Origin of the sequence: Pseudomonas sp. R5(2019) (assembly GCF_009905435.1) — a bacterium.
Lineage (GTDB): Bacteria > Pseudomonadota > Gammaproteobacteria > Pseudomonadales > Pseudomonadaceae > Aquipseudomonas.
In genome coordinates, this window is record NZ_JAAAMT010000015.1 from 56587 (window position 1) to 99573 (window position 42987).

Consider the following 42987-nt stretch of genomic DNA (forward strand, 5'->3'; position numbering starts at 1 on the left):
ATAACCAGTTGGTGGAAATCATCGACGTGGAGAAGATCCTCGCGGAAGTGGCGCCGACGTCCGAAGCCATTTCAGCCGGCGTGGTGGATGAGGCTACCCAGCACAAGGCCGTGTCGCTGCGGGTGCTGACAGTGGATGATTCCTCGGTAGCGCGCAAGCAAGTCACTCGTTGCCTGCAAACCGTTGGCGTCGAGGTGGTGGCGCTTAACGATGGCCGCCAGGCGCTCGACTACCTGCGCAAATTGGTGGATGAAGGCAAGCGCGCAGACGAAGAATTCCTGATGATGATTTCCGACATCGAAATGCCGGAGATGGACGGCTACACGCTGACCGCGGAAGTCCGCAACGACCCGCGCATGCAAAATTTACATATCATCCTGCATACTTCCCTGTCCGGCGTCTTCAACCAGGCGATGGTCAAGAAAGTGGGCGCCGACGATTTCCTGGCTAAATTCAAGCCAGACGATCTGGCCGCCCGCGTGGTCGAGCGGATCAAGGCAACGGATAACAGCCAGGGGTGAAAGTCCCTGGCAGAACGAATGGTTTTTAGAGGCGGCAGCTGTGTCTACGGGTAACCTGGATTTTGAACAATTCCGGATTTTTCTGGAAAAAGCCTGTGGCATTCTGTTGGGCGAGAACAAGCAGTATCTGGTAGCAAGCCGCCTCAACAAGCTGATGGAGCAGCAAGGGATCAAGTCGCTGGGTGAGCTGGTGCAGCGCATCCAGACCCAGCCGCGCGGCGGTTTGCGCGAACAGGTGGTCGATGCCATGACCACCAACGAGACCCTGTGGTTTCGCGACACTTACCCCTTTGAAGTATTGAAAAACAAAGTCCTGCCCGAGCAGATCAAGGCCAACCCCGGGCAGCGCCTGCGGATCTGGTCGGCGGCGTGCTCGTCCGGGCAGGAGCCCTATTCGATCTCGATGGCGATCGACGAGTTCGAGCGCAGCAATATCGGCCAGCTGCGCATGGGCGCGCAGATCGTCGCCACCGACTTGTCCGGGTCGATGCTCAACAACTGCAAGAGCGGCGAGTACGACAGCCTGGCGATTGCCCGTGGCTTGTCGCAAGAGCGCTTGCAGCGTTATTTCGACCCCAAGGGGCCGGGGCGCTGGGCGATCAAGCCGGCGGTCCGCAGCCGCGTGGAGTTTCGCTCGTTCAACCTGCTCGACAGCTACGCTGCATTGGGTAAGTTCGACATCGTGTTCTGCCGCAACGTGCTGATCTACTTCTCGGCCCAGGTCAAAAAGGACATCCTGCTGCGCATCCACGGCACCCTGAAGCCGGGCGGTTACCTGTTTCTGGGGGCGTCGGAGGCGCTCAATGGTTTGCCGGATCATTACCAGATGGTCCAGTGCAGCCCCGGGATTATCTACCAGGCCAAATAAAATGCTGTAGCCGAGCTTGCTTAGACCCACATCGCAGGCAAGCCTCAATGCCGGTCAGTTAAGGATTGGAGCGCCGAAAACCTGTGGGAGCGGATTTATCCGCGAATCCAGACACCGCGGTTTTTCTGGCATTGCGCGGTGCCTTCATTCGCGGCGGTCCGGCGATCCGGTAAATCCGCTCCCACATGAGTCTCGCCTTAACTGACTGGCATTGAGGCAGGCTTCTATGTGAATGGAAACGGCGTGGGAGCAGAGCTTGCTAGCGATGAGGCCAGCACAAGCGACATCAGCCCCCCGCTTTGCCGCTTTCCCGCCACCCAGCGGTCAATCCTTGCCGCTTTTCTGTCATTGCCGCTGCCGGCAATTCTCCGCAATCCCGTGTTTTCAGGCCTTTGGCGGTTTGGCACGTTGTTTGCTGAAGCTTGCTCACGAACCATCAGGCCAACCCGCACAGGTTTTCCGACATGAGCATCAGCTTCGACAAGGCGCTCGGCATCCACGAAAAAGCACTGGGCTTTCGCGCTCAGCGTGCCGAGGTGCTGGCCAACAACATCACCAACGCCGACACGCCCAACTACAAGGCGCGTGACCTGGACTTCGCGGATGTGCTGGCGGCCCAGAGCAGCAAAAGCAGTTCCGGGCACTTTTCGCTGGAGCGTACCAACGCTCGCCATATCGAAGCCGATGGCCTGGTCAGCATCAGTGACGAGTCGCTCAAGTACCGCACGCCGATGCAGCCCTCGGTGGACCAGAACACCGTCGACGCCCAGATGGAACAGTCGAACTACGCGCAAAACGCGGTCGGCTTCCAGGCCAGCTTCACACTGCTCAACAGTAAATTCAAAGGGCTGGTTTCGGCCCTGCGCGGAGAGTAATCCATGTCCCTCGCCAACGTATTCAACATCGCCGGCAGCGGCATGAGCGCCCAGACCACGCGCCTCAACACGGTCGCCAGTAACATCGCCAACGCCGAGACCGTCTCTTCGAGCATCGACCAGACCTACCGCGCGCGCCACCCGGTGTTCGCCACCACCTTCGAGCAGGCCCAGAACGGCGTCGGTCAGTCGCTGTTCCAGGACCAGGGCGAAGCCGGGCAGGGCGTGCAGGTGCTTGGCGTGGTCGAAGATCAGAGCAACCTCGAAGCCCGTTACGAGCCTAACCATCCGGCGGCGAACAAGGACGGCTACGTCTATTACCCCAACGTCAATGTGGTCGAGGAGATGGCGGACATGATCTCTGCCAGCCGCTCGTTCCAGACCAACGCGGAGTTGATGAACACCGCGAAAACCATGATGCAGAAAGTCCTGACCCTGGGTCAGTGATAAGGGGCCTGGCATGAGCACCACCGATACCACCAATGGCCTGAGCAGCTCGGTTTTGACCTCGCTGCAAAAGCAGACCGCCACCACCAACAGCAGCAGCGGCACTGCTGGCAGCGCCCTGGGCAAGGACGCGTTTCTGCAATTGCTGGTGACCCAGATGCAGAACCAGAACCCGCTGGACCCTCAGGATAACGGCGAGTTCGTAGCCCAGTTGGCGCAGTTCAGCAGCCTGGAAAGCATGCAGTCGCTCAATGATTCGGTGAACTCCATCTTGAGCTCCTACCAGTCATCCCAGGCGCTGCAAGCGTCGTCGCTGGTGGGCCGCAGTGTGATCGTGCAGACCGACAACTCGGTGGTCGACACCAGCAAAGGCATGAGCGGCTCGATCAATCTGACCTCGTCCAGCACCGGCACCACCGTGGGGGTGTACGACAGCGAAGGCGAGCTGGTGCGCACCCTTGACCTGGGAACCCAGGCCGCCGGCAAGGTCGACTTCAGCTGGGATGGCAAGGACGGCGACGGCGAAGTGCTCGATGCCGGCACCTACACCTTCAAGGCCAGCGCCACCATCGACGGTGTCGCGACCGCCATGACCACCAACCTGCCAGCCACGGTCAACAGCGTGACCATGGGCACCAATGGCGGGGAAATGATGCTGAACCTTGCAGGCCTGGGCAGCGTCGCCCTGTCGAAAGTTCAAACCATTGGAATCTAGCGCCGATTAACGCGGCAGGAGTGAGAGCATGTCCTTCAATATCGGCCTGAGCGGTATCACCGCTGCCAACAAGGCGTTGAATGTTACCGGCAACAACATCGCCAACGTTGCTACCACAGGCTTCAAAGCCTCTCGTGTCCAGTTTGCGGACCAGTATGCAGCGTCGATTCGCGCGACGACGGGCAAGACCACCGTGGGTAGCGGTGTGACGGCTGCGTCGGTGTCCCAGCTGTTCGGCCAGGGCAATATTGGCACCACGGGCCAAAGCCTGGACCTGGCCATCAACGGCAGTGGTTTTTTCGTGCTCGATAACAACGGCTCGAAAGTCTATACCCGCGCCGGCGCGTTCTACAGCGACAAGCAAGGCTACGTGGTTGATGTCACTGGCAACAACCTGCAGGGTTATGGCGTGGACGCCAACGGCACCGTGATTCCGGGTGCGTTGACTAACCTGCAGATCGACACCTCGAACATCTCGCCCAAAAGCACCGGCACCATCGCTGAAACAATGAACCTCAACTCCAGTGCCACCCAGCCAACCGTTTCGCCGTTCGACCCGGCCACGGTCAACAGCTACAACTACACCTTCAACACCGATGTCTACGACAGCCAGGGCAACATTCACCAGATGAACCAGTATTTCGTCAAGGATGCGGCCGCCAACGCCTGGACGATGTACACCACCATCGACGGTCGCAATCCTGCGGATCCGACAAGCAGCACGCCGCTGGTCAATACCCTGAATTTCAAGTCTGACGGCTCCATTGATGCCGCCAGCATGACCGCCGGAGCGGTCGCCGGCGGCATGGCTATCAACGACAACAAAACCTTCAGCCTCACCGGTTGGGTTCCGGCCGTGAAGCAGGAAGATGGAACGTGGATAGCCAATGGTGCTGCCTCCAATGCCACGGGGCTGACGCTCGATATGCTGGCCGCCACCCAATACAACTCCACTTCAGCAGTGACCGCCAAGTCTCAGGATGGCTATGCGACCGGTGAGCTGGCCGGGTTGACGGTGGACAGCAGTGGTGTGCTGTTCGCCAACTTCACCAACGGCCAGGACAAGGCCATTGGCCAGGTCGCGATGGCCATTTTCGCCAACAACCAGGGCCTGACGCCGGTTGGCGGGACCAACTGGAAAGAGTCCTTCTCCTCGGGCGTGCCCGTGGTCGGTGTGCCGAACGCCGGCACCATGGGTGAAATCGCCTCGGGTGCACTGGAAGACTCTAACGTTGAGCTGACCAGCGAACTGGTCGACCTGATCAAGGCGCAGAGCAACTACCAGGCGAACGCCAAGACTATCTCCACTGAAAGCACCATCATGCAGACCATCATTCAGATGACCTGATGAGGGTGTCAGTTAAGGCATAGATTCTGTGGGAGCGGATTTATCCGCGAATGATGACGACGCGCAATGCCTGAAAAACCGCGGTGTCTGGATTCGCGGATAAATCCGCTCCCACATTAGGTATTGTGTCGTTCAATGCCTTAACTGACCGGCATTGGGGCAAGCCCGGCTCCTGCACGGATATCGAGTTCACACCGCCAGCAAGCGCCATGACCAAAATCATCACCGCCGCACTCCTGCTTCTAACCCTCCAGGCCCAAGCCGCCCCAGCCCCCTTCTTCCGCTGGCAAAGCCTCGCCACCGGCCGCTACCTGTGCGCGCAAGTCGACCCCGGCAAAGGCTGGATGAAATTCGCCGGCCCCTTCAACAACGCCGGTTGCCGCCCATAAGCGGCGAGCCTCTTGCCGCTGGCGGCAAACCACCGCCGTTTTACCGACGCTCTCCCGCTCCTGAAAACCATCAAAGCCCCGAAATACGAGGCTTTCCCAAGTTGGTTCGATATTTGCTATGTCCATGGCAAAGCGACAGCCGTTGGTGAAAGGAGTGCGTTGTGGACAAGATGCTTTACGTGGCGATGACCGGTGCCAGCCAGAATGCGCTGGCGCAAAAGGCCCACGCCAACAATCTGGCGAACATTTCCACCAGTGGCTTCCAGCGCGACCTGGAGCAGGCCCGCTCGATGCCGGTGTTCGGCGACGGCCATCCGGCCCGCGCCTATGCCCTGACCGAACGGCCCGCCACTGACTTCACCCCCGGCGCGCTGCAGGAAACCGGTCGTGACCTGGACGTTGCCATTGGCGGCAATGGCTGGATTGCGGTGCAGACCCCGGATGGCGGCGAAGGCTATGTGCGCACCGCCAGCATGAACATCGACGCCTTGGGCGTGCTGCGGGCCGGCAACGGCATGCCGGTCATGGGCAACGGTGGCCCGATTGCCGTGCCGCCCGAGCAGAAGGTCGAGGTCGGCGAAGACGGCACCATCAGCATCCGCGCCCTGGGCGAAGGCCCACGGGTGATGGCCGAGGTCGACCGCATCAAGCTGGTCAACCCGGACCTGAAAAACATGACCAAAGGCCCCGACGGCATGATCCACACCAAGGACGGCCAGCCCGCCCAGGCCGATGCCGGCGTGCGCGTGGTGTCGGGGTTTCTGGAAGCGAGCAACGTCAATGCCGTCGAGGAAATGACCTCGGTGCTGGCGCTGTCGCGGCAATTCGAGCTGCACATCAAAATGATGACCACAGCCAAGGAAGGCGACGAAGCCATGGCGCGTGTTTTGCAGATCGGCTAATCAACAGATTGAGTGCCTTGAAACAGGCACGATAGGAGAACAGCATGCTTCCGGCTCTTTGGGTCAGCAAGACAGGCCTGTCCGCCCAGGACATGAACCTGACCACCATTTCCAACAACCTGGCCAACGTGTCCACCACCGGCTTCAAGCGTGATCGCGCCGAGTTCCAGGACTTGCTGTACCAGGTGCGCCGCCAGCCGGGCGGCCAGTCGACCCAGGACAGCGAGCTGCCCTCCGGCCTGCAACTGGGCACCGGTGTGCGCATCGTCGGCACCCAGAAAAACTTCACCGCCGGCAGCCTGCAAACCACCGATCAGCCGCTGGACATGGCCATCAACGGCCGTGGCTTTTTCCAGGTCCTGCAGCCCGATGGCACCGTTTCGTACACCCGTGACGGTACCTTCCACCTGAACTCCGATGGCCAGATCGTCACCGCCAGCGGCATGGCCCTGGAACCTGCGATCGTCGTCCCCAACGAAGCCCAGACCTTCACCGTCGGCCAGGACGGCACCGTCTCGATCACCACCGCCGGCAACCCTGCCTCGCAAGTGATCGGCAACCTGCAAACCGCCGACTTCATCAACCCGGCCGGCCTGCAGGCCATCGGCGGCAACCTGTTCCTGGAAACCGCCGCCAGCGGAGCGCCGCAAGTCGGTACCCCAGGCCTGAACGGTTTCGGCACCACGCTGCAGAACACCCTGGAAAACTCCAACGTCAGCACCGTTGAAGAGCTGGTGAACATGATCACCACCCAGCGTGCCTACGAGATGAACTCCAAGGTGATTTCCACCGCCGACCAGATGCTCTCGTTCGTCACTCAAAATCTGTAACCGAAGCCTGCTACGCCGCGAGGTCTGTGTCATGAGTCGCTTGTTGTCTGTTCTTGCCCTGGGTGCGGCGGCCTTGCTGGCCGGTTGCGTCAGCCCGCCACCGAAACCGGACGACCCGTATTACGCGCCGGTGTTGCCGCGCACGCCGTTGCCGGCGGCGGCCAACAATGGCTCGATTTACCAGGCCGGTTTCGAGCAGAACATGTACGGCGACCGCAAGGCGTTCCGGGTCGGTGACATCATCACCATCACCCTGAACGAAAAGACCCAGGCCAGCAAAAACGCAGGCTCGCAGATCGCCAAGAACAGTGACGCCAGTATCGGCCTGACCTCGCTGTTCGGCGCTGGGGTGTCGACCAACAACCCGTTCGGCAGTGGCGACTTGAGTCTGGACGCCAGCTACAGCGGTAGCCGCGCGACCAAGGGCGACAGCAAGGCGGCCCAGGGCAATACCCTGATCGGCTCGGTCACTGTGACCGTGGCAGACGTGCTGCCCAACGGCATCCTGGCCGTACGCGGCGAGAAATGGATGACCCTGAACACCGGTGACGAGCTGGTGCGCATTGCCGGGCTGGTCCGTGCCGACGATATCGCCACCGACAACACCGTGTCTTCGACCCGGATTGCCGATGCGCGGATCACCTACTCGGGCACCGGCTCCTTTGCCGATGCCAACCAGCCGGGCTGGTTCGACCGGTTTTTCCTAAGCCCGCTTTGGCCTTTCTAGGATGATCATGCTCAACTTCAAGCACCTGATGGCGGCGGCATTACTGTTGACGACGGCCTTTGCGGCCCAGGCCGAGCGGCTCAAGGACATCGCCAGCATCTCCGGCGTGCGCTCCAATCAGCTGATCGGCTATGGCCTGGTCGTGGGCCTGAACGGCACGGGTGACCAGACCACTCAAACACCGTTCACCCTGCAGACCTTCAACAACATGCTCTCGCAATTCGGCATCAAGGTGCCGCCCGGCTCCGGCAACGTGCAGCTGAAAAACGTCGCGGCGGTGTCGGTGCATGCCGACCTGCCCGCATTCGCCAAGCCGGGGCAGGTGATCGACATCACCGTGTCGTCCATCGGTAACTCCAAGAGCCTGCGTGGCGGCAGCCTGCTGCTGACCCCGCTCAAGGGCATTGACGGCAACGTCTACGCCATCGCCCAGGGCAACCTGGTGGTGGGCGGTTTTGACGCTGAAGGCCGCGACGGTTCGAAGATCACTGTCAACGTACCCTCGGCCGGCCGGATCCCGGGCGGTGCCTCGGTGGAGCGGGCCGTGCCCAGCGGTTTCAACCAGGGCAACAGCCTGACCCTGAACCTCAATCGCCCGGACTTCACCACCGCCAAGCGCGTGGTCGACAAGGTCAACGAACTGCTCGGCCCGGGCGTGGCCCAGGCCATCGACGGCGGCTCGGTGCGGGTCAGCGCGCCGTTGGACCCCAGTCAGCGGGTGGATTACCTGTCGATTCTGGAAAACCTCGAGATCGACCCGGGCCAGGCGGTGGCCAAGGTCATCATCAACTCGCGTACCGGCACCATCGTCATCGGCCAGAACGTCAAGGTCTCGCCGGCCGCCGTCACCCATGGCAGCCTGACCGTGACCATCACCGAAGATCCGATCGTCAGCCAGCCTGGCCCGTTCTCCAACGGCGAAACCGCGGTGGTGCCACGTTCCAAAATCAATGCCCAGCAGGAAGCCAAGCCGATGTTCAAGTTCGGCCCTGGCACCACGCTGGATGAGATCGTCCGAGCGGTCAATCAGGTCGGCGCCGCACCAAGCGACCTGATGGCGATCCTCGAAGCCCTGAAACAGGCCGGCGCCTTGCAGGCCGACCTGATCGTGATCTGAGGCCGGCCATGGACATGCCAAAAAGCGGCGTGGGTGCCGCAGCCGACAGCGGTGCCTACACCGACCTCAATCGCCTGAGCGCGATGAAGGTCGGCGACCGCGACAGCGAGAGCAACCTGCGCAAGGTGGCGCAGGAATTCGAGTCGCTGTTTCTCAACGAAATGCTCAAGTCCATGCGCAAGGCCAACGACGTCATCGCCCAGGACAACCCGCTCAACACCGAGACCACCAAGCAGTATCAGGACATGTACGACCAGCAGCTGTCGGTCAGCCTTTCCCGGCAGGGCGGCGGCATCGGTTTGCAGGATGTGCTGATGCGTCAGCTGTCGAAAAACAAGTCCCATGTCCCGGCGCCCACCAGCGGCCCGCTGGCCCACAGCGATGCCTCGACCCAGCGACCGCTGTGGGCGACCCGCAGCGCGGCGGCCGACATCAAGGTCAGCGCCAGTGAGGGTGTGCAGGCCGGGCGCAACGACATGGCGCTGCTCAACCAGCGCCGGCTGGCGTTGCCGAGCAAACTCACTGACCGTTTGCTGGCAGGCATCGTGCCGTCGGCCACAGCGGCCACCGAAGGCGTGGCCGCGAACAAACGCATCGACACCTCGGGCATTCGCAGTACCGCGCAAGCCTTTGCCGCGCCAAGCGAGTCGATGCGAATCCTGGGCCGCAGCATCGCCCAGCCGCCGCTGGCACCGTCCAGAAAGGCCTTCAGCACCTCCGACGAGTTCATCGCCACCATGCTGCCGATGGCCAAGGAAGCCGCTGCGCGCATTGGCGTCGACCCGACCGTGCTGGTCGCCCAGGCCGCGCTGGAAACCGGTTGGGGCAAATCGGTGATGCGCCAGAGCGACGGCAGCAGTAGCCACAACCTGTTCGGCATCAAGGCCACCGGCAATTGGCAAGGCGATCAGGCGCGGGCCATCACCAGCGAGTTCCGCAACGGCCAGATGGTCAAGGAAACCGCCGAGTTCCGCTCCTACGACTCCTACCAGGACAGCTTCCACGACCTGGTCAGCCTGTTGCAGAACAACGATCGCTATCAAGCTGTGCTGAAGTCGGCCGATAACCCGGAGCAATTTGTGCGCGAGCTGCAAAAAGCCGGCTACGCCACCGATCCGGACTACGCCAGCAAGATCACCCAGATCGCCCGGCAAATGAAGTCTTACCAACATTACGCCATGGCAGGCGGCTCCACGAATCTATAAGGGTTGAAGCATGTCGAATCTGATCTCGATCGGGCTGAGCGGGTTGAACTCCAGCCAGGCCGCGCTGGCAGTCACCAGTAACAACATCGCCAACGTGGCGACGTCGGGTTACTCGCGTCAGCAGACGGTGAACAGTGCGGGCGCCCTGCAGAATATCGGCGTGGGGTATCTGGGGACGGGCACGACCATTTCCGACGTGCGTCGGATCTATAACAGCTACCTGGAAAATCAACTGCAGACAGCCACTTCGCTCAGCAGCGATGCGTCCGCTTACCTGGACCAGATCACGTCCGTGGACAAGCTGCTGGCTGACAGCTCTACAGGCATCAGCTCGGTGCTCTCAAGCTTTTTTTCATCGCTGCAAACGGCCTCTGCTGCTCCGGGGGATGTCGCTTCGCGCCAGTTGTTGTTGACCCAGGCGCAAACCCTGAGCAACCGCTTCAACTCCCTTGCTTCGCAGATGACTCAGCAAAATGACAGCATCAATGCGCAATTGACGACGCTGTCAGGCCAGGTCAACAAACTGACCGCCAACATTGCCGACCTCAACCAGCAAATCACCCAGTTGTCGGCCGCCGGCACCAGCCCCAACAGCCTGCTTGATGCCCGCAACGAAGCGGTGCGCTCACTCAACGAGCTGGTCGGCGTGACCGTGCAGGAGCGTGAAGGGGTTTACGATGTGTATCTGGGCACCGGCCAGTCGCTGGTCACCGGCAACCGAGCCAATGCCTTGTCGGTAACGCCGGGCGCCGCCGACAAGAGCCAGTACAGCGTTCAGATCAACTACCCGAACTTCAGCTCCGACGTGACTTCGGTGATCACCGGTGGCGAAATGGGCGGCATTCTGCGCTATCGAAGCGACGTGCTGATTCCGGCCCAGAATGAGCTGGGGCGTGTGGCCCTGGCGGTTGCCGACGGCATCAACAGCCAGTTGGGGCAGGGGTTGGACGCCAACGGCGAGTTTGGCGCCTCGATGTTCTCCAGCATTAACAGCGCCGCGGCGATCAGCCAGCGCAGCCTGGCGTCGTCCGGCAACAGCGCCGGCTCCGGCAACCTGGATGTGACCATTGCCAACAGCGGCAACCTGACCCTCCATGATTATCAGGTGACGTTTACCAGCGACAAGGCCTACACCGTCGTGCGCTCCGATGGCACGCCGATGGGCAGTTACAGCCTGGATGAAGACCCGGCGCCGGTTATCGACGGCTTCTCGCTCAAGCTCAATGGCGGCGGCCTGGCCGCAGGCGACAGCTTCAAGGTGATTCCGACCCGCAATGCTGCCAGCGCCATTACCACCACATTGACCGACGCCAACAAGCTGGCCTTTGCCGGGCCGATCAATGCCACGGCCGGTACCGGCAACGCGGGCACCGGGACCATTACCCAGCCGACCCTGACCGGCAAACTGGACATCTACGACAGCGCCGCCCTGAGCGAGATGCAGGGCGCGCTGAGCAACTCGTTGCCGGTCAAGCTGGTGTTCGGCACGGCCGCCAACGGCGCCCAGACCTATACCGTCAATGATGCGAAAGGGAATCCGATCGGCAGCGGTAGCATCGTGCCCGGCCAGGACAACAAACTGACCATCAGCGTGCCGATGCTCGATGACAGTGGCGATCCGATTCTGGATGCCGATGGCAATCCGAAGGCGTTTAGCTTCGACACCAGCATCGGTGGCACGCCAGCCAGTGGCGACACCTTCAGCGTCGGCTTCAACATCGACGGCAAGTCAGACAACCGCAACGCCCAGTCGCTGCTCGAACTGCAAACCAGGTCCACCGTCGGCACCCATTCCGGCACCGGCAGCAGCTTCACTGGCGCCTATGCCTCGCTGGTCGAGCGGGTAGGGGCCAAGGCCAACCAGGCCCAGATCGACACCAGCGCCACCACGGCCATTCTGACCTCGGCCAAGGCCAGTCGCGATTCGGTCTCGGGCGTCAACCTGGATGACGAGGCCGCTGGCCTGGTCAAGTTTCAGCAGTACTACACGGCCTCTTCGCAGATCATCAAGACCGCGCAAGAAACCTTCAGCACCTTGATCAACGCCCTTTAAGGAAGTAGTCGACCATGCGGATTTCCACCTCTCAGTACTTCGAGACCAGCGCGGCCAACTATACGAAGAACTTCTCCGATACGGCCAAGACCAACGAGCAGATTTCTTCCGGCATCCGCATTCAGACCGCGGCCGATGACCCGGTCGGCGCGGCAAAATTGCTGATGCTGCAGCAGCAGAGCGCGCTGCTGACCCAGTACAGCAGCAACATGACCACCGCCACCAACGCCCTTAACCAGCAAGAGAGCGTGCTCTCAAGCATCCATGACGCCATGCAGCGTGCCAGCGAACTGGCGATCCAGGCGGGTAACGGTGGCCTCAGCGATGCCGACCGCACCTCCATCGCCGCCGAGATCGGCGAAATCGAAGGCAGCGTGTTCGGCATGCTCAACTCCAAGGATGCCAACGGCGATTACCTGTTTGGTGGCTCCAAGAGCTCGACGCCACCCTATGTGCGCAATGCCGACGGCACTTATGCCTATCAGGGCGACCAGACCCGCCTGAGCCTGCAGGTGTCCGATACCTTGAAACTGGCGACCAGCAACACCGGGCACAACGTCTTCGAGTTGGCAGTGAACAACAGCCGCACGGAAGCAACGCTCACCGCCCCGGCCGTGGACGATGGTCGCGTGTCGGTGTCCGACGGCCTGCTCAACTCGGTCAACAGCTACTCCAAGTCGTTCGCCGCTGGCCAGCCATACACCGTGAACTTCACCAGCGCGACCCAGTACAGCATCGTCGATGCCGACGGCAACGACGTCACCTCCGAGACCGCCTCCAATGGCGTGTTTGATCGGGAGAAGGAGGGCGCCTCGACCATCACCTTCCGTGGCGTGGATTTCGAGATCAGCGTCAACCTGCAGGAAACCGACAGCGACCCGGACGCTGCCATTGCCGGGCACTCGTTCACCTTGCAGGCCAAGCCGGATTCGGTGACCACCACCCGCAGCGCGGCCAACACCTCCACCGCCCAGGTGACCGCGTCGAACATCACCGACAACGATAAGTTTCTCGGCACCTTCCCCGATGGTGGGGCAGTGATCAAGTTCAGCAGCGCTACCGACTACAAGGTCTACGCCCAACCCTACAATGCCGACAGCAAGGCGATTGCCGAGGGCGTAATGGGGAGTGGCAACACCGTGACCGCCGCCGGGGTGACCTTTACCTTCGACGGCGCACCGAATGCCAACGATCAGTTCTCGGTCACCAGCAGCACTCACAAGACCCAGAATGTTCTCGACACCTTGAGCTCGCTGCGCAAGAGCCTGCTGGTGCCTGTCACGGATACGGCCACCGCCACTGATCTGAAAAACGCTGTGGCATCGGCCATCAGCAACTTGGGCAGCGCGCGCGAGCGCATCGACCTGGCCCGTGGCGAGATCGGCGCGGCGCAAAATTCGATGCAGATCCAGCAGGATGAAAACACCAGCCTGAGCCTGGCCAACAAGAGCACCCAGTCCGCCATCGGCAATACCGACATGTCGACCGCGGCCATCACCCTCACCCTGCAACAAACCATGCTGCAGGCCTCGCAGCTGGCCTTCGCGAAAATCTCCCAGCTGAGCCTGTTCAACAAGCTCTGACGCGCTTTGCGGCCGGTATTGGCAGCCTTTTGAAGGGGTTGCCCATGTCGGCCGCGTTGTTTTTGCCCTGTGTTGAGCCGTCCACACAGCAATTTGAGTGTGACCAATAAGTCAAATCGTGCATCTTCCCTGTATTGTATTAGCGGATGATACTGGCCTCGGCCCTCGCGATTTGCTTGAGTTGCCCCCGGTATCAGCCACGCCGCCTATGCCAGGCGAGGTTTTATCCCGTTTTTTTCGGCGCCCCTCAATTCACGCGAGTGGTGATCTTCAGCTGTTTATTATTGGGAAGCCATGATGATTGGCATAAAAAGCATAGCGAGTTACGTGCCTGCTCAAGGCCTTGATAACTACGCCCAGGGTGCCAAGTTCGAGAAGGACGAAGAGTTCATTCTGGGCAAGATCGGCTCGGCCTTTCTGCCCCGCAAGGAAGCCACTCAGGAAACTTCCGACCTGTGCGTCGAGGCGGTCAACGCCTTGTTCGCCCTCAATCCGCAACTTTCGCGCGAATCGATTGACGCGCTGATCGTCGTCACCCAGAACGGTGACGAAGAGGGCTTGCCGCACACCGCCGCCATCGTCCAGGACAAACTGGGCCTGCCGACCTGCGTGGCGGCTTTCGACATTTCCCTGGGCTGCTCGGGCTACGTCTACGGCATCTACGCCCTGAAGGGTTTCATGGAAGCCGCCGGCCTGAAGAACGGCCTGCTGGTGACCGCCGACCCGTACTCGAAAATCGTCGACCCGGAAGACCGCAACACCACCATGCTGTTCGGCGACGCGGCCACCGCCACCTGGATGGGCGAAGACGCGCCCTGGCAGCTGGGCAAGGCCAAGTTCGGCACCGACGGTTCGGGTGCACCGCACCTGAAAGTCAGCGACGGCGTGTTCTTCATGAACGGCCGCCAGGTCTTCAACTTCGCCCTGCTCAAAGTGCCTGCGCACCTGCGCGAACTGCTGGACGAATCGGGTCTGAAATCCGACGACATCGACGCCTTCTGCATCCACCAGGGCAGCGCCGCCATCGTCGACGCCGTGGCCCGTCGCTTTGAAGAACAGCCTGAGCAGCAAGAGAAGTTCATCAAGGACATGGTCGAGACCGGCAACACCGTGTCGTCGAGCATTCCGCTGCTGCTGGAAAAGCACGTGCTCGACGCCTCCTGGAAGCGTGTTGCACTGAGCGGCTTTGGTGTAGGCCTGTCGTGGGGCTCGGCGATCATCTATCGCCCGTGACCTGCTGACGGCACAAAAAAAGGCGCGCTTGCTGAACGGCAAGCGCGCTTTTTTATTGCTCAAATTATCAAACTGGCTCGAGCTCTTTGTAGGAGCGGACCCGGCCGCGATGGGCTGCGAAGCGGCCCCCGGGGCCCGTGAAATCTACAGCGGAGGTCGCGCCTGCGGTAGGTATCAGAATTGCCGGGGGTGCTTCGCACCCCATCGCGGCCAGGTCCGCTCCTACAATGTTCGGCGTCGCCGATCGCTATCCAATTCGGAAAACAACGTAAGCAAATATGCACAGATCTGGCGCGAACATGGTCCTAAGACCTATCCTACGCGGTCTGTCGCCGCCGTGAGGATTGTGCCCGGGAAGCTCTGCCACTAGGCTTTTGCGGTCGCTGAATGTTCAGCGATCGGGTGTGGTAACCCGGCACTGACTTGCTGCCTTTATGGCGGCTGTACGCGGGAGAGCTTCGGCTCTGCCGGGTTGGTCTCTGCCGGTTTACCACCCCGCGTACAGCTGCCACCCATCGTGTGGTAACGACTGGATGACGGCCCAATTGTAGAGACTACTATGAAAAAAATTGTTCCAGACCCTCCAAAGAAAGTCCTCGCCAAAACCGTCAAAATGCCTTTCGACACCTGCGACGCAGGCCACATGCCGCTGCTCGCCGTCCAGCCTGGCATCGACGCCGAAGACGCCCTGATCCACGTCGCGCTCTATCTGCAATGCGGCATCGACACCCAATACAAAGTCATCGAACAAGCCCCCAGCCAATGCAAGAGCCTGGCCTTCACCAGCCTGCATTCCATGGAAATGGCCAAAGGTGTCGTTGAAGCCGTCCTGGGCGGAATGAAGCGCGGCGATCCCGGCACCTGAACGTAGGCGCCCCTAAAAGCTTCGCAGGCAAGCCTTGCTCCTACAGAGTCCTGCACACGATTTGCGGGGCATTTGTAGGAGCAAGGCTTGCCTGCGAAGGCCACACCGCAATCCAACGCCGTACCCGCACCCCAAATCGCTTTTGTGACACACCGCACATTCCCAATCCAGCACACCTGCACACCTGCGCACCTCTCACCGCTAACCCCTTTGTTTTCCGGGCAGTGGCCTGGTGATGGCAATTTTTTTCAAAAAATCCCTCAAGCAACCTGCAAAGCCGACGATAAACACTACGAAGGTTCTCTAGGCCACACCCGGCGGGTGCCAGGGCCGGAAGCCGCAGCACCCATCCAACGAGGATTTCGTCATGGCTTTAACCGTAAACACTAACATCACGTCCCTGGGCGTTCAGAAGAACCTGAACAAGGCTGCCGACTCGCTGTCGACCTCCATGAGCCGCCTGTCCTCGGGCCTGAAAATCAACAGCGCTAAAGACGACGCCGCTGGCCTGCAAATCGCCAACCGTCTGACCAGCCAGATCAAAGGTCTATCGGTTGCTGTTAAGAACGCAAACGACGGTATTTCCATCGCGCAGACCGCTGAAGGCGCGATGCAAGAAACCACCAGCATCCTGCAGCGTATGCGTGAGCTGGCTCTGCAATCGGCGAACGGCTCGAACAGCGACGAAGATCGCAATTCTCTGCAACAAGAATTCACCGCGCTGACCGGTGAGCTGAACCGTATCTCCAGCACTACAACTTTTGGTGGTCGTAACCTGCTGGATGGTTCCTTCTCCAGCACAAGCTTCCAAGTCGGCTCCAGCGCAAACGAAACTATTTCGTTTGGCATGGGTGATATCAGTGCTACCGGTTTGAAAGGTACTTACAGTGAAGCGAAAGTAGCTGGTACTTCTCTGACTGGCATGAATGCCACGGTGACTGGTTCGGCTTTGACTGGTCCAAGTGTCACAGGTTCGGTACTTGCTGACACCATGAGGGCCGGTGGAACCGGTCTTATTGCTGCTGATGCTGGTGTCCTCACCGTCAACGGTAAAACCGTAAACCTGCTTACAGGTGATACCGGTGATGTGATTGCATCTCGGATCAACGCTGATACAACAATTGGCGCAACCGCTGCTTGGGATGATCAAGCTAAGACGCTTACTGTTACATCAGACACTACTGCTGATCTCGTCATTGGTGGGGCTAAAGTTGCATCTGCAGGCCTGGCTGCTGCCACTACACCACTTAGTGTGCCTAAGGCAGGTGCAATTGAGGTTAATGGTCAAGCCATTGCTTGGACCGCAGGCGCAACGGTTGCTAGTGTTCTTACTGCAATCAAAACTGCACCAGGTATTCAAGATGCAGTCCTGAATAGTGAAGGTCGTATCGAGCTGACCTCTAAAGATGGATATAGCGGTGTTGATATATCGGACAAAACTGGTGGGTCGTTGGCGCAATTGGGGTTGACCGCAGGTGCGACCACCTCGAAGCTGAAAGCTGATACTTCTGTGACTATCAATAATATTGAAGTTAAATTCAATAAAGGTGACGATATGGAAGCTATCGTTTCTGCAATAAATAGCTCCAGCACAGGTGTTACTGCTACTAAGAATAGTAATGGTAACCTGGCGCTTTCTGCCGACAAAAATATCGCTATCGCCGCAGGTAGTAAGGGTTCCCCTGCTAGCTTGGGCTTGACTGCTGCGACCACTGACGCAGTGACCATGGATACCAAGGTTTCCAACTTGAGTATTCTGGATGCGGCAAGTTCGCAGCAAGCGATTCAGGCCTTGGACGGTGCAATCGAACAAGTAGATAGCCAGCGCGCTCAGCTTGGTGCGGTCCAAAACCGTTTTGATAGCACTGTATCCAACCTGCAGAGCATTTCCGAAAACTCCACTGCTGCTCGCAGCCGTGTTCAGGATGCCGACTTCGCATCGGAAACTGCCGAGCTGACCAAGCAACAAACCCTGCAGCAAGCCTCCACCGCTATCCTGTCTCAGGCTAACCAACTGCCATCATCGGTTCTGAAGCTGCTTCAGTAATCTCGGCACCTGGTAATTGACGGAAGGGCGCGTCGATGCGCGCCCTTCCGTTTTTACGTTTGTGAGGGGTGATGGTCATGGACATGAGCGTCAAGCTAAATCTGTCTTACCCTGCGCCGGTTGCGCAAGATGGTCCGTCGGTCAAGCCCGGGGTGGCCCTTATACAGGCTGCGGTCGAAGAGACCGAGAAGCCTGAGCGGCTCGAGCTGGAAAAAGCAGTTAAAGATATTCAGGATTACGCCCAGGCGACTCGGCGCCAGCTGGATTTCTCGATCGACGACTCGACCGGCCAAGTAGTGGTCAAGGTTATCGCCACTCAGAGTGGCGAAGTCGTGCGGCAAATTCCCTCGGAAACAGCTCTCAAGCTTGCTCAGAGCTTGAATAATGGCGGCAGCCTGTTGTTCGACGAGCAGGCGTAGTTGGCACAAGAATTGTTGGGACGCTGCTTTGTGTCGTCTTTCGTCAATAAAGCGGCGGCCACCGAATAAGGAGAGTGAAGATGGCAGGTACAACCGTCAGCGGTATCGGTTCAGGGATCGACACACAGTCGATCGTGACAGCGTTGGTCAACTCTGAGAAGGCGCCAAAGCAGGCACAGATCGATGCCCAGACTAAGACAGCCACGACTAGTTTGTCAGCCATCGGCACTATCAAAAGCGCACTGGATGCTTATCGGACTGCAATCGACAAGCTCAACACCACGACAAACTTCAGTGGTTTGACTGGGGCTTCTTCGGATAAGGATGTCGCGAAGGTTACGGTGGGTGATGCCGCATCCAGTGGCAACTACAGCCTCGAAATCACTCAATTGGCAACAGCTTCCAAGATTGCCAGTCAGGTATATGCGGGCGGTGCCAAGTCAGTAGTCAATGACACCGGATCTTCGACCACGCTTACGATTGGACAGGGTGATGCCACCTATAGCGCGACGATCGCTGCAGGCGCGACGTTGGAAGAAGCTCGTGAATCGATTAATAGCCAGTTGCAGGGCAAGGGTATCAGCGCCAACGTGCTGACAGATGCTTCAGGCTCGCGGCTGGTATTTACCTCGACCAAAATGGGAGCGGGTACAGAGCTCACGCTGGGTGGTGGCTCCGAATTGGCCTCGGACTTCACCATAGTTGCGACGCCGCAAAACGCTAAGTACAAGCTTGATTCGATGGAGCTGGAAGCGAACTCCAATACTGTCACCGAGGCGGTCAGCGGTCTGACAATCGAACTGACGAAAGAGGGGAAATCGACCCTTTCGGTGGCGACCAGCACTGATACATTGAAAACATCGGTTCAATCTTTTGTCACCGCCTATAACACGCTGATGACTGCCATAAACGCCCAGACGAAAGTGACGGCGGGAACAGGGGGTAGTGACGCGCCGACTGCGGCTGCGCTGACCGGGGACGCCACTATGCGGGCGTTGGTTTCCACTATTCGCAGCGAGCTGACTAGTCCAAATGGGGCGGGAGCGCTTCAGACTTTGTCCCAGCTAGGCATCAACACGGTTCAAAAGACCGGTTTGCTTGAGCTCAATAGCACCAAGTGGGACAAGGCCGTCAAAACCTACGGCACCGATATTGCGGGCATGTTTACGGGAAAGAACGGGTTGCTCACTCGTATGAGCTCCATTACCGAGAACTACACCAAGACTAACGGTATTCTGGCCACCCGCCAGACAAACATCACCAATCAACTGTCCGATATCACTAAGGCCCAGGAAGCGCTCGATCGCCGGATCGAAACCATGACCACAACGCTATCGGCTAAATACAATGCCATGGATACCTTGGTCGCCCAGCTCAATGCCACGAGCTCCAGCATCATGACCACCCTCAATGCGCTAAACAAAGTCGACAGCGACAGTTGATTTCGACGTGTGTAAGAAGCCCGGTCGCGGTCGCCACTGGTGCCTCGGCTTTGTCATTTTAGCTTGGCAATTTCTTAAAGTTTTGTGCGAAACCGTCGATACAAAAGGTATGAGACGAGTTATTTCTCCCCACTATCCAAGCGTTAACGAGGTAGAACCATGCACCCGATGAAAGCCCTTCGGCAGTATCAGAAGGTCAACTCCCACGCACAGATATCCGAGGCCAGCCCGCACCGGCTGATCCAGATGTTGATGGAAGGTGGCCTGGATCGCATGGCCCAGGCCAAGGGCGCCTTCGCTCGTGGTGATATCGCCACCAAAGGCCTGATGCTCGGCAAGGCTGCCGACATCATGATCGGCCTGCGTGATGGTATCGATAAAGAAAAGGGCAGCGCCGAAGAGTTGGAGCGTTTGGACAGCCTGTACGAGTACATGACCAACCGCCTCATCGAAGCCAACCTGCGCAACGACATGGCCATAGTCGATGAAGTCATGGGCCTGCTCGTCACCATCAAGACCGGCTGGGACCAGATCGCCAATACCCCCATCGAGTAAACAACACCGCATCTCGAGGATTTCACCGTGAGTGCACTGCAACGTATCGAACAAACCCGCGATGCCCTGCTCGATGCATTGCATGCGCGCGACTGGCAAGCCATCAGCGAGCTGGACCTGGCCTGCCGAGAGTGTGTCGAAAAGGTGCTGGATGAGCAGCCGGTCAACGAGCAGCAGCTGCGTGAAAACCTCGAGGAGCTTCTCAACGTCTATCGGCAACTTATTGAAATAACTTCAGGTGAGCGTCAGGCCGCAGCCGACGAGATGTCGCACCTCAACCATGCGCAGAAGGCGACAAAGGTTTACCATTTGTTCCGCTGACAGGTTGATGCAAAAAATGTAACGCGCCATAAATTTGACTGTGTACACTTTTTTGACTTAACTAGTGGCTGTTTACCTACATCGGACGTCAATCTGTTACGCGACCGTTACGAAGTCCGAGCTTGCCCTGCCCGCAGGGTGCCGAGTTAACCAGGGAAGTTGCTATTGCATGTGGCGCGAGACAAAAATTCTGCTAATTGATGACGATAGCGTTCGCCGCCATGAATTGGCGGTGATTCTGAATTTTCTTGGGGAAGAAAATCTTGCCTGCGCGAGCCACGATTGGCAGCAGGTTGTATCGTCTTTGACGTCGAGTCGTGAAGTGCTCTGTGTCCTGATTGGGGCGGTCAATGCTCCGGGCAATCTACTTGGCTTGCTTAAGACAGTGGCTGGGTGGGATGAGTTCCTTCCGGTTTTGCTTTTTAATGAAAATTCTTCCGCCGACCTTCCTGAAGAGCTTCGCCGCCGGGTGCTTTCCAACCTGGAAATGCCCGCCAGCTACAGCAATCTGCTGGATTCCCTGCACCGTGCCCAGGTCTATCGCGAGATGTATGACCAGGCCCGCGAGCGTGGCCGCCAGCGTGAACCGAATCTGTTCCGCAGCCTGGTAGGCACCAGCCGTGCCATCCAGCATGTGCGGCAGATGATGCAGCAGGTTGCCGACACCGACGCCAGTGTGTTGATCCTGGGTGAGTCGGGCACCGGCAAGGAAGTGGTGGCGCGCAACCTGCACTACCATTCCAGCCGCCGCGACGCGCCGTTTGTTCCGGTCAACTGCGGGGCGATTCCGGCCGAGCTGCTGGAAAGCGAATTGTTCGGGCACGAGAAGGGCGCCTTCACCGGGGCCATCACCACCCGTGCCGGGCGTTTCGAGCTGGCCAACGGCGGTACGCTGTTCCTCGACGAAATCGGCGACATGCCGTTGCCGATGCAGGTCAAGCTGCTGCGCGTGCTGCAGGAGCGCACCTTCGAGCGGGTCGGCAGCAACAAGACCCAAAGCATCGATGTGCGCATCATTGCCGCGACCCACAAGAACCTCGAAAGCATGATCGAGGTCGGGACCTTCCGCGAAGACCTGTACTACCGCCTCAACGTATTCCCTATCGAGATGGCGCCGCTGCGTGAGCGCGTCGAAGATATTCCGTTACTGATGAACGAGCTGATCTCGCGCATGGAGCACGAGAAGCGCGGCTCGATCCGCTTCAATTCCGCTTCGATCATGTCCCTGTGCCGGCACGCCTGGCCGGGCAACGTCCGCGAATTGGCCAACCTGGTCGAGCGCATGGCGATCATGCATCCGTATGGCGTGATCGGTGTGGCGGAGCTGCCGAAAAAATTCCGTTACGTCGATGATGAAGACGAGCAGTTGGTCGACAACCTGCGTTCGGACCTGGAAGAGCGCGTGACCATCAATGGCCACAGTTCGGAATTCACCCCCGGCGCCCAGTTGCCGCCTGAAGGCCTGGACCTCAAGGATTACCTGGGCGGGCTGGAGCAGGGGCTGATCCAGCAGGCGCTCGACGACGCCAACGGCATCGTGGCGCGGGCTGCGGAACGCTTGCGGATTCGCCGTACCACGCTGGTGGAAAAAATGCGCAAATACGGCATGAGCCGGCGTGAGGGTGACGATCAGGCGGACGAGTAAACACCTGCCCGGCATCATTCTCTTGTAGGAGCGGACCTGGCCGCGATGGGTCGCGCAGCGGCCCCGGCGATCCTGGATACCGCACCTGCAACCTGCAACCTGCAACCTGCAACCTGCAACCTGCAACCTGCAACCTGCGCATAGGCATAGATGTCACTGGTTTCTGGGGCCGCTACGCGGCCCATCGCGGCCGGGTCCGCTCCTACAAGAGGTCGGCCCGGCACGGCTATTGCTAAAGCTCTCTGCAACGGACCGTTTTATGACGGTCAGCCATGAGAGAGAGCCCGATGCCACAGTCCGCCATTCTGATCTCCGATCCTCAGGAAGGGCCGCAGTCCGTGGAGCAGGCCAGTCGTCAGGGGCTTGAACAGGCCTTTGAGCTGTTCAGCCAGATGTCGGCCCAGCTCAGTGACTCCTACAACCTGCTCGAAGCCCGGGTCACCGAACTCAAGGGTGAGCTGGCGGTGGTCAGTGCGCAGCGCATGGCGGAGCTGGCCGAGAAGGAGCGCCTGGCCAATCGCTTGCAACACCTGCTCGACCTGCTGCCCGGCGGCGTGATTGTCATCGACGGCCAGGGCGTGGTGCGTGAGGCCAACCCCGCGGCTATCGACCTGCTCGGCCAGCCGCTGGTGGGCGAGTTGTGGCGTGCGGTGATTGCCCGCTGTTTTGCCCCGCGTGAGGATGACGGCCATGAAGTGTCGTTGCGTGATGGCCGTCGCCTGTCCATAGCAACCCGTTCGCTGGATGCCGAGCCCGGCCAGCTGGTGTTGCTCAATGACCTGACTGAAACCCGTCGTCTGCAGGATCAGCTGGCTCGCCATGAGCGGCTGTCATCGCTGGGGCGGATGGTCGCTTCCCTGGCTCATCAGATCCGCACGCCGCTGTCGGCGGCCATGCTCTATGCCGGCCACTTGAGCGAGCAGCCACTGCCTTTTGAAACCCAGCAGCGCTTTGCCATGCGCCTCAAGGAGCGCCTGCACGAACTGGAACATCAGGTCCGTGACATGCTGGTCTTCGCCCGCGGCGAGCTGCCAATGACGGATCGATTGACCCCGCGCGCCTTGTTCGAAGCCCTGGAGGTGGCAGCCCAGGCGCAGGTGCAAGGCCTGGCGGTGCGCTGGCAGTGCGACCCTGTGGCGGGGGAGCTGCTGTGCAATCGCGACACCCTGGTCGGCGCCTTGCTCAATCTGCTGGAAAACGCCATTCAGGCCAGCGGCCAGGCCGTGCGCCTGAAGGTCCATCTCTACGCCCGTGGGCAAACCCTGCACCTGTGCATCAGCGACAACGGCGCCGGTATCGAGCCCGCGACGCTGGCCCGTCTGGGCGAACCCTTCTTTACCACCAAGGCGACCGGCACCGGCTTGGGTGTGGCGGTGGTCATGGCCGTGGCCAAGGCGCATCAGGGCCGCCTGCGGTTGCGCTCGCGGGTTGGGCGCGGCACCTGCGCCCGGGTCGAGTTGCCGCTGATCGTGGCGCATCGGGAGGCGTTGTCGTGAACAACATCAAGGTCTTGCTGGTCGAGGATGACCGGGCCCTGCGCGAAGCGCTGGCTGACACTCTGGAGCTGGGTGGCTACCCGTATCACGCCGTAGCCTGCGCTGAGGATGCCTTGCTGGCCGTCGCCGAGCAGGCCTTTGGCCTGGTGATCAGTGACGTCAATATGCCGGGCATGGACGGCCATCGTTTGCTGGCGGCCTTGCGCGCCAGTCAGTCGCAGTTGCCGGTGTTGCTGATGACCGCCCATGGCGCGGTCGAGCGCGCGGTGGACGCCATGCGCCAGGGCGCGGTGGACTACCTGCTCAAGCCCTTCGAGCCGGCCACCTTGCTGGAACTGGTGGCCCGCCATGGCCTGGGTCGTGCGGCCCAGGGTGAAGGCGATGGGCCGGTGGCATTCGAGCCGGCCAGCGCCCAGTTGCTGGAGCTGGCCGCGCGGGTGGCACGCAGCGATTCCACGGTGTTGATCTCCGGCGAGTCCGGCACTGGCAAGGAAGTGCTGGCCCGTTACATCCACCAGCAATCGCCACGCGCCGACCAGCCGTTTATCGCCATCAACTGCGCCGCGATTCCCGACAACATGCTCGAAGCGACGCTGTTCGGCCACGAAAAGGGCTCGTTCACCGGTGCCATTGCCGCTCAGGCCGGCAAGTTCGAGCAAGCCGATGGCGGCACCCTGTTGCTCGATGAGATTTCCGAGATGCCGCTCGGCTTGCAGGCCAAGCTACTGCGCGTGTTGCAGGAGCGTGAAGTGGAGCGGGTAGGTGGGCGCAAGCCGATTGCCCTGGATATCCGCGTGGTCGCCACCACCAACCGCGACCTGGCGAGCGAAGTGGCGGCGGGGCGTTTCCGAGAGGACCTGTACTACCGTCTTTCCGTGTTTCCGCTGGCCTGGAAGCCGCTGCGCGAGCGCACGGCCGACATCCTGCCGTTGGCCGAGCGGCTGCTGGCCCACCACGTCAATAAAATGAAGCATGCCCCGGTACGCCTGTCGGCCGCGGCGCGCGATTGCCTGACCGCCTACCCGTGGCCGGGTAACGTCCGGGAGCTGGACAATGCCCTTCAGCGGGCGTTGATCCTGCAGCAGGGCGGGGTGATCGAAGCGGCAGACTTCTGCCTGGCAGGCGTGCCGACCCTGGCCAGCACGCCTGCGCCCCAAGCCGTCGTCGAGGCTCCGGCCGGCTTGGGCGACGACCTGCGCCAGCGCGAATTCCAGTTGATCGTCGACACCCTGCGCAGCGAGCGCGGGCGCCGCAAGGAGGCCGCCGAGCGCCTGGGTATCAGCCCGCGTACCTTGCGCTACAAGCTGGCGCAAATGCGTGACGCCGGCATGGACGTCGAAGCCTGTTTGTATGCAACCTGATACTTAAGGCTGTTACACGGAGATGGCACTCTTGTTGCTAACACCTGCGTGACGGCTGTGGGAAGCGTCAAAAAATTGCGGGCCGTCGGAGAGTTGATCAATGAGCCAAGGTGTTGAATTCAATCGCTTGATGTTGGACATGCGGGCCATGCAAATGGACGCCATGGCCCAGCCAAAATCAGCTGTGCAAGCGCCTGAAGTCGGCTCCAGCAGCTTTGCCGAGCTGCTTGGCCAGGCGGTCAACAAAGTCAACGACACCCAGCAGGCCTCCAGCCAATTGGCCACCGCCTTTGAAGTCGGCAAGAGCGGCGTCGACCTGACCGACGTGATGATCGCTTCGCAAAAAGCCAGTGTCTCATTCCAGGCCATCACCCAGGTTCGCAACAAATTGGTCCAGGCGTACCAGGACATCATGCAGATGCCGGTTTAAGGACGAGAGTGAGACATGGCAGACGCAGCGGTCGATAACGTCCCGGCAAAAGCTGGCGCAGGTGGCAAGCCGCCCCTGTTCGGGCTGAATATCCTCGACAACCTTTCCCAGATGACCATGTTGCGGCAGGTCGGCCTGATGGTCGGTCTGGCGGCCAGCGTGGCGATTGGTTTCGCCGTGGTGCTGTGGTCGCAACAGCCGGATTATCGTCCACTGATCGGCAGCCTGGCCGGCATGGACACCAAGCAGGTCATGGACACCCTGGCCGCTGCCGATATTGCCTACAACATCGAACCCAATTCCGGTGCCTTGCTGGTCAAGTCCGAGGACCTGGCGCGGGCACGCCTGAAGCTCGCCGCCGCAGGCGTTGCGCCCAGCGATGGCAGCATCGGCTTCGAGATCCTCGACAAAGACCAGGGCCTGGGTACCAGCCAGTTCATGGAAGCCACCCGCTACCGGCGCGGGCTGGAAGGCGAACTGGGGCGGACCATCGCCAGCCTGAACAACGTCAAGGCTGCCCGCGTGCACCTGGCCATTCCGAAAAGCTCGGTGTTCGTGCGCGATGAGCGCAAGCCCAGCGCCTCGGTGCTGGTCGAGTTGTACCAGGGCCGTTCGCTGGAGCCGGGCCAGGTCATGGCGATCGTCAATCTGGTGGCGGCCAGCGTACCGGAACTGACAAAGTCGCAAGTCACCGTGGTCGACCAGAAGGGCACCTTGCTCTCGGATCAGGCCGAAAACAACGAACTGGCCATGGCCGGCAAGCAGTTTGACTACAGCCGCCGCATGGAAAGCATGCTGACTCAGCGCGTGCACAACATCCTGCAACCGGTGCTGGGCAACGACCGTTACAAGGCTGAAGTGTCGGCCGACGTCGATTTCAGCGCGGTGGAATCCACCTCCGAGCAGTTCAACCCGGACCAGCCGGCGCTGCGCAGCGAGCAGTCGGTCAATGAGCAACGCTCCAGCAGCCTGGGCCCGCAGGGCGTGCCCGGTGCGCTGAGCAACCAGCCGCCCGGCCCGGCCACTGCGCCACAAACCACCGGTGGCGCTCAAGCCGCTGCAGGCATGGTGCAACCGGGCCAGCCGCTGCTCGACGCCAACGGCCAGCAAATCATGGACCCGGCCACCGGCCAGCCAATGCTGGCGCCATACCCGGCCGACAAGCGTCTGCAGTCCACCAGGAACTTCGAACTGGACCGCTCCATCAGCCACACCCGCCAGCAGCAAGGGCGCGTCAATCGATTGTCGGTGGCGGTGGTGGTCGACGACCAGGTCAAGATCAATCCGGCCAACGGCGAAACCACCCGGGCGCCATGGAGCGCCGACGAAATGGCGCGCTTTACCCGCCTGGTGCAGGACGCGGTCGGCTTCGATGCCAGCCGCGGCGACAGCGTCAGCGTGATCAACGTGCCATTTGCCGCCGACCGTGGCGAGGTGATTGCCGAGATTGCGTTTTACTCCCAGCCGTGGTTCTGGGACATCCTCAAGCAAGTGTTGGGCGTGGTCTTCATTCTGGCGCTGGTGTTCGGTGTGTTGCGCCCGGTGCTCAACAACATCACCGGCAACGGCAAGCAACAGGCCGGCAGCGGCATCGACGGCGACGTCGAGCTGGGCGGCATGGGCGGGCTGGATGGCGAGCTGGCAAACGACCGGGTCACCCTGGGCGGCCCGCAGAGCATCCTGCTGCCAAGTCCGAGCGAGGGCTATGATGCCCAGCTCAATGCAATCAAGAGTCTGGTGGCCGAGGACCCGGGTCGCGTGGCTCAGGTAGTCAAAGAGTGGATTAACTCCGATGAGTGATAACCGAGCCCTGACCGCCAAGCTGAGCAAGGTCGACAAGGCGGCGATCCTCTTGCTCTCGCTGGGCGAGACCGATGCGGCGCAGGTGCTGCGGCACATGGGCCCCAAGGAAGTCCAGCGCGTCGGGGTGGCCATGGCGCAAATGCGCAATATCCACCGCGAACAGGTTGAGCAGGTGATGTGCGAGTTCATCGAGGTCGTCGGTGACCAGACCAGCCTGGGCGTGGGTTCCGATGGCTATATCCGCAAGATGCTGACCCAGGCGTTGGGTGAGGACAAGGCCAACGGCCTGATCGACCGGATCCTGCTGGGCGGCAACACCAGTGGCCTGGACAGCCTCAAGTGGATGGAGCCGCGGGCCGTGGCCGATGTGATTCGCTACGAGCACCCGCAGATCCAGGCCATTGTGGTGGCTTACCTGGACCCGGATCAGGCCGGCGAAGTGCTCGGGCATTTCGATCAGAAGGCGCGGCTCGACATCATCTTGCGCGTGTCGTCGCTCAATACCGTGCAGCCGGCGGCACTGAAAGAATTGAACCAGATTCTCGAGAAGCAGTTCTCGGGCAACTCCAATTCTTCGCGTACCACCCTGGGCGGCATCAAGCGTGCGGCCGACATCATGAACTTCCTCGACAGCTCGACCGAAGGCCAGCTGATGGATGCGATTCGCGAGGTCGATGGCGACTTGTCCGAGCAAATCGAAGACTTGATGTTTGTCTTCAACAACCTCTCCGATGTTGACGATCGTGGTATTCAGGCGCTGCTGCGCGAAGTGTCTTCCGACGTGCTGGTGGTGGCCCTCAAGGGGGCCGACGAGAAGGTCAAGGACAAGGTCTTCAAGAACATGTCCAAGCGTGCCTCGGAGCTTTTGCGCGACGACCTGGAGGCCAAGGGCCCGGTGCGCGTCAGCGACGTCGAGACGGCGCAGAAGGAAATCCTCACCATTGCCCGGCGCATGGCCGAAGCCGGCGAGATCGTGCTGGGCGGCAAGGGTGGCGAGGAAATGATCTAAGCCCTGCGCAGCTACCCCGGATTGTTGACAAACCCCATGTGGGAGCGGATTTATCCGCGAATAGAATCGCTGCGGTTTATCAGGCATACCGTGTTGACTCTATTCGCGGATAAATCCGCTCCCACAGTCCAATCCAGCAGGTGGATTGGGCGAAATTTTGAAGAGTGCGTGGAATCATGTCGACCAACGAGCATTTGAGTGAGCTGATTCGCGCAGACGATATCGACGCCTTCGACCGCTGGGCGCTGCCCAGTTTCGACCCTGAAGTGCCGGAACCCGAACCCGAGCCTGTCGAAGAACTCCCGGAAGAAATCGAAGAAGTACCGCTGGAAGAAGTCCAGCCGCTGACCCTCGAAGAACTCGAAAGCATCCGTCAGGAAGCCTACAACGAGGGCTTCGCCACCGGCGAGAAAGAGGGCTTTCACAGCACCCAGCTCAAGGTCCGCCAGGAGGCCGAAACCGCGCTCAAGGCCCAACTGAACCGGCTTGAGCGGGTGATGCAAAACCTCTTCGAGCCCATCGCCGAGCAAGACACCCAGATCGAAAAATCCCTGGTCACCCTGGTCGGTCATATCACCCGCCAGGTGATCCAGCGTGAACTGCGTATCGACTCCAGCCAGATCGAGCACGTGCTGCGCGATGCCTTGAAGCTGCTGCCGATGGGCGCAAGCAACATTCGCCTGTTTATCAACCCGCAGGACTTCGAGCGGGTCAAGGCCCTGCGCGAACGCCATGAAGAACAGTGGCGGATCGTCGAGGATGAAAGCTTGCAGCCCGGTGGCTGCCGCATCGAGACCGAGCACAGCCGCATCGATGCCAGCATCGAGACGCGCATCGAACAGGCGCTGGCGCAGCTGTTCGACCAGCTGCACGATCAGGGCCTGCACCCGGCCACGCCGGACCTGCACATCGACGTGGACAGCCTCGATGCGCCTTGATCGCACCAGTTTCGGCAAGCGCTTGAGCTCCTACGCCGAGACCATCAACGTGCCCGCCCAGCCGGTGGTGGAAGGGCGGCTGCTGCGCATGGTCGGCCTGACGCTGGAGGCCGAAGGCCTGCGTGCCGCCATGGGCAGTCGTTGCCTGGTGATCAACGACGACAGCTACCACCCGATGCAGGTCGAGGCCGAGGTCATGGGCTTCTCCGGCAGCAAGGTGTTCCTGATGCCGGTCGGCAGTGTCGCTGGCATTGCCCCCGGCGCGCGGGTCGTGCCGCTGGCCGATAACGGCCGCCTGCCCATGGGCATGAGCATGTTGGGCCGGGTGCTCGACGGTGCCGGCCGAGCGCTGGACGGCAAGGGCGGGATGAAGGCCGAGGACTGGGTGCCGATGGACGGCCCGACCATCAACCCGCTCAAGCGCGACCCGATCCACCAACCGCTGGACGTGGGCATTCGCAGCATCAACGGTTTATTGACGGTCGGCCGCGGTCAGCGTCTGGGCCTGTTCGCCGGTACCGGTGTGGGTAAGTCGGTGCTGCTGGGGATGATGACCCGCTTTACCGAGGCCGACATCATCGTCGTCGGCCTGATCGGTGAGCGGGGCCGTGAGGTGAAGGAATTCATCGAGCACATCCTCGGCACCGAAGGCCTCAAGCGTTCGGTGGTGGTGGCATCGCCCGCCGACGATGCGCCGCTGATGCGTTTGCGCGCGGCCATGTACTGCACCCGGATCGCCGAATACTTTCGCGACAAGGGCAAGAACGTCCTGTTGCTGATGGATTCGCTGACCCGTTTTGCCCAGGCCCAGCGGGAAATCGCCCTCGCCATCGGCGAGCCACCGGCGACCAAGGGTTACCCGCCGTCGGTGTTCGCCAAGCTGCCGAAACTGGTGGAGCGGGCCGGCAATGCTGAGGCCGGCGGCGGCTCGATCACCGCGTTCTACACCGTGCTCTCCGAAGGCGATGACCAGCAGGACCCGATTGCCGACTCGGCGCGCGGTGTGCTTGACGGCCATATCGTGTTGTCGCGAAGGTTGGCTGAAGAGGGCCATTACCCGGCGATCGATATCGAAGCCTCGATCAGCCGGGTCATGCCGCAAGTGGTCAGCCCCGAGCAGATGACCCAGGCGCAACAATTCAAACAGCTCTGGTCGCGCCTGCAACAAAGCCGTGACTTGATCAGCGTCGGTGCCTACGTGGCCGGCGGCGACCGCGAAACCGACCTGGCCATCAGCTTGCAACCCAAGCTGGTTCACTTCTTGCGCCAAGGCCTGCACGACAACGTCAGCCTCGGGCAAAGCCGCGAACACTTGGCGTCGGTGTTTGCACCGGCGGCTTCGGGCTAATCGGCCATGGCTCAGTCAAGCCGCGCCTCGCGCCTGGCCCCGGTGGTGGAAATGGCCGAAAACGCCGAGCGCCAGGCCGCCCAGCGACTGGGGCAGTTCCAGCAGCAGGTCAATCTGGCCCAGGCCAAGCTGGCCGAGCTTGATCGCTTTCGCAGCGACTATCAGCAGCAGTGGATCAGCCAAGGCAGCCAGGGGGTTTCCGGGATGTGGCTGATGAACTACCAGCGCTTTCTCAATCAGCTGGAAACCGCCGTCGGCCAGCAGCAGCAAAGCCTGACCTGGCACCAGAACAACCTGAAAAACGCCCGCGGCACCTGGCAACAGGCCTATGCGCGGGTCGAGGGTTTGCGCAAACTGGTGCAACGCTATATCGATGAAGCGCGGCAGCTGGAGGACAAGCGCGAGCAAAAGCTGCTGGATGAACTTTCCCAGCGCCTGCCGCGCCACGACCGCTATTGATCAGGTATTTCGCCCGCTAGGTTGCTGCGATGGCGTGGCGGTGCTACACCTTCCACTGTCTGGAATTGCCGCAAGGAATCGCACTCATGGCTGTAGTCTCTGAGATTTCCCCGGATGGGAAAAAACTGACAATCGCAATCAAAGGACGTTTTGATTTTGGTCGTCATCAGGAGTTTCGCGAGTCTTACGAAAAACTGAACGCCACGCCCCAGTCGGTGATCATCGACTTGAAGGACGCTACTTACCTCGATAGTTCCGCGCTGGGCATGCTGCTGTTGCTGCGTGACCATGCCGGCGGCGATGAGTCCGATATCCGGGTGATCAACACCAGTTCGGACGTCCGAAAGATCCTGGCCATCTCCAATTTCGACAAGCTGTTCGATATCAACTGACAGCGCCATGCCAGGCTCTCAACCGCTGACGATCCTGATCGCCGAAGACAGCGCGGCCGATCGGCTGCTGCTGTGCACCATCGTGCGCAAGCAGGGGCACAGGGTGCTGACCGCTGAAAACGGCCATCAGGCCGTGGCCCTGTTCGCCGAGCAGCGCCCGCAGCTGGTGTTGCTCGATGCCATGATGCCGGTCATGGATGGCTTTGAAGCGGCGCGGCAGATCAAGGCGCTGGCCGGTGAATCTTTGGTGCCGATCATCTTTCTGACTTCCCTGAGCGAACGGGATGCGCTGGTGCGCAGTCTGGAGGCGGGCGGCGACGATTTTTTGGCGAAGCCTTACAACCCGGTCATACTCGCCGCCAAGATCAAGGCGATGGACCGTTTACGACGCCTGCAAGCCACGGTGATGGAACAGCGCGACCAGATCGCCCGCCACCACCATTATTTGCTCAACGAGCAGCGGGTGGCCAAGGCGGTGTTCGATCAGGTCGCCCATGCCGGCTGCCTGAGCGCGCCGAATATCCGCTACCTGCAATCACCCTATGCGCTGTTCAACGGTGACCTGCTGTTGGCCGCCTTCACGCCGACCGGCGATATGCACGTGCTGCTCGGCGACTTCACCGGCCACGGTTTGCCGGCCGCCGTCGGTGCCATGCCGCTGGCCGAGGTGTTCTACGGCATGACCGCCAAGGGCTACGGCCTGGCCCAGACCTTGCGCGAGATGAACGCCAAGCTCAATCGGATTCTGCCAGTCGACATGTTCTGCTGCGCCACCTTGCTGAACCTGAGCTTCCAGCGCCGGCTGGTGGAGGTCTGGAACGGTGGCATGCCGGACGGCTACCTGCAGCGTTCGGCCAGTGGCGAGCGGCTGCCACTGGTGTCGCGTCATCTGCCGCTGGGCATTTTGTCGCCCCAGCATTTTGACGATAAAACCGAGGTATTGCCGCTGGCGCTGGGCGACCGGATATTCCTGCTTTCCGATGGCGTGCTCGACACCCGTGCGCCGGGTGATGAGCTGTTTGGCGTCGAGCGCCTGCATCAGGTGTTGGCTGCCAATCGCCAGCCCGAACGCTTGTTCGTGGAAATCAGCCGGGCCTTGAGTGACTTTGGCGGGGAGTCACGGGACGATGTGAGCATGGTCGAGGTGACGATGGTCGAGCCGGACCGGCTGATGCCATCGCCGTTGATCTACTCCGATAGCGGCGCGTCGAGCCCGCTGGATTGGTCGATGAGTTTCGAATTTCGCGCCGAAACCCTCAAGCGCTTCAATCCTTTGCCGTACCTGTTGCAGCTGCTGCAGGAAATCCACGGCCTGCGGGCCCAGAGCGGCGCGCTCTACAGCGTACTGGCAGAACTGTATTCCAACGCGCTGGAACACGGCGTACTGGGGCTCGATTCAAGCCTCAAGCGCGATGCCGCAGGCTTTGCCACCTACTACAAGGAGCGTAACCGGCGCCTGGACGCCTTGAGCGGCGGCTATGTGCGCCTGCAGTTGCGGGTGGAACCCATCGGGCGTGGCGGCCGGCTGGTGATTGAAGTCAGTGACAGTGGCAAAGGCTTTGATGTGGGCGCAGTATTGGCGCGGCCGGTGATGGAACACGGCTTGTCGGGACGCGGTCTGAAACTGATCCGGCAATTGAGCCGCCAGGCCGACTGGGCCGACGACGGGCGCACTGCGCGCGTGGAGTTTGCCTGGGGGGCTCTGGCATAATCGGTACTTGATCAAGGAGTGAGCAAGTGATGAAGCAGCATCTCGATTACGACGTGCTCAGTGCGTTGCAAGAGGTGATGGAAGATGAATATCCGCTGTTGCTGGATACCTTCCTCAAGGATTCGCAAACGCGGATTCAGCAATTGCGCGAGGCTGACACGGCCGAGAAACTGGGCCATGCGGCCCACAGCTTCAAGGGCAGCAGCAGTAATATGGGCGCCTTTGTCCTGGCCGATCTTTGCCACGAGCTGGAAGAGCGGGTCAAGTATCCGCCGTTGTCCGGCATCGAAGACCTGATCAACCGCATCGACCAGGAGTTCAAGGCAATCGATCGCTTGTTCCGCAACGAGCGACTGCGTTTCCCCTGTTAGGTCGCACTGCAGGCGCCAGGCCCAAACCTGGCGCGACTTTTGCTCTACCTCCGCTACTGTGCCGTTCAATCCAGTGCTGCGGAGATCCTTCATGCCCCTCGCGTCCAACCCACTGCTACACACCACGTCGGTGGCCAAGACGCAGGCGACCAGCGTCAACGTGCCGGAGCGTGCGCCGGAAGCGGTCAAGGGCGGGGCTGCCAGCTTCGATCAGCTGCTTGCCCAGCAGTCGGCGAGCAAGGCTCCGCCGCCCACCAATGTCGCGACAAAGCCTGCGCAGGATTCGCCCGTCGACCAGGCACCGAAGGCCGATGAGCCACCCAAGGTTGCCGATAGCGGCAAGGATTTGCCTGCCAAGGCGGCAGCGGACGAAGACGATAGCGTCGATGACAGTGCTGCATCGCAAACCGATCCTGCGGTGGCCGCTCAGGCCACCCCTGCAGCAGAGCCTGCACTGCCGGCACCGGCGCCGACCCTGCCTGAGCCTGCACCGCAGGCATTGACCGATGCTGCCACGCTGGCAGCAGAACAGGCGCAGGCAGCGGCCATGGCCGTCGATAGCGAGTACGATCCCTCCACCGACCCGCTGGCCGATTTGCCGATGGTGCGTTTGGCGCTGGAGCAGAGCGCCCAGGCCCAAGGCGCTGTGTCGGCTCATGCCAGCACAGGCGCCAGTGACCAGACCCAGGCCGAACCGATGCCAGGCCTTATGGCCGGCATTACGTCGCCGGACGAGCAGTCGGCGGCAGACGGCGCCTCCACCGAGTCCGGTGAGCAGGCGTTTGCCGGGCTGCTCGACGAGGGCCTCAAGGACATCAAGGGCGCCGCCAGCGATAGCCGCGTCGACAATTTCGCCGAGCGGTTGCAGGCGCTGTCCCAGGCGGCGCAGGCCAAGCCAGTGGCTGGTTCAGCGGCCGCGGCCGTGCCGCTGAACCAGCCACTGGCCATGCACCAGGGCGGCTGGACGGAAGGCCTGGTCAACCGCGTTATGTACTTGTCCAGCCAGAACCTGAAATCGGCGGATATCCAGCTTCAGCCGGCTGAGCTCGGGCGCCTGGATATCCGCGTCAACCTGTCGCCGGACCAACAGACCCAGATTGCCTTCAGCAGCGGCCATGCCGGGGTTCGCGAAGCCCTGGAAGGCCAGCAGCAGCGCCTGCGCGAACTGTTTGCCCAGCAGGGCTTGAGTGAGCCGCAGGTGAGCGTATCGGACCAGTCGCGTGGCTGGCAGGGCCAGGAGCAGGGGCAGCGCAGCAGTGGCGATGGCAGCCGGGTCGACGGTATTGATTCAACTGACAGCGTTGCAACAGCTGAAGTCAGCAACCCGGTGGTGATCGGTTCCAGCGCGGTGGATTATTACGCTTAGTTGGATTGAGCGACACAAACCCTGTGGGAGCGGATTTATCCGCGAATCCAGACACCGCAGTTTTTCAGGCATTACGCGTCATCGTTCATTCGCGGATAAATCCGCTCCCACAGGGTTTGTGTCGTTCAATGCCTTAACTGACTGGCATTGGGGCAAGCCCGGCTCCTACGGAATCCCCGCTCGCTATTTGGCATAACACTTGCTCCGCCCCCCGTCATGTCTCAATGAGTGACGGATTATTGGCATGGCCAAGAGTGACGCAGTGAAAGACCCCGCCTCAAAAGGCAAACTCAAGCTGATTATCCTGATCGTGGTTGCCCTGCTGCTGGCCATCGGCTTGTCCGTGGGCGCGACCTGGTTTTTCCTGCAAAAAAGCGAGAGCAAGCCTCAGGAAGCGGCCGAGGTGATCCAGGCCAAGCCGGTCGCGCTCTATGAGTCGCTGACCCCGGCCTTTATCGTCAACTTCAACCACGGCGGTCGCCAGCGTTATATGCAGGTCAGCATCACCCTGATGGCCCGCAATCAGCCGGACCTGGACGCCCTCAAAGTGCACATGCCGGTGATCCGCAACAACCTGGTCATGCTGTTCTCCTCGCAACCGTTCGACACCCTGGCGACCCCGGTTGGCCAGGAAATTCTGCGCCAGAAAGCCACTGCCAGCGTGCAGGAAGTGGCGCAAAAAGAAGTGGGCAAGCCGGTGATCGACCAGCTGCTCTTCACCAATTTCGTATTGCAGTAGGAACACGACATGGCCGTGCAGGACCTGCTGTCCCAGGATGAAATCGACGCCCTGTTGCACGGCGTCGACGATGGTTTGGTGCAAACCGAATGCGCGGCCGAGCCCGGCAGCGTCAAAAGCTATGACCTGACCAGCCAGGACCGGATCGTACGGGGCCGGATGCCGACCCTGGAGATGATCAACGAGCGTTTCGCCCGCTACACCCGCATCAGCATGTTCAACCTGCTGCGTCGCTCGGCCGACGTGGCCGTGGGCGGCGTGCAGGTGATGAAGTTTGGTGAGTATGTGCACTCGCTGTACGTACCGACCAGCCTCAACCTGGTCAAGATCAAGCCGCTGCGCGGCACCGCGCTGTTCATCCTCGACGCCAAGCTGGTGTTCAAGCTGGTGGACAACTTCTTCGGCGGCGACGGCCGTCACGCCAAGATCGAAGGGCGGGAGTTCACCCCGACCGAGTTGCGCGTGGTGCGCATGGTGCTGGACCAGGCCTTCAAAGACATGAAGGAAGCCTGGCACGCGATCATGGAAATCAACTTCGAGTACATCAACTCGGAAGTGAACCCGGCCATGGCCAACATCGTTGGCCCCAGCGAAGCCATTGTGGTGTCGACCTTCCATATCGAACTCGATGGCGGTGGCGGCGACCTGCACGTGACCATGCCGTACTCGATGATCGAGCCGGTGCGCGAGATGCTCGATGCCGGTTTCCAGTCCGATCTGGACGACCAGGACGAGCGCTGGAGCAAGGCCCTGCGCGAAGACGTGCTGGACGTCAGCGTCCCGCTGGGCGCCACGGTGGCCCGCCGTCAGCTGAAACTGCGCGACATCCTGCACATGCAGCCGGGCGACGTGATCCCGGTCGAGATGTCGGACGAATTGACCCTGCGCGCCAACGGCGTGCCGGCGTTCAAGGCCAAGCTGGGCTCTCACAAGGGCAACCTGGCCTTGCAAGTGATTGAGCCGATCGTGCGCCGCTGAGCGGCGCCGCGGATTTAACCCTCTCCCAGATGTAATGCCGTCGAGGACACCATGGCGAACGAACACGAAACCATTTCCGCCGAAGACCAGGCGCTCGCCGATGAGTGGGCAGCCGCCCTGAGCGAAACCGGCAGCAGCAGCCAGGCCGATATCGACGCCTTGCTGGCCGCCGACAGCGGCCACTCGCAGGCTTCGTCCAATCGCATGAGCATGGAAGAATTCGGCAGCTCACCGCGTGGCAACAATGACCACAACGTGACCCTGGACGGGCCGAACCTGGATGTGATCCTGGACATTCCGGTGACCATTTCCATGGAAGTGGGCAGCACCGAAATAAACATCCGCAACCTGCTGCAGCTGAACCAGGGCTCGGTGATCGAACTGGACCGGCTGGCGGGCGAGCCGCTCGACGTGTTGGTCAATGGCACCCTGATTGCCCACGGCGAAGTGGTGGTGGTCAACGAGAAGTTCGGCATCCGCCTGACCGACGTGATCAGCCCCAGCGAACGCATCAAGAAGCTGCGCTGAATGAACCGGGCGTGGGCGGTAGGGCTTGCCGGCCTGAGTGCGCAAGCGATGGCGGCGGAACCCGCGGCGTCGATCTCGGCCAGCGGCAGCGTGAGCGGGCAGTTGACCCAGTTGCTGGTCGGTTTGCTGCTGGTGCTGGGGTTGATATTCCTGCTCGCCTGGCTGCTGCGCCGGGTGCAGAACGCCGCGCCGCGCGGGCGCCAGGTGATCGACGTGATCGGTACCCGGGCGCTCGGCCCGCGTGATCGGCTGGTGCTGGTGCAGGTGGGTGAGGAGCAGATCCTGCTCAGCCACACCCCCGGCTCCATCACCGCGCTGCACGTGCTGGCCAAGCCGGTGGCGCCTTCCGATGCCGCCCGGCCCGCCACGCCCGAATTTGCCCAGCGCCTGATGGACCTGTTGGGCAAGGATCATAAGGATAAACCTTGATGTTGCGCTTGCTGTTGACGCTGCTGTTGCTGGCGGCGGCGCCGCTGGCGCTGGCCGCCGACCCGCTGTCGATTCCGGCCATTACCCTGTCCAGCGGGGCCGATGGCCAGCAGGAATATTCGGTCAGCCTGCAAATCCTGCTGATCATGACGGCGCTGAGTTTTATTCCTGCGTTCGTCATGCTGATGACCAGCTTTACCCGGATCATCATTGTCTTCTCGATCCTGCGCCAGGCTCTGGGCCTGCAGCAGACGCCGTCGAACCAGATCCTGACGGGCATGGCGCTGTTCCTGACGATGTTCATCATGGCGCCGGTGTTCGACCGGGTGAACCAGGATGCCCTGCAGCCGTACCTGGCCGAGAAGCTCAGTGCCCGGGATGCACTGGCCAAGGCTGAAGTGCCGATCAAGGACTTCATGCTGGCCCAGACCCGGCAAAGCGATCTGGAGCTGTTTATGCGCCTGTCCAAGCGCACCGACATCGCCAGCCCCGATCAGGCGCCGTTGACCATCCTGGTGCCGGCCTTTGTCACCTCGGAGCTGAAAACCGCCTTCCAGATCGGCTTCATGATCTTCATTCCGTTCCTGATCATCGACCTGGTGGTCGCCAGTGTGCTGATGGCCATGGGCATGATGATGCTGTCGCCGCTGATCATCTCGTTACCGTTCAAAATCATGCTGTTTGTGCTGGTGGACGGCTGGGCGCTGATCATCGGCACCCTGGCCAGCAGTTTCGGAGGTGTTTAGCGATGACGCCTGAAGTTGCCGTCGACCTGTTCCGCGATGCGCTGTGGCTGACCACGCTGATGGTCGCCGTGCTGGTGATCCCGAGCCTGTTGGTGGGGCTGGTGGTGGCGATGTTCCAGGCGGCCACCCAGATCAACGAACAGACCTTGAGCTTTCTGCCGCGGTTGCTGGTCATGCTGGTGACCCTGATCGTCGCCGGGCCCTGGCTGGTACGCACCTTCATGGAATACATCCTGTCGCTCTACGGCAGCATTCCGCAGCTGATCGGGTAAGCGCCGATGCTCGCGCTGACTGACGTACAGATCGGCACCTGGGTGGCCAGCTTCATGCTGCCGCTGTTTCGGGTGGCGGCGGTGCTGATGACCATGCCGATATTTGGCACCACGCTGCTGCCGACGCGGATTCGCCTGTATTTCGCGGTGGCCATCACCGTGGTGATCGTCCCGGGCTTGCCGCCGCTGCCCCAGGTGCATGCGCTGGACCTGAGTACGCTGCTGCTGATTGCCGAGCAGGTGATCATCGGCGCCTTGCTGGGGTTGTCGTTGCAGCTGTTTTTCCAGGCCTTCGTGATTGCCGGGCAGATCGTCGCGATCCAGATGGGCATGGGTTTCGCGTCGATGGTCGACCCGGCCAACGGCGTGTCGGTGGCCGTGATCGGGCAGTTCTTCACCATGCTGGTGACGCTGTTGTTCCTGGCCATGAACGGCCACCTGGTGGTGTTCGAGGTGCTGACCGAGAGCTTCACCACCTTGCCGGTGGGTGGCGGGCTGCTGATCAACCACTTCTGGGACCTGGTCGGGCGCATGGGCTGGGTGCTCGGCGCCGCGTTGCTGCTGGTGTTGCCGGCCATTACCGCGCTGCTGGTGGTCAACATCGCCTTTGGGATCATGACCCGCGCGGCGCCGCAGCTGAACATCTTCTCCATCGGCTTTCCGCTGACCCTGGTGCTGGGCATGTTCATTCTCTGGGTCAGCATGGCCGACATTCTCAACCAGTATCAGCCGCTGGCCTCCGAGGCCTTGCAGTGGCTGCGCGAATTGGCCAGGGCACGCTGAAATGGCAGAGAGCGAAAGCGGGCAGGACAAGACAGAAGACCCCACCGACAAGCGCAAGAAAGACTCCCGCGAGAAGGGTGAGATCGCCCGCTCCAAGGAGCTCAATACGCTGGCGGTGATGATGGCGGGCGCGGGTGGGCTGCTGATCTTCGGTGGTGCGCTGGCCCAGGCGCTGCTGGAGCTGATGCGGCTCAATTTCAGCCTGTCGCGCGAGGTGCTGCTCGATGAGCGCTCCATGGGTATCTTTCTGCTCAACTCCGGCAAGATCGCGCTGCTGGCAAGCCAGCCGGTGTTGCTGCTGCTGTTGCTGGCGGCGCTGATCGGGCCGATCTCGCTGGGCGGCTGGTTGTTTGCCACCGGCAGCCTGGCGCCGAAATTCAGCCGCATGAACCCGCTGTCCGGGCTCAAGCGGATGTTCTCCATGCATGCGCTGACCGAGCTGCTCAAGGCCTTGGCGAAGTTTTTCGTGGTGCTGATCGTGGCGCTGGTGGTGCTGATGTTCGACCGCGACGACTTGTTGGCGATTGCCCATGAACCGCTGGAACTGGCGATTATCCACAGCGTCCAGGTGGTGGGCTGGAGCACCTTGTGGATGGCGTTGGGGTTGTTGTTGATTGCGGCGGTGGACGTGCCCATCCAGCTGTACCAGAGCAAGCAGAAGCTGATGATGACCAAGCAGGAAGTGCGCGACGAGTACAAGGACAGCGAAGGTCGGCCGGAGGTCAAGCAGCGGGTTCGCCAGCTCCAGCGCGAAATGGCCCAGCGGCGGATGATGGCCGCGGTGCCCGAGGCCGATGTGGTCATCACCAACCCGACCCACTATGCCGTGGCGCTCAAGTACGACGCTGAAAAGGGCGGGGCGCCGATCCTGCTGGCCAAGGGCAGCGACTTCCTGGCCCTGAAAATCCGCGAAATCGCCACTCGGCACCAGATCCAGTTGCTGGAATCACCGGCGCTGGCGCGGTCGATCTACTACTCCACCGAGGTTGAACAGGAAATCCCGGCGGGGCTGTACCTGGCGGTGGCGCAGGTGCTGGCGTACGTCTACCAGATCCGTCAGTACAGGGCGGGCAAGGGCAAGCGGCCGGATCCGCTGAAGGATTTGCCGATTCCGTCAGACCTTCGTCGCGATTCCTGAGCCATACGGTGTGGGAGATTCTATGGTCTATGGCAAGCCGGTATCGGCCTCGTGGGAGCGGATTTATCCGCGAATAGTTTCACCGCGGTGGCACTGACATACCGCGGTGAAACTATTCGCGGATAAATCCGCTCCCACATTTTCCCGCTCCGCATCCGTGAATAGCCGCACCACCGTCGAAAGTTGGAAAGCTTCTTGCAATGCCAGCGCTGCGCCCGCTCTGGCGTCAAAAGTTTGCTTGAAGCTCACGAGGAAAACCGGTGGATCGTACCCAGCTAATCAATGCCGCGCGCAGCAACCTGACTGGCCTCGGGCGGGGCAATCTGGGGGTGCCGCTGTTGCTGCTGGTGATGCTGGCGATGATGATGTTGCCGGTGCCGCCGTTTTTGCTCGACGTGTTCTTCACCTTCAACCTCGCCTTGTCCATCGTCGTCCTGCTGGTCTGTGTGTACGCCCTGCGGCCACTGGATTTCGCGGTGTTTCCGACCATCCTGCTGGTGGCGACCCTGCTGCGCCTGGCGTTGAACGTGGCGTCGACCCGGGTGGTCATGCTTCACGGCCACGAAGGCCACGCCGCCGCCGGCAAGGTGATCCAGGCCTTCGGCGAGGTGGTGATCGGCGGTAACTACGTGGTCGGTATCGTGGTGTTCGCGATTCTGATGATCATCAACTTCGTGGTGGTCACCAAGGGTGCCGGGCGTATTTCCGAGGTGAGCGCGCGTTTTACCCTCGACGCCATGCCCGGCAAACAAATGGCGATCGACGCCGACCTCAACGCCGGCCTGATCGACCAGGCCCAGGCCAAGGCCCGCCGTTCGGAGGTGGCCCAGGAGGCCGAGTTCTACGGCTCCATGGACGGTGCCAGCAAGTTCGTGCGTGGCGATGCCATTGCCGGTCTGTTGATTCTGTTCATCAACCTGATCGGTGGCATGGCCATCGGTATCTTCCAGCACAGCATGAGCTTCTCCGAGGCCGGCAAGGTCTACGCCTTGTTGACCATCGGTGACGGTTTGGTGGCGCAATTGCCATCACTGCTGTTGTCCACCGCGGCGGCAATCATGGTGACCCGTGCCTCGGGCTCCGAAGACATGGGCAAGCAAATCAACCGGCAGATGTTCGACTCGCCCAAGGCGCTGGCGGTGTCGGCCGGCCTGATGCTGGTCATGGGCCTGGTGCCGGGCATGCCGCACTTCTCGTTCATTTCGCTGGCCATGGTCGCCGGCGGCATTGCCTACCTGGTCTGGCGCAAGCAGAACCAGCAGAAGGTCCAGGCGCTGCAGGAAGTCCAGCGCCAGCAGGATTTGCTGCCCTCGCCCCAGCGAGCCCAGGAAACCAAAGAGCTGGGCTGGGATGACGTGACCCCGATCGACATGATCGGCCTGGAAGTCGGTTACCGGCTGATTCCGCTGGTGGACCGCAACCAGGGCGGGCAATTGCTCGCGCGAATCAAGGGCGTGCGCAAGAAGCTCTCCCAGGACCTGGGCTTTCTCATGCCCACGGTGCATATCCGCGACAACCTTGACCTGGCGCCCAGTGCCTACCGTCTGACGCTGATGGGCGTGATCCTCGCCGAAGCCGAGATCTACCCGGACCGGGAGCTGGCGATCAACCCCGGCCAGGTCTATGGCACCCTCAGCGGCATCACCGCCAAAGACCCGGCCTTTGGCCTGGAAGCGGTGTGGATCGAATTCAGCCAGCGCAGTCAGGCGCAGACTCTGGGTTACACCGTGGTCGATGCCAGTACCGTGGTTGCCACGCACTTGAACCAGATCCTGCACAAGCATTGCCATGAGCTGATCGGCCACGAAGAAGTCCAGCAGCTGTTGCAAGTACTGGCCAAGGGCTCGCCCAAGCTGGCCGAAGAGCTGGTGCCCGGCATCCTGTCGCTGTCCGGTTTGCTCAAGGTGTTGCAGGCGCTGCTGGCCGAACAGGTGCCGGTGCGCGATATCCGCAGCATCGCCGAGGCGATCGCGAACAACGCCAACAAGAGTCAAGATACTGCCGCGATGGTGGCGGCGGTGCGCGTCGGATTGTGTCGCGCCATCGTGCAAAGCATTGTGGGGATTGAGTCCGAGCTACCCGTGATCACCCTTGAGCCAAGGTTGGAACAAATTTTGCTCAATAGTTTGCAACGCGCCGGACAAGGTCAGGAAGAAGCAGTTCTCCTGGAGCCGAGCATGGCCGAAAAGCTTCAGCGTTCGTTGATCGAAGCTGCTCAGCGTCAGGAGATGCAGGGGCAGCCGGCGATCCTGCTGGTCGCAGGACCGGTCAGGGCGATGCTGTCGCGCTTCGGCCGTCTGGCGGTACCGAATTTGCACGTGCTGGCGTATCAGGAAATACCCGACAACAAGCAAGTCACCATCGTTGCAACAGTAGGGCCCAACGGCTGAGGTAACGGGTTATGCAAGTTAAGCGTTTTTTCGCCGCCGACATGCGCCAAGCGATGAAACTGGTTCGCGATGAGCTGGGGGCCGACGCCGCCATCATCGGCAACCGGCGGATTGCTGGCGGTGTCGAGCTGACGGCGGCGCTCGACTACAAGTTGTCGGCGCTGGCACCGAGCGTGCCGAACGTCGAACTCGA

43 protein-coding genes and 1 pseudogene (1 of these 44 only partly in view) are annotated in these 42987 nt (G+C 61.1%); all 44 read left to right on the plus strand.

Going from position 1 to position 42987, the window contains the following annotated elements; all coding sequences use genetic code 11:
• Positions 1–521 carry the 3' portion of a chemotaxis protein CheV gene (locus tag GUY40_RS12435; protein ID WP_166569241.1) on the plus strand. 418 nt of this gene lie to the left of the window's left edge, so only the last 521 of its 939 coding nucleotides appear in the window; the start codon falls outside the window, past its left edge; it ends in the stop codon at positions 519–521.
• A gap of 40 nt (positions 522–561) precedes the next feature.
• A complete protein-coding gene (gene cheR, locus GUY40_RS12440; RefSeq protein ID WP_166569242.1) occupies positions 562–1389 on the plus strand; it encodes a protein-glutamate O-methyltransferase CheR in 828 nt (275 codons plus the stop codon).
• A gap of 464 nt (positions 1390–1853) precedes the next feature.
• Positions 1854–2264, plus strand: a complete 411-nt coding sequence (gene flgB, locus GUY40_RS12445; RefSeq protein WP_166569243.1) for a flagellar basal body rod protein FlgB — start codon at positions 1854–1856, stop codon at positions 2262–2264.
• A gap of 3 nt (positions 2265–2267) precedes the next feature.
• On the plus strand, positions 2268–2711 hold the full coding sequence (gene flgC / locus GUY40_RS12450) for a flagellar basal body rod protein FlgC (RefSeq protein WP_166569244.1): 444 nt from the start codon (positions 2268–2270) through the stop codon (positions 2709–2711).
• 13 nt (positions 2712–2724) lie between these two features.
• Positions 2725–3426: a flagellar hook assembly protein FlgD gene (gene flgD, locus GUY40_RS12455; RefSeq protein WP_166569245.1), complete on the plus strand. Its 702-nt coding sequence runs from the start codon at positions 2725–2727 to the stop codon at positions 3424–3426.
• Positions 3427–3454: 28 nt separating this feature from the next.
• The gene (flgE, locus tag GUY40_RS12460) at positions 3455–4774 is read left to right on the plus strand and encodes a flagellar hook protein FlgE (protein ID WP_166569246.1); all 1320 of its coding nucleotides are present in this window, start codon (positions 3455–3457) and stop codon (positions 4772–4774) included.
• 209 nt (positions 4775–4983) lie between these two features.
• Positions 4984–5163: a hypothetical protein gene (locus GUY40_RS12465; protein WP_166569247.1), complete on the plus strand. Its 180-nt coding sequence runs from the start codon at positions 4984–4986 to the stop codon at positions 5161–5163.
• A gap of 161 nt (positions 5164–5324) precedes the next feature.
• Positions 5325–6065 (plus strand): flagellar basal body rod protein FlgF, encoded by a 741-nt coding sequence (locus GUY40_RS12470; protein ID WP_166569248.1) that lies wholly within the window; start codon positions 5325–5327, stop codon positions 6063–6065.
• 44 nt (positions 6066–6109) lie between these two features.
• Complete coding sequence (flgG, locus tag GUY40_RS12475; protein ID WP_166569249.1) at positions 6110–6895, plus strand: flagellar basal-body rod protein FlgG; 786 nt, start codon at positions 6110–6112, stop codon at positions 6893–6895.
• 31 nt (positions 6896–6926) lie between these two features.
• The gene (gene flgH / locus GUY40_RS12480) at positions 6927–7622 is read left to right on the plus strand and encodes a flagellar basal body L-ring protein FlgH (protein ID WP_166569250.1); all 696 of its coding nucleotides are present in this window, start codon (positions 6927–6929) and stop codon (positions 7620–7622) included.
• A 7-nt stretch (positions 7623–7629) separates the two neighbouring features.
• Positions 7630–8739 (plus strand): flagellar basal body P-ring protein FlgI, encoded by a 1110-nt coding sequence (locus GUY40_RS12485; RefSeq protein WP_166569251.1) that lies wholly within the window; start codon positions 7630–7632, stop codon positions 8737–8739.
• An 8-nt stretch (positions 8740–8747) separates the two neighbouring features.
• A complete protein-coding gene (flgJ, locus tag GUY40_RS12490; protein ID WP_166569252.1) occupies positions 8748–9944 on the plus strand; it encodes a flagellar assembly peptidoglycan hydrolase FlgJ in 1197 nt (398 codons plus the stop codon).
• A gap of 10 nt (positions 9945–9954) precedes the next feature.
• Entirely contained in the window at positions 9955–11997 is a 2043-nt protein-coding gene (flgK, locus tag GUY40_RS12495) for a flagellar hook-associated protein FlgK (protein ID WP_166569253.1), read from the plus strand.
• A 14-nt stretch (positions 11998–12011) separates the two neighbouring features.
• Positions 12012–13580 carry a flagellar hook-associated protein 3 gene (locus GUY40_RS12500; protein WP_166569254.1) on the plus strand — a complete coding sequence of 523 codons (1569 nt, stop codon included), beginning with the start codon at positions 12012–12014 and terminating at the stop codon, positions 13578–13580.
• A gap of 297 nt (positions 13581–13877) precedes the next feature.
• Complete coding sequence (locus GUY40_RS12505; protein WP_166569296.1) at positions 13878–14813, plus strand: ketoacyl-ACP synthase III; 936 nt, start codon at positions 13878–13880, stop codon at positions 14811–14813.
• A gap of 559 nt (positions 14814–15372) precedes the next feature.
• Complete coding sequence (locus tag GUY40_RS12510; protein WP_166569255.1) at positions 15373–15678, plus strand: hypothetical protein; 306 nt, start codon at positions 15373–15375, stop codon at positions 15676–15678.
• A 367-nt stretch (positions 15679–16045) separates the two neighbouring features.
• The gene (locus GUY40_RS12515; protein WP_166569256.1) at positions 16046–17725 is read left to right on the plus strand and encodes a flagellin; all 1680 of its coding nucleotides are present in this window, start codon (positions 16046–16048) and stop codon (positions 17723–17725) included.
• A 77-nt stretch (positions 17726–17802) separates the two neighbouring features.
• Positions 17803–18144, plus strand: coding sequence for a flagellar protein FlaG (locus tag GUY40_RS12520; RefSeq protein WP_166569257.1), 342 nt, complete (start codon positions 17803–17805; stop codon positions 18142–18144).
• Positions 18145–18224: 80 nt separating this feature from the next.
• Entirely contained in the window at positions 18225–19586 is a 1362-nt protein-coding gene (gene fliD, locus GUY40_RS12525; protein WP_166569258.1) for a flagellar filament capping protein FliD, read from the plus strand.
• 159 nt (positions 19587–19745) lie between these two features.
• Positions 19746–20141 carry a flagellar export chaperone FliS gene (gene fliS / locus GUY40_RS12530; RefSeq protein WP_166569259.1) on the plus strand — a complete coding sequence of 132 codons (396 nt, stop codon included), beginning with the start codon at positions 19746–19748 and terminating at the stop codon, positions 20139–20141.
• A 27-nt stretch (positions 20142–20168) separates the two neighbouring features.
• Complete coding sequence (gene fliT / locus GUY40_RS12535; protein WP_166569260.1) at positions 20169–20462, plus strand: flagellar protein FliT; 294 nt, start codon at positions 20169–20171, stop codon at positions 20460–20462.
• Positions 20463–20631: 169 nt separating this feature from the next.
• The gene (locus tag GUY40_RS12540; RefSeq protein ID WP_166569261.1) at positions 20632–22107 is read left to right on the plus strand and encodes a sigma-54 dependent transcriptional regulator; all 1476 of its coding nucleotides are present in this window, start codon (positions 20632–20634) and stop codon (positions 22105–22107) included.
• 287 nt (positions 22108–22394) lie between these two features.
• Positions 22395–23603 carry an ATP-binding protein gene (locus tag GUY40_RS12545; protein WP_166569262.1) on the plus strand — a complete coding sequence of 403 codons (1209 nt, stop codon included), beginning with the start codon at positions 22395–22397 and terminating at the stop codon, positions 23601–23603.
• A gap of 5 nt (positions 23604–23608) precedes the next feature.
• Positions 23609–24964 (plus strand): sigma-54-dependent transcriptional regulator, encoded by a 1356-nt coding sequence (locus GUY40_RS12550; protein ID WP_371924798.1) that lies wholly within the window; start codon positions 23609–23611, stop codon positions 24962–24964.
• A 100-nt stretch (positions 24965–25064) separates the two neighbouring features.
• On the plus strand, positions 25065–25394 hold the full coding sequence (gene fliE, locus GUY40_RS12555; protein ID WP_166569264.1) for a flagellar hook-basal body complex protein FliE: 330 nt from the start codon (positions 25065–25067) through the stop codon (positions 25392–25394).
• A gap of 15 nt (positions 25395–25409) precedes the next feature.
• Entirely contained in the window at positions 25410–27194 is a 1785-nt protein-coding gene (gene fliF, locus GUY40_RS12560; RefSeq protein ID WP_166569265.1) for a flagellar basal-body MS-ring/collar protein FliF, read from the plus strand.
• Positions 27187–28206 carry a flagellar motor switch protein FliG gene (fliG, locus tag GUY40_RS12565; protein ID WP_166569266.1) on the plus strand — a complete coding sequence of 340 codons (1020 nt, stop codon included), beginning with the start codon at positions 27187–27189 and terminating at the stop codon, positions 28204–28206. Before fliF ends, fliG begins: the two co-directional genes overlap by 8 nt.
• 176 nt (positions 28207–28382) lie before the next feature.
• Positions 28383–29144: a flagellar assembly protein FliH gene (gene fliH, locus GUY40_RS12570; RefSeq protein ID WP_166569267.1), complete on the plus strand. Its 762-nt coding sequence runs from the start codon at positions 28383–28385 to the stop codon at positions 29142–29144.
• Positions 29134–30492: a flagellar protein export ATPase FliI gene (fliI, locus tag GUY40_RS12575; RefSeq protein WP_166569268.1), complete on the plus strand. Its 1359-nt coding sequence runs from the start codon at positions 29134–29136 to the stop codon at positions 30490–30492. The genes fliH and fliI overlap by 11 nt, the downstream gene beginning before the upstream one ends.
• 6 nt (positions 30493–30498) lie before the next feature.
• Positions 30499–30951, plus strand: a complete 453-nt coding sequence (gene fliJ / locus GUY40_RS12580) for a flagellar export protein FliJ (RefSeq protein ID WP_166569269.1) — start codon at positions 30499–30501, stop codon at positions 30949–30951.
• Positions 30952–31037: 86 nt separating this feature from the next.
• Positions 31038–31343, plus strand: a complete 306-nt coding sequence (locus GUY40_RS12585) for an STAS domain-containing protein (RefSeq protein WP_166569270.1) — start codon at positions 31038–31040, stop codon at positions 31341–31343.
• A gap of 7 nt (positions 31344–31350) precedes the next feature.
• Entirely contained in the window at positions 31351–33054 is a 1704-nt protein-coding gene (locus tag GUY40_RS12590; protein ID WP_166569271.1) for a fused response regulator/phosphatase, read from the plus strand.
• Positions 33055–33083: 29 nt separating this feature from the next.
• Positions 33084–33425 carry an Hpt domain-containing protein gene (locus tag GUY40_RS12595; protein WP_166569297.1) on the plus strand — a complete coding sequence of 114 codons (342 nt, stop codon included), beginning with the start codon at positions 33084–33086 and terminating at the stop codon, positions 33423–33425.
• 91 nt (positions 33426–33516) lie between these two features.
• The gene (locus GUY40_RS12600) at positions 33517–34791 is read left to right on the plus strand and encodes a flagellar hook-length control protein FliK (RefSeq protein WP_166569272.1); all 1275 of its coding nucleotides are present in this window, start codon (positions 33517–33519) and stop codon (positions 34789–34791) included.
• 244 nt (positions 34792–35035) lie between these two features.
• On the plus strand, positions 35036–35530 hold the full coding sequence (gene fliL, locus GUY40_RS12605; protein ID WP_166569273.1) for a flagellar basal body-associated protein FliL: 495 nt from the start codon (positions 35036–35038) through the stop codon (positions 35528–35530).
• A gap of 9 nt (positions 35531–35539) precedes the next feature.
• Positions 35540–36508, plus strand: coding sequence for a flagellar motor switch protein FliM (fliM, locus tag GUY40_RS12610; RefSeq protein ID WP_166569274.1), 969 nt, complete (start codon positions 35540–35542; stop codon positions 36506–36508).
• A 51-nt stretch (positions 36509–36559) separates the two neighbouring features.
• Entirely contained in the window at positions 36560–37036 is a 477-nt protein-coding gene (gene fliN, locus GUY40_RS12615) for a flagellar motor switch protein FliN (RefSeq protein ID WP_166569275.1), read from the plus strand.
• A complete protein-coding gene (gene fliO, locus GUY40_RS12620; protein WP_166569276.1) occupies positions 37037–37465 on the plus strand; it encodes a flagellar biosynthetic protein FliO in 429 nt (142 codons plus the stop codon).
• Positions 37465–38211, plus strand: a complete 747-nt coding sequence (gene fliP, locus GUY40_RS12625) for a flagellar type III secretion system pore protein FliP (RefSeq protein WP_166569277.1) — start codon at positions 37465–37467, stop codon at positions 38209–38211. Before fliO ends, fliP begins: the two co-directional genes overlap by 1 nt.
• A gap of 2 nt (positions 38212–38213) precedes the next feature.
• Positions 38214–38483 carry a flagellar biosynthesis protein FliQ gene (fliQ, locus tag GUY40_RS12630; RefSeq protein ID WP_166569278.1) on the plus strand — a complete coding sequence of 90 codons (270 nt, stop codon included), beginning with the start codon at positions 38214–38216 and terminating at the stop codon, positions 38481–38483.
• A 6-nt stretch (positions 38484–38489) separates the two neighbouring features.
• Positions 38490–39266 (plus strand): flagellar biosynthetic protein FliR, encoded by a 777-nt coding sequence (fliR, locus tag GUY40_RS12635; RefSeq protein WP_166569279.1) that lies wholly within the window; start codon positions 38490–38492, stop codon positions 39264–39266.
• A gap of 1 nt (position 39267) precedes the next feature.
• On the plus strand, positions 39268–40404 hold the full coding sequence (gene flhB, locus GUY40_RS12640; protein WP_166569280.1) for a flagellar biosynthesis protein FlhB: 1137 nt from the start codon (positions 39268–39270) through the stop codon (positions 40402–40404).
• 260 nt (positions 40405–40664) lie between these two features.
• Positions 40665–42794 carry a flagellar biosynthesis protein FlhA gene (flhA, locus tag GUY40_RS12645; RefSeq protein WP_166569281.1) on the plus strand — a complete coding sequence of 710 codons (2130 nt, stop codon included), beginning with the start codon at positions 40665–40667 and terminating at the stop codon, positions 42792–42794.
• Positions 42795–42805: 11 nt separating this feature from the next.
• Positions 42806–42987: pseudogene (flhF, locus tag GUY40_RS12650) on the plus strand (flagellar biosynthesis protein FlhF); the annotation flags it as partial.

Coding starts and splice junctions, on each gene's coding strand:
- GUY40_RS12590 (WP_166569271.1), top strand. CDS start 31,351: ATGCCAGGCTCTCAACCGCTGACGATCCTGATCGCCGAAGACAGCGCG.
- GUY40_RS12540 (WP_166569261.1), top strand. CDS start 20,632: ATGTGGCGCGAGACAAAAATTCTGCTAATTGATGACGATAGCGTTCGC.
- fliL (WP_166569273.1), top strand. CDS start 35,036: ATGGCCAAGAGTGACGCAGTGAAAGACCCCGCCTCAAAAGGCAAACTC.
- fliE (WP_166569264.1), top strand. CDS start 25,065: ATGAGCCAAGGTGTTGAATTCAATCGCTTGATGTTGGACATGCGGGCC.
- fliJ (WP_166569269.1), top strand. CDS start 30,499: ATGGCTCAGTCAAGCCGCGCCTCGCGCCTGGCCCCGGTGGTGGAAATG.
- fliQ (WP_166569278.1), top strand. CDS start 38,214: ATGACGCCTGAAGTTGCCGTCGACCTGTTCCGCGATGCGCTGTGGCTG.
- GUY40_RS12500 (WP_166569254.1), top strand. CDS start 12,012: ATGCGGATTTCCACCTCTCAGTACTTCGAGACCAGCGCGGCCAACTAT.
- GUY40_RS12515 (WP_166569256.1), top strand. CDS start 16,046: ATGGCTTTAACCGTAAACACTAACATCACGTCCCTGGGCGTTCAGAAG.
- GUY40_RS12510 (WP_166569255.1), top strand. CDS start 15,373: ATGAAAAAAATTGTTCCAGACCCTCCAAAGAAAGTCCTCGCCAAAACC.
- flgK (WP_166569253.1), top strand. CDS start 9,955: ATGTCGAATCTGATCTCGATCGGGCTGAGCGGGTTGAACTCCAGCCAG.
- GUY40_RS12485 (WP_166569251.1), top strand. CDS start 7,630: ATGCTCAACTTCAAGCACCTGATGGCGGCGGCATTACTGTTGACGACG.
- fliN (WP_166569275.1), top strand. CDS start 36,560: ATGGCGAACGAACACGAAACCATTTCCGCCGAAGACCAGGCGCTCGCC.
- fliH (WP_166569267.1), top strand. CDS start 28,383: ATGTCGACCAACGAGCATTTGAGTGAGCTGATTCGCGCAGACGATATC.
- fliI (WP_166569268.1), top strand. CDS start 29,134: ATGCGCCTTGATCGCACCAGTTTCGGCAAGCGCTTGAGCTCCTACGCC.
- GUY40_RS12545 (WP_166569262.1), top strand. CDS start 22,395: ATGCCACAGTCCGCCATTCTGATCTCCGATCCTCAGGAAGGGCCGCAG.
- GUY40_RS12595 (WP_166569297.1), top strand. CDS start 33,084: ATGAAGCAGCATCTCGATTACGACGTGCTCAGTGCGTTGCAAGAGGTG.
- fliG (WP_166569266.1), top strand. CDS start 27,187: ATGAGTGATAACCGAGCCCTGACCGCCAAGCTGAGCAAGGTCGACAAG.
- fliS (WP_166569259.1), top strand. CDS start 19,746: ATGCACCCGATGAAAGCCCTTCGGCAGTATCAGAAGGTCAACTCCCAC.
- fliO (WP_166569276.1), top strand. CDS start 37,037: ATGAACCGGGCGTGGGCGGTAGGGCTTGCCGGCCTGAGTGCGCAAGCG.
- flgH (WP_166569250.1), top strand. CDS start 6,927: ATGAGTCGCTTGTTGTCTGTTCTTGCCCTGGGTGCGGCGGCCTTGCTG.
- flgC (WP_166569244.1), top strand. CDS start 2,268: ATGTCCCTCGCCAACGTATTCAACATCGCCGGCAGCGGCATGAGCGCC.
- GUY40_RS12520 (WP_166569257.1), top strand. CDS start 17,803: ATGGACATGAGCGTCAAGCTAAATCTGTCTTACCCTGCGCCGGTTGCG.
- fliR (WP_166569279.1), top strand. CDS start 38,490: ATGCTCGCGCTGACTGACGTACAGATCGGCACCTGGGTGGCCAGCTTC.
- flgB (WP_166569243.1), top strand. CDS start 1,854: ATGAGCATCAGCTTCGACAAGGCGCTCGGCATCCACGAAAAAGCACTG.
- GUY40_RS12600 (WP_166569272.1), top strand. CDS start 33,517: ATGCCCCTCGCGTCCAACCCACTGCTACACACCACGTCGGTGGCCAAG.
- fliD (WP_166569258.1), top strand. CDS start 18,225: ATGGCAGGTACAACCGTCAGCGGTATCGGTTCAGGGATCGACACACAG.
- fliF (WP_166569265.1), top strand. CDS start 25,410: ATGGCAGACGCAGCGGTCGATAACGTCCCGGCAAAAGCTGGCGCAGGT.
- flgG (WP_166569249.1), top strand. CDS start 6,110: ATGCTTCCGGCTCTTTGGGTCAGCAAGACAGGCCTGTCCGCCCAGGAC.
- flhB (WP_166569280.1), top strand. CDS start 39,268: ATGGCAGAGAGCGAAAGCGGGCAGGACAAGACAGAAGACCCCACCGAC.
- flgE (WP_166569246.1), top strand. CDS start 3,455: ATGTCCTTCAATATCGGCCTGAGCGGTATCACCGCTGCCAACAAGGCG.
- fliP (WP_166569277.1), top strand. CDS start 37,465: ATGTTGCGCTTGCTGTTGACGCTGCTGTTGCTGGCGGCGGCGCCGCTG.
- flgJ (WP_166569252.1), top strand. CDS start 8,748: ATGGACATGCCAAAAAGCGGCGTGGGTGCCGCAGCCGACAGCGGTGCC.
- GUY40_RS12465 (WP_166569247.1), top strand. CDS start 4,984: ATGACCAAAATCATCACCGCCGCACTCCTGCTTCTAACCCTCCAGGCC.
- GUY40_RS12505 (WP_166569296.1), top strand. CDS start 13,878: ATGATTGGCATAAAAAGCATAGCGAGTTACGTGCCTGCTCAAGGCCTT.
- flgD (WP_166569245.1), top strand. CDS start 2,725: ATGAGCACCACCGATACCACCAATGGCCTGAGCAGCTCGGTTTTGACC.
- fliM (WP_166569274.1), top strand. CDS start 35,540: ATGGCCGTGCAGGACCTGCTGTCCCAGGATGAAATCGACGCCCTGTTG.
- GUY40_RS12585 (WP_166569270.1), top strand. CDS start 31,038: ATGGCTGTAGTCTCTGAGATTTCCCCGGATGGGAAAAAACTGACAATC.